The 57,671-nt window shown below is 33.2% G+C and carries 57 protein-coding genes and 1 tRNA gene (1 of these 58 running past the window's edge); 29 read left to right on the plus strand and 29 right to left on the minus strand.

Annotated elements, in window-relative coordinates:
• Positions 1-140: 140 nt before the first annotated feature.
• Positions 141-395 carry a hypothetical protein gene (locus tag P6733_RS07665; RefSeq protein WP_306351974.1) on the plus strand — a complete coding sequence of 85 codons (255 nt, stop codon included), beginning with the start codon at positions 141-143 and terminating at the stop codon, positions 393-395.
• 48 nt (positions 396-443) lie between these two features.
• Here P6733_RS07665 and P6733_RS07670 read toward each other — a convergent pair whose 3' ends face one another.
• Positions 444-806, minus strand: coding sequence for a hypothetical protein (locus P6733_RS07670; protein WP_306351976.1), 363 nt, complete (start codon positions 804-806; stop codon positions 444-446).
• Between the two features lie 202 nt (positions 807-1,008).
• Here P6733_RS07670 and P6733_RS07675 point away from each other — a divergent pair, with 202 nt between their 5' ends.
• Positions 1,009-1,317, plus strand: a complete 309-nt coding sequence (locus tag P6733_RS07675) for a hypothetical protein (RefSeq protein ID WP_306351978.1) — start codon at positions 1,009-1,011, stop codon at positions 1,315-1,317.
• A gap of 35 nt (positions 1,318-1,352) precedes the next feature.
• On the opposite strand, the gene P6733_RS07680 is transcribed toward P6733_RS07675, so the two are convergent.
• From P6733_RS07680 to P6733_RS07690, 3 genes are all read right to left on the minus strand, one after another.
• Complete coding sequence (locus P6733_RS07680) at positions 1,353-1,721, minus strand: helix-turn-helix domain-containing protein (protein ID WP_306351980.1); 369 nt, start codon at positions 1,719-1,721, stop codon at positions 1,353-1,355.
• Between the two features lie 295 nt (positions 1,722-2,016).
• Positions 2,017-2,481: a hypothetical protein gene (locus P6733_RS07685; RefSeq protein ID WP_306351983.1), complete on the minus strand. Its 465-nt coding sequence runs from the start codon at positions 2,479-2,481 to the stop codon at positions 2,017-2,019.
• A gap of 297 nt (positions 2,482-2,778) precedes the next feature.
• Positions 2,779-3,258 (minus strand): hypothetical protein, encoded by a 480-nt coding sequence (locus tag P6733_RS07690; RefSeq protein WP_306351984.1) that lies wholly within the window; start codon positions 3,256-3,258, stop codon positions 2,779-2,781.
• Positions 3,259-3,414: 156 nt separating this feature from the next.
• On the opposite strand from P6733_RS07690, the gene dusB reads away from it, so the two are divergent.
• Positions 3,415-4,410, plus strand: a complete 996-nt coding sequence (dusB, locus tag P6733_RS07695) for a tRNA dihydrouridine synthase DusB (RefSeq protein WP_306351986.1) — start codon at positions 3,415-3,417, stop codon at positions 4,408-4,410.
• A gap of 99 nt (positions 4,411-4,509) precedes the next feature.
• Here the strand turns inward: dusB and P6733_RS07700 are convergent, their stop codons facing one another.
• Together P6733_RS07700 and rbfA are read right to left on the minus strand one after the other, a co-directional pair.
• Positions 4,510-5,709, minus strand: a complete 1,200-nt coding sequence (locus P6733_RS07700) for an ABC transporter permease (RefSeq protein ID WP_306351988.1) — start codon at positions 5,707-5,709, stop codon at positions 4,510-4,512.
• 1 nt (position 5,710) lies between these two features.
• The gene (gene rbfA, locus P6733_RS07705) at positions 5,711-6,103 is read right to left on the minus strand and encodes a 30S ribosome-binding factor RbfA (RefSeq protein WP_306351990.1); all 393 of its coding nucleotides are present in this window, start codon (positions 6,101-6,103) and stop codon (positions 5,711-5,713) included.
• A 141-nt stretch (positions 6,104-6,244) separates the two neighbouring features.
• Between rbfA and mce the strand changes: the two genes are divergently transcribed.
• The 9 genes from mce to creD all read left to right on the plus strand — a co-directional run bounded on the left by mce (position 6,245) and on the right by creD (position 13,432).
• The gene (mce, locus tag P6733_RS07710) at positions 6,245-6,646 is read left to right on the plus strand and encodes a methylmalonyl-CoA epimerase (protein WP_306351991.1); all 402 of its coding nucleotides are present in this window, start codon (positions 6,245-6,247) and stop codon (positions 6,644-6,646) included.
• 152 nt (positions 6,647-6,798) lie between these two features.
• Positions 6,799-6,872: transfer RNA gene (locus tag P6733_RS07715), tRNA-Ile, on the plus strand.
• A gap of 609 nt (positions 6,873-7,481) precedes the next feature.
• Positions 7,482-9,314 (plus strand): hypothetical protein, encoded by a 1,833-nt coding sequence (locus tag P6733_RS07720; protein WP_306351993.1) that lies wholly within the window; start codon positions 7,482-7,484, stop codon positions 9,312-9,314.
• A 204-nt stretch (positions 9,315-9,518) separates the two neighbouring features.
• The gene (locus tag P6733_RS07725; protein WP_306351995.1) at positions 9,519-9,686 is read left to right on the plus strand and encodes a hypothetical protein; all 168 of its coding nucleotides are present in this window, start codon (positions 9,519-9,521) and stop codon (positions 9,684-9,686) included.
• 390 nt (positions 9,687-10,076) lie between these two features.
• Positions 10,077-10,508, plus strand: a complete 432-nt coding sequence (locus tag P6733_RS07730; RefSeq protein ID WP_306351997.1) for a cytochrome c oxidase assembly factor Coa1 family protein — start codon at positions 10,077-10,079, stop codon at positions 10,506-10,508.
• Positions 10,509-10,574: 66 nt separating this feature from the next.
• A complete protein-coding gene (locus P6733_RS07735) occupies positions 10,575-11,183 on the plus strand; it encodes a hypothetical protein (protein ID WP_306351998.1) in 609 nt (202 codons plus the stop codon).
• Positions 11,146-11,481: a winged helix-turn-helix domain-containing protein gene (locus tag P6733_RS07740; protein ID WP_372339295.1), complete on the plus strand. Its 336-nt coding sequence runs from the start codon at positions 11,146-11,148 to the stop codon at positions 11,479-11,481. Before P6733_RS07735 ends, P6733_RS07740 begins: the two co-directional genes overlap by 38 nt.
• A gap of 77 nt (positions 11,482-11,558) precedes the next feature.
• Complete coding sequence (locus P6733_RS07745; RefSeq protein WP_306352001.1) at positions 11,559-12,014, plus strand: hypothetical protein; 456 nt, start codon at positions 11,559-11,561, stop codon at positions 12,012-12,014.
• A 50-nt stretch (positions 12,015-12,064) separates the two neighbouring features.
• Positions 12,065-13,432 (plus strand): cell envelope integrity protein CreD, encoded by a 1,368-nt coding sequence (gene creD, locus P6733_RS07750; RefSeq protein WP_306352003.1) that lies wholly within the window; start codon positions 12,065-12,067, stop codon positions 13,430-13,432.
• 70 nt (positions 13,433-13,502) lie between these two features.
• Here creD and P6733_RS07755 read toward each other — a convergent pair whose 3' ends face one another.
• Entirely contained in the window at positions 13,503-14,303 is an 801-nt protein-coding gene (locus P6733_RS07755) for a hypothetical protein (RefSeq protein ID WP_306352004.1), read from the minus strand.
• A 222-nt stretch (positions 14,304-14,525) separates the two neighbouring features.
• Between P6733_RS07755 and P6733_RS07760 the strand changes: the two genes are divergently transcribed.
• From P6733_RS07760 to P6733_RS07775, 4 genes are all read left to right on the plus strand, one after another.
• Positions 14,526-15,095 (plus strand): NUDIX domain-containing protein, encoded by a 570-nt coding sequence (locus P6733_RS07760; RefSeq protein ID WP_306352006.1) that lies wholly within the window; start codon positions 14,526-14,528, stop codon positions 15,093-15,095.
• A gap of 178 nt (positions 15,096-15,273) precedes the next feature.
• A complete protein-coding gene (locus tag P6733_RS07765) occupies positions 15,274-15,750 on the plus strand; it encodes a Dps family protein (protein ID WP_306352008.1) in 477 nt (158 codons plus the stop codon).
• A 161-nt stretch (positions 15,751-15,911) separates the two neighbouring features.
• On the plus strand, positions 15,912-16,676 hold the full coding sequence (locus P6733_RS07770; protein WP_306352010.1) for an RDD family protein: 765 nt from the start codon (positions 15,912-15,914) through the stop codon (positions 16,674-16,676).
• Positions 16,673-17,185: a GNAT family N-acetyltransferase gene (locus P6733_RS07775; protein WP_306352013.1), complete on the plus strand. Its 513-nt coding sequence runs from the start codon at positions 16,673-16,675 to the stop codon at positions 17,183-17,185. The genes P6733_RS07770 and P6733_RS07775 overlap by 4 nt, the downstream gene beginning before the upstream one ends.
• 54 nt (positions 17,186-17,239) lie before the next feature.
• Here the strand turns inward: P6733_RS07775 and P6733_RS07780 are convergent, their stop codons facing one another.
• The 10 genes from P6733_RS07780 to P6733_RS07825 form a co-directional block, all read right to left on the minus strand.
• Positions 17,240-18,229, minus strand: coding sequence for an aldo/keto reductase (locus P6733_RS07780; protein WP_306352015.1), 990 nt, complete (start codon positions 18,227-18,229; stop codon positions 17,240-17,242).
• A gap of 208 nt (positions 18,230-18,437) precedes the next feature.
• A complete protein-coding gene (locus tag P6733_RS07785) occupies positions 18,438-19,091 on the minus strand; it encodes a porin family protein (protein ID WP_306352017.1) in 654 nt (217 codons plus the stop codon).
• Between the two features lie 81 nt (positions 19,092-19,172).
• Positions 19,173-19,601 (minus strand): hypothetical protein, encoded by a 429-nt coding sequence (locus P6733_RS07790; RefSeq protein WP_306352019.1) that lies wholly within the window; start codon positions 19,599-19,601, stop codon positions 19,173-19,175.
• 95 nt (positions 19,602-19,696) lie between these two features.
• Positions 19,697-20,506, minus strand: coding sequence for an endonuclease/exonuclease/phosphatase family protein (locus tag P6733_RS07795; protein ID WP_306352022.1), 810 nt, complete (start codon positions 20,504-20,506; stop codon positions 19,697-19,699).
• Between the two features lie 22 nt (positions 20,507-20,528).
• Positions 20,529-21,440, minus strand: a complete 912-nt coding sequence (locus tag P6733_RS07800) for a hypothetical protein (protein ID WP_306352024.1) — start codon at positions 21,438-21,440, stop codon at positions 20,529-20,531.
• 5 nt (positions 21,441-21,445) lie between these two features.
• Positions 21,446-22,711 carry an ABC transporter permease gene (locus P6733_RS07805; RefSeq protein ID WP_306352026.1) on the minus strand — a complete coding sequence of 422 codons (1,266 nt, stop codon included), beginning with the start codon at positions 22,709-22,711 and terminating at the stop codon, positions 21,446-21,448.
• A 3-nt stretch (positions 22,712-22,714) separates the two neighbouring features.
• Entirely contained in the window at positions 22,715-23,122 is a 408-nt protein-coding gene (locus tag P6733_RS07810; RefSeq protein ID WP_306352027.1) for a hypothetical protein, read from the minus strand.
• 15 nt (positions 23,123-23,137) lie between these two features.
• Entirely contained in the window at positions 23,138-23,623 is a 486-nt protein-coding gene (locus P6733_RS07815) for an SH3 domain-containing protein (RefSeq protein ID WP_306352029.1), read from the minus strand.
• Between the two features lie 25 nt (positions 23,624-23,648).
• Complete coding sequence (locus P6733_RS07820; RefSeq protein ID WP_306352031.1) at positions 23,649-24,716, minus strand: type I restriction endonuclease; 1,068 nt, start codon at positions 24,714-24,716, stop codon at positions 23,649-23,651.
• A 163-nt stretch (positions 24,717-24,879) separates the two neighbouring features.
• A complete protein-coding gene (locus P6733_RS07825; RefSeq protein WP_306352033.1) occupies positions 24,880-25,551 on the minus strand; it encodes a response regulator in 672 nt (223 codons plus the stop codon).
• Between the two features lie 248 nt (positions 25,552-25,799).
• Between P6733_RS07825 and P6733_RS07830 the strand changes: the two genes are divergently transcribed.
• From P6733_RS07830 to P6733_RS07845, 4 genes are all read left to right on the plus strand, one after another.
• Positions 25,800-26,798, plus strand: coding sequence for a hypothetical protein (locus P6733_RS07830; RefSeq protein ID WP_306352034.1), 999 nt, complete (start codon positions 25,800-25,802; stop codon positions 26,796-26,798).
• Positions 26,799-26,913: 115 nt separating this feature from the next.
• Positions 26,914-29,403, plus strand: a complete 2,490-nt coding sequence (locus P6733_RS07835) for an AsmA family protein (RefSeq protein WP_306352036.1) — start codon at positions 26,914-26,916, stop codon at positions 29,401-29,403.
• Between the two features lie 131 nt (positions 29,404-29,534).
• Positions 29,535-29,834, plus strand: coding sequence for a hypothetical protein (locus P6733_RS07840; RefSeq protein ID WP_306352037.1), 300 nt, complete (start codon positions 29,535-29,537; stop codon positions 29,832-29,834).
• Between the two features lie 36 nt (positions 29,835-29,870).
• Complete coding sequence (locus tag P6733_RS07845) at positions 29,871-30,440, plus strand: hypothetical protein (protein WP_306352040.1); 570 nt, start codon at positions 29,871-29,873, stop codon at positions 30,438-30,440.
• Positions 30,441-30,502: 62 nt separating this feature from the next.
• Here the strand turns inward: P6733_RS07845 and P6733_RS07850 are convergent, their stop codons facing one another.
• The gene (locus P6733_RS07850; protein ID WP_306352042.1) at positions 30,503-31,096 is read right to left on the minus strand and encodes a riboflavin synthase; all 594 of its coding nucleotides are present in this window, start codon (positions 31,094-31,096) and stop codon (positions 30,503-30,505) included.
• Positions 31,097-31,154: 58 nt separating this feature from the next.
• Here P6733_RS07850 and pdxA point away from each other — a divergent pair, with 58 nt between their 5' ends.
• From pdxA to accC, 6 genes are all read left to right on the plus strand, one after another.
• Complete coding sequence (gene pdxA, locus P6733_RS07855) at positions 31,155-32,192, plus strand: 4-hydroxythreonine-4-phosphate dehydrogenase PdxA (RefSeq protein ID WP_306352044.1); 1,038 nt, start codon at positions 31,155-31,157, stop codon at positions 32,190-32,192.
• A 176-nt stretch (positions 32,193-32,368) separates the two neighbouring features.
• Complete coding sequence (locus P6733_RS07860) at positions 32,369-32,905, plus strand: YceD family protein (RefSeq protein WP_306352045.1); 537 nt, start codon at positions 32,369-32,371, stop codon at positions 32,903-32,905.
• Positions 32,906-32,914: 9 nt separating this feature from the next.
• A complete protein-coding gene (rpmF, locus tag P6733_RS07865) occupies positions 32,915-33,109 on the plus strand; it encodes a 50S ribosomal protein L32 (RefSeq protein ID WP_082482157.1) in 195 nt (64 codons plus the stop codon).
• Positions 33,110-33,370: 261 nt separating this feature from the next.
• Positions 33,371-34,369, plus strand: a complete 999-nt coding sequence (locus tag P6733_RS07870; RefSeq protein ID WP_306352058.1) for a beta-ketoacyl-ACP synthase III — start codon at positions 33,371-33,373, stop codon at positions 34,367-34,369.
• A gap of 23 nt (positions 34,370-34,392) precedes the next feature.
• Positions 34,393-34,869: an acetyl-CoA carboxylase biotin carboxyl carrier protein gene (gene accB, locus P6733_RS07875; protein WP_306352060.1), complete on the plus strand. Its 477-nt coding sequence runs from the start codon at positions 34,393-34,395 to the stop codon at positions 34,867-34,869.
• Positions 34,870-34,962: 93 nt separating this feature from the next.
• Positions 34,963-36,309: an acetyl-CoA carboxylase biotin carboxylase subunit gene (gene accC / locus P6733_RS07880; RefSeq protein ID WP_306352062.1), complete on the plus strand. Its 1,347-nt coding sequence runs from the start codon at positions 34,963-34,965 to the stop codon at positions 36,307-36,309.
• Positions 36,310-36,416: 107 nt separating this feature from the next.
• Here the strand turns inward: accC and P6733_RS07885 are convergent, their stop codons facing one another.
• Together P6733_RS07885 and P6733_RS07890 are read right to left on the minus strand one after the other, a co-directional pair.
• On the minus strand, positions 36,417-37,613 hold the full coding sequence (locus P6733_RS07885; RefSeq protein WP_306352064.1) for a C1 family peptidase: 1,197 nt from the start codon (positions 37,611-37,613) through the stop codon (positions 36,417-36,419).
• Positions 37,614-37,774: 161 nt separating this feature from the next.
• Complete coding sequence (locus P6733_RS07890) at positions 37,775-39,679, minus strand: S9 family peptidase (RefSeq protein ID WP_306352066.1); 1,905 nt, start codon at positions 39,677-39,679, stop codon at positions 37,775-37,777.
• Between the two features lie 243 nt (positions 39,680-39,922).
• Here P6733_RS07890 and P6733_RS07895 point away from each other — a divergent pair, with 243 nt between their 5' ends.
• The 3 genes from P6733_RS07895 (at position 39,923) to P6733_RS07905 (ending at position 42,900) form a co-directional block, all read left to right on the plus strand.
• A complete protein-coding gene (locus P6733_RS07895; RefSeq protein WP_306352068.1) occupies positions 39,923-41,035 on the plus strand; it encodes an NAD(P)/FAD-dependent oxidoreductase in 1,113 nt (370 codons plus the stop codon).
• A gap of 45 nt (positions 41,036-41,080) precedes the next feature.
• Positions 41,081-41,761: a monofunctional biosynthetic peptidoglycan transglycosylase gene (gene mtgA / locus P6733_RS07900; RefSeq protein ID WP_306352070.1), complete on the plus strand. Its 681-nt coding sequence runs from the start codon at positions 41,081-41,083 to the stop codon at positions 41,759-41,761.
• Between the two features lie 185 nt (positions 41,762-41,946).
• Positions 41,947-42,900 carry a lipid A deacylase LpxR family protein gene (locus tag P6733_RS07905; protein WP_306352072.1) on the plus strand — a complete coding sequence of 318 codons (954 nt, stop codon included), beginning with the start codon at positions 41,947-41,949 and terminating at the stop codon, positions 42,898-42,900.
• Positions 42,901-42,971: 71 nt separating this feature from the next.
• Here the strand turns inward: P6733_RS07905 and P6733_RS07910 are convergent, their stop codons facing one another.
• The 9 genes from P6733_RS07910 to P6733_RS07950 form a co-directional block, all read right to left on the minus strand.
• Positions 42,972-45,101 carry a prolyl oligopeptidase family serine peptidase gene (locus tag P6733_RS07910; RefSeq protein ID WP_306352074.1) on the minus strand — a complete coding sequence of 710 codons (2,130 nt, stop codon included), beginning with the start codon at positions 45,099-45,101 and terminating at the stop codon, positions 42,972-42,974.
• A gap of 177 nt (positions 45,102-45,278) precedes the next feature.
• Positions 45,279-49,304 carry a fibronectin type III domain-containing protein gene (locus P6733_RS07915; protein ID WP_306352076.1) on the minus strand — a complete coding sequence of 1,342 codons (4,026 nt, stop codon included), beginning with the start codon at positions 49,302-49,304 and terminating at the stop codon, positions 45,279-45,281.
• 143 nt (positions 49,305-49,447) lie between these two features.
• Positions 49,448-49,969 carry a DUF4625 domain-containing protein gene (locus P6733_RS07920; protein WP_306352078.1) on the minus strand — a complete coding sequence of 174 codons (522 nt, stop codon included), beginning with the start codon at positions 49,967-49,969 and terminating at the stop codon, positions 49,448-49,450.
• A 372-nt stretch (positions 49,970-50,341) separates the two neighbouring features.
• Positions 50,342-52,735: a TonB-dependent receptor gene (locus P6733_RS07925; RefSeq protein WP_306352080.1), complete on the minus strand. Its 2,394-nt coding sequence runs from the start codon at positions 52,733-52,735 to the stop codon at positions 50,342-50,344.
• An 86-nt stretch (positions 52,736-52,821) separates the two neighbouring features.
• Positions 52,822-53,139, minus strand: a complete 318-nt coding sequence (locus P6733_RS07930; RefSeq protein ID WP_306352082.1) for a hypothetical protein — start codon at positions 53,137-53,139, stop codon at positions 52,822-52,824.
• Positions 53,140-53,247: 108 nt separating this feature from the next.
• Entirely contained in the window at positions 53,248-53,820 is a 573-nt protein-coding gene (locus tag P6733_RS07935) for a type 1 periplasmic binding fold superfamily protein (protein ID WP_306352083.1), read from the minus strand.
• A 21-nt stretch (positions 53,821-53,841) separates the two neighbouring features.
• Complete coding sequence (locus tag P6733_RS07940) at positions 53,842-56,235, minus strand: TonB-dependent receptor (RefSeq protein ID WP_306352085.1); 2,394 nt, start codon at positions 56,233-56,235, stop codon at positions 53,842-53,844.
• Positions 56,236-56,322: 87 nt separating this feature from the next.
• Positions 56,323-56,685: a hypothetical protein gene (locus P6733_RS07945; protein ID WP_306352087.1), complete on the minus strand. Its 363-nt coding sequence runs from the start codon at positions 56,683-56,685 to the stop codon at positions 56,323-56,325.
• 99 nt (positions 56,686-56,784) lie between these two features.
• On the minus strand, positions 56,785-57,671 hold the 3' portion of the coding sequence (locus P6733_RS07950) for an aspartate-semialdehyde dehydrogenase (protein WP_306352090.1). Its footprint extends 103 nt past the window's final position; the window shows 887 of its 990 coding nt (coding positions 104-990); its start codon lies beyond the right edge, outside the window — the gene reads right to left on this strand; its stop codon occupies positions 56,785-56,787.

Raw genomic sequence — 57,671 nt, forward strand, 5'->3', positions numbered from 1 at the left:
TTATAATAGAATGAAATTAAGACCTATCTTTTTGTTTTATTACCCTTTTGTAAGGGGGTAATAATCTCATCTACAGGTAATTTTATATATTTATACAGATAGATATATTCCAATTACCTAACAAATAGAAGTCACAGATTATGAATAAATTATTGATATATTATATAAAAATAATAGTGCTTCCTTTTCCTGTATTGTATTATTTAACGACTGTTTCTAGTTCAGCATTTGTAACGGGAATGTTTAGTTATATGATCTATCGTTATTTTATTGATACAAATAAGCTTATTCGTAAAAATCTAATTACGAAGGAAGAAGTGAGAAAATTTAAACTATTTACTTACTTATTCTATTGGAATAAAGAATATTTTAAAGAATTGTATTTTGAATCTTAATTAAAAATAAAAAGAGTCTCAATTGAGTCTCTTTTTATTTTTATAATGTTATCCTTTCAATTTCATTTGTTGAATGATTTTCTTTAAATCAGCATTTTCTTTCTTCAAAACATCAATCAATTCACGTTGTAACTCTATGAGTTCATCTTTTACATCGATAATTTCGGTAGTAGAGACTGATTTTGTATTCCCTATTTTTTTCAACATTGTACCTCTCCCTGATAATAGCCATTCTGGATTTAAATCTAAACAATTGTCTATAATTATGTTTAGAACATCTTCACCAAGATTCCCTTTTCGTCTGAATTGAGTTCCTAAATACCCATTTGAAAGCCCAAAATCTTTTTCAAATCGAGTAGGCTTTATAGAGTTTAGCTTCAAGTATGCATAAAATCGTTCGATTGCTTTCATTGTGTAGAAAAAAGTTTACAAATAATTTGATTATATAAACTATTGTCTATATATTTACAATTCTAATCTTAGAATGATGAATAAAAAACTAAAGTCATTATAGATGGTAAATACCAGATGAATAAATAGTGGGATTATAATTTATTCATGATGATTTTAGAAATAGTCAATAATCAATTTTAATTCAGTTAAATGTAAAGCTATGAAAAAAAATGATGATAAAAAAGAGGGAGGTCGTGCAATGGGTTATGAAGGTTTGATATTGAATCAAAAACCAGTTATTGAAAAAACCAAACTGGTACGATTAACAATGAGTCAAATCCATAATCTAAGCCTATTGGAAAAGATGAGAGAATTTGATCAAAATTTCAAAACCCATGCACAATCCATCAATACACTATTTTATAGTTACATTCAAGTAATGCAAAGCCATAAAGAAGAATTGGCTTTAACAGAAAACGAAATTTATAGTATTTCTGAAGTAGCCAATTTCTTTGGAAATATGGAGTGAATCAAGAGAATTACAATTACTGGGATAAGTCTCGGCTAGATTTCCATTCTCTTTTTGATGATGTATTTTTTCAGCGCAAAAATTTCTTGTTGAATCATATCCTTATTTTCAATTAAGGTTTCAATAACCGTTTTTAGGTATTGAATTTGTTCCATAGCATTTTTAAAGTTTCCACCACTGGTGACATTGCTTATTTTGGACACCCTACTAAGGTAGAGCAGTTCTGGAACATCAATCTTTAATATTTTTGCAATCTGACCAAGCCGTTCAATACTGATTTTGGTATAATTACTTTCTAATCTGGAATAAGAAGCTTGACTCATTCTGAGACGTTGGCTCATGTCTTTTTGAGTAAGATACTTTTGCTGTCTTAAGCGTTTAATAATGGTCCCTATTGTATTCATCGTAAACATAGATTTAGCGTAAGAGTCATTGTAGTCAATGCTCCTCATGGTTTCGTGTAAATTTGCTGACTAGGATACCTTGTAAAATACCGAGGTAGGGAGCTCGATAAACATTCATTTTACAAAAGGATAATTCCTATTATCTTTATAGCCTGCAATACTGAAAAGCAGGACTATTTGTATAAAAATAATAAATTAATTTATATTTTCAGAAATATTTACGCAACAACAAACCGATAAATCTAAATTTATTCTGTTTTACTGAATTTTTTACGGAATTTTTTACGGAATGAATTTACATAATTTTCATATCCTTAATGGATAGCGGAAAGGCAATGCCTATATTGAAGCGAAAGCCTTTGGTATTAGCGTGTTCTGTTTCGCCCATTTTTTGACCATAGCCTGCTGATAATTCAATTAATGTTAAGATACTGAGGTCAATCTCGGGTGTGAAGGTGCGAGGAGCAATCCCGATGCGAGCAAAAGGAGAAAGACCATGTTTAGATTTTTCCACATTTACAAGATAAGCTGTAGCGCTTAGTTCTGGAATCACAGTAAATGAATCATCCAGATACCCTAAATAAATAGAACCACCTACAGAAACTCTGCTTGGGACTATAAAATACTTAGATCCAACTTTAGCAAGATTACCATTGAAGTTCGTGTATCCGATTTCAAAATATAGCTTATCAGCAAACGTTTGTGCTGTAGCAGTATGTAGTACAAAAAATAGGCATACCGTAATAATAATCTTTTTCATAGAGATATAATTATACTAATAATTATAGGTGTAGAATTAGACAAATATACAATTATAATTGCGGTGTTGAAGAAGATACAGAAGTATTAAAGATTAAATCATATACAGCGATGACGTATTAATTTGAAATCCTAAGTAAGGATTTGTTCTACCAAATGTGGATTTCAAATTTAGAATACTATAAATAAAATAAGTGAGTATTTCAATGAATAAATTCTTGTTTTCAGAAATATGCATTCAAACATACATTGACAAAGCAAAATTTTTATGTTGCTATAGTATTTTAGTAAAAGTAGTTTAGAAATAGGTTAAGCGCATGTTTCGAGTAACAAGAGGAATTGAAATACCAATATTGACACGAAATCCTTCGGTATTAGGATGCTCCGTTCCACCCATTTTTATACCATAACCACCAGATAATTCTACAGCAGTTAAGAAACTAATGCCTACTTCGGGTGTGAAGGTACGAGGCATAAGTCCTGTTCGAACAAAAGGAATAAAATCAGATTTAGTATAATAGGCAGTGGCATTCAATTCTGGAATGGCGGTAAAAGAATCGTTTAAATAGCCTAAATAAACGTGAACACCAGTATTTACTAGGAAAGTTTTGTTTCCGGCAACAAAAAAGGAGGAACCTGCTTTTAAGAGATTTCCATTGAAGTTGGTGTATCCAAGATCTATCGTAAGTCGATCAAAAAAAGAGCTATCCGAAATGGATTGTGCTGTGGCGGTGTGTAATACAAAAAGTAAAAACACAGTTGTAATAGTAGTTTTCATAAAGAAATAATTATTTAATTTTTCTCAAATAATTATAATTGTAGGGATGACAAATATACAATTATATTTTGATGGTTAAATCATATGAAAAGAAGTACTGAAGGTCAAATTCTATGATGTCAATCTATTTTTGTAATTTTGCACAAATTTGGAATCATGATTAAGATTGGCAACATAGTATTAGAGGAATTTCCATTGTTATTAGCACCTATGGAGGATGTGAGTGATCCGCCTTTTCGTAGACTGTGCAAGCAGCACGGAGCCGATATGATGTATAGTGAATTTATCTCTTCAGAGGGATTGATTCGCGATGCTATGAAAAGCCGTCAGAAGCTGGATATTTTCGATTACGAACGTCCGGTAGGAATCCAAATTTTTGGAGGAGATGAAGAAGCGATGGCGCTTTCTGCAAAAATTGTAGAAACGGTAAATCCAGATTTAGTAGATATCAATTTTGGATGTCCCGTGAAAAAGGTGGTGTGTAAAGGAGCAGGAGCAGGCGTCTTGAAAGATGTCGATTTAATGGTGCGATTAACACAAGCGGTTATTCGCAGTACGCATTTGCCAGTAACGGTTAAAACGCGTTTAGGTTGGGATGATGATTCGATTAATATTGATGAAGTAGCCGAACGATTACAGGACATCGGTGTTCAGGCTTTAACAATCCATGCGCGTACGCGTGCACAGATGTACAAAGGAGAAGCTGACTGGACTCATATTGCGCGTGTAAAGAATAATCCACGCATTACGATGCCTATTTTTGGGAATGGAGATATCGATTCACCAGAAAAAGCCTTGAAATACAAAAACGAATATGGTATCGATGGTATCATGATTGGTAGAGCAGCCATTGGATATCCTTGGATTTTCGATGAAATCAAGCATTACTTCAAAACCGGTGAACGCTTACCAGAACCAACAGTAGAGAACCGAGTAGAGGCAGCACGTAACCACTTGTTATGGGCTATGGAATGGAAAGGGGAGAAGCTGGGTATTTTGGAAACGCGTAGACATTATACAAATTACTTCAAAGGATTACCAAACTTTAAGGAATACCGTCAGAAGATGGTTTCCAGTGATGATATTTCGGTAATTTTAGGTACAATGGATGCTGTATTAGAACAATACGGGAACCATAATCTAGTGCGTTAACACGATCGAAAAGCCTTGGGTTAGTGACAGAAGCAAAGTACCTTGTACTGCGGAAGGCACGACCTGACGGAGGAAGGTAACCCCAGAAAGAATAGATTATTATTCCATTAAACGTTTCGTCACTCGACTGGATGCGATTTTGGATGCAATATAGCCTAATGATATAATAGTTAGAGCTACAATAATGATGTTTTCTACGGTGAATACCACAGGATACGGCAAATTGTCGGTAACCATGACTAGTCCGAAGTTCTGCTGTAGCACTACAACAATAATCCCCAATATAATCCCTAGAATACAACCACCAATACTGAGTGATAATCCATGATAGAGGAATATTTTTCGGAGGTCTTTAATTTCTGTTCCTAAGTTAAACAGCGTAATCAGATTACTTTTTTTGTCCAGAATCATCATAATGATGGCTCCAGCCAAGTTGAATAACGTTAGAATCACGACTAGGGTAAAAATAAGATATACGGCAACATTCTCCGTATTCAGCATTTTGTGTAGTGAATCGTTTAGTTGTGCTCGGTTACGAACGAGTGCTTTGTCTTTGAAGATGTTGTTTAAGGCAGCGATTACTTTATCTTCCGAAGCATTAGGTTTTAATCTGATTTCAATGGCCGATACTTGGTCGGGATTGATTTCCAGTAAATGTTGAGCAAGCGGAATATCGGTAAACACGTATTTTGAATCCAGTTCTTCCCCAATAGCATAAATGCCGATGGGACGAAGTGGTGCTTTGTTAAAAGCATTTTCAGGATTATCAATGGCTCCTTTTCCAGGCTTTGGAACATATACTTCCAAGGAGTTGGTGAAGTCAAATAAAGCAATGCTTAGCTTCTTATGGGTTCCATACCCTAATACAACTTCGTTGGTTTTGGGTGAAAGCCATTGTCCGATGTATATTTTCTTGTCCATGTTGTTAACCTTGACGTAGTTGCTATCTACGCCCTTTAGGTAGGTAACCTGCTCTTTTTTGTTGAACATAAAAAGAACACGTTCCTCTACGGTTTTGCTATAGAAAGCAATCCCATCAATGGCTTTGATTTGTTGTTCCTGGTCAGGATTTACAGTCAGGAATTTACCTTTGCTTGTGAGCACTTTCACATCGGGATCAAGTGCATCGGCAAAGGAAAGACTGAAATCTTTAAGTCCGCTGAAAACTGATAGCACTACAAATAATGCCATGGCGCTCACCACAATAGCCGATGCTGCAATTCTAGTAATAATGTTGATTGCATTATTTTTACTGGAAGTGAATAAATATCGCTTGGCTATGTAGAAGGGGAAATTCAATTTAAAACTTCTTACGTTTGTCTAATAAATCTCTGTTTTCAATTGGATTTTCTTTTCCTGCAAGGGCATTGTCAATTTTCTCAATATAGTCCAATGAGTCATCGATGTAAAAGGTAAGATTTGGTACTTTACGCAATTGCATTTTTACTCTTTGTGCTAAATCATGCTTTATTAAAGGGCTGTTTGAACGTACAGCGGTCAAAATCTCTTCTGCTTTATCTTGTGGGAAAACACTAAGATAGACTTTTGCAATCGACAAATCGGTTGTTACACTAACCTTTGAAACTGAAATTACTAAGTTCGTAATTCCGTTTTTTCTCACTTCACCTTGAAGAATATCTACAAGATCTTTTTGTAGCACTCCTCCTATTTTTTTCTGTCTGTTTGTTTCCATCGTGCAAAAATACGATTTTTTAAAATACGATGGATGCCCGAATAGGAAGTGTCTGATGGAATTCGTCGTAAAGTATTCTCTTTTGGGAGTGTAATTAGAATTCAGTAGAATTTCTATCTTTGTTTTTTATATAAAAACACCATGAGAAAAATAGAACATATAGGGATTGCAGTGAAGGATTTGGAAGTTTCAAATGCCTTATTCGAAAAGCTGTTTGGGGCTCCAGCCTACAAAATGGAATCGGTAGAAAGTGAAGGAGTGAATACTTCTTTCTTTATGAATGGTCCTAATAAAATTGAATTACTTGAAGCGACTAATCCCGATAGCCCGATAGCTAAATTTCTAGAGAAAAAAGGAGAAGGGATTCACCATATTGCTTTTGATGTGGAGGATATTGTAGCGGAAATTGCCCGATTGAAAGATGAGGGTTTCACGGTGCTAAATGAAACGCCAAAAAGAGGAGCCGATAACAAATGGGTTGCTTTTCTACACCCAAAAGGAACGAATGGTGTATTGATTGAACTTTGTCAAGAAATTGTCTAACGATTGCGTTAAAGATTGATTTTCTGATTTTTAGGTTTTGGATTGATTAAAGGATAATTTAGCGCCCAATTAAAATTTGAAATTCATTCCATCTAATTCGAAAAATAGTTGCATGGTATTGAAAATAGTAGTAATATTGCAACCTCTAAACCGGTCCTATAGCTCAGCTGGTTAGAGCACCTGACTCATAATCAGGTGGTCCCTGGTTCGAGCCCAGGTGGGACCACATCGGTTTAATAAAAGCCCTTACAGCAATGTAAGGGCTTTTTTGTTTGGATTTATGTTAAGTTCTACGTTACTTTTAAGGAACAAATGAGGTCAAGTGCACCATTTTTTTTAGACTTAGTAATAATTTATAAAAATCAAATAACACAGAAATTAACTATATAACCCAATAAAAAAATATTAAGACAAATTTCTAGAAGAGGTGAGAAGATCATGTTAAAAGCGATGTTATTTAGATAAGTAAGACTAGTTATAATTAATGATAATGAATATTTGATTGTATTTTCCTTTTCGATATTAAAAATAGAAATTAATAAAAAGTAAGTAAATCTTAAAGTGAGGTTCTTAAATATTAGTGAAAATGGATAAATTGAAAGAACAGATTCATTTGAAAATCAGATTTCCCCAATAATATAGCTATAAATAACTATCATGTTACGAGCCGTAATCATATAAATTTTCAACCCAGTTGTCTAGGTGCTCAAAGTCAGCGATTAAAAGTGAGGTAATATATATTAACGACCACCCTAAATTAAGATCGGGTGGTTTTTCATTTTTCAGCAATAATTTGATTTCGTTTTTTTTTTTTTGTAGCTTTAATAAAAAAATTATGATTACAATTAATAATGTATTTGATCTAAAAAACGTAAGCATAACTGAAAATATTATTTACTTAACAGGTTATTATGGAATTAATGATGGAGGTGGAGGTGTTTTTATATGGGATCAAAGTAATAATGATTATGAAGATTTAGGAGTGACCATAATTAGTAACCTAAGCAGTTCGGGAAGATGGAAAAGATTAATTAATAGTTCCTTAGTTAATGTAAATTGGTTTGGGGCTATACCAAATTGTAGTAAGTACACACAATGGGACGATAATCTAGGCTTAAATGTTATAGATAGTACAATTCCTATACAAAATGCGATTAACTTTTGTGAAAATAGCGGATTTACATTATTGTTTCCAACAGGAAAGAATTTATCTGGAAATTATTATTACCAGTATTTTGTATCCGATACTCTGAAAATAAATAAAACTATTAATATTATTGGACAGACTGGAACTAGTATCTTAGGAGATATTAATAATAAACCAGTTTTTGAAATATCCAATTGTGTGAGAGGAAGAATAGAAAACCTAATAATTAGCGGATATAAATATAGACCAGTGTCAGGAATAAAATTTATTTCTCCTGATAATCAGGCATTAGAATTAATTAACATTACTATTTATGGTTGTAAATATGGGGTCTACTGTATAACGCCTGAGACCATTAATAGATTAGTAGTAAATAAATGTGATTTTAGTTCAAATATACGTGCAGGTTTTTATTTAAATTCATCATTTGATCAAGCAAATGTTGGTCATAATACTCCTATCACTTTTATTCATACTATAATGAATTCTAATGGATATAATAGTTGGATGACAGATTTTAATTTAGATGATCCTTCCGATGGAGAGTTTTATCAATTATATATAAATGGAGCTCATAATATTTCATATATAGCAGGCCAAATTTCGAATCATGGAAGTGATATGGGGTCTATAAATAAAAGTCTTATTTATATTTCCAATGGCGCAGGTGCAAATTTTAATGGAGTTGATATTGAAGATATTGGTAGTGGATCTGTAGCTGCTTTTTATGCTAATAATTTTATTGATGTTGTAGTTCAACAATCCCATATATGGAAGATAAACTGTCGTACTGTTTTTTATTTTGAAGGATATTGTGGATATGTTTCTGTAAATAACGTAAACTTAGATAATAATAAATTATCACAATTAGGTTCATTTGAATATGCTATTGATTTAGCAAACACCAATTTTTATAATAACCCTCCTATATCTATTCCAAATTATCTGAAACCTACTCATAATTATGTGACTACTTTTCTAGATTTTACAGGACCTGTTCATAAGTTGGCAGATAATGCATTAAAGGCATTAGATAAATCAAAAATGAAAACAATTACTAATGTTTTTGGGGGTATTTCTCCAAATAGTTTGCAAAATTCAATATGGAAAAATTATATAATAGATGGAGCAAGATATAAGCTTACAAATAATATTAATACATCTATGTATATAGAGAAAGAATTAATTAATAGTTCAATAGTTTTTTGTGTTTTAGAATGTACACAAGATTCTTTCGAAGGAGCTGGATTATTTTTTATTTTGGAATACCAAAATAATTCAGTAATTACAACAAAGACCTTTTCAACAAAAGGGACATTGAACTTAGGAGGTAAATTTTTCGCTTTTGCATCAATAAAAACAAGCATGAATACTGATAAAATAAGATTTGGATTTTATAACTCAAATAGTGCTATATCAAATGCTTATATACCTGACCATGCAACTGTAAAGGGATTAACCGTTTATACAGATTTTCATAATCCGATTTCTAAAAACTTTTTACAAGAAGTAATTTTTTAATAATTATATAGAAAGTAGATACTTGAGGTAAAGGCTTTCTCAGTCTTTTATATGTTTATTTAGAGAGTGAATCGCTATAAGTACATACCTCTCTTTCAAGTGAAAAATAATACAAATACCTGTAGCTTTGATTGATTGTGTTTACGCTTTAAAAGAAGAATAAAACATCCATCAAAACAATATTTATATAACGAATGAAAGAATGTGATATACCAGAATTTAAGAGTTCAAGCAGGATTATCGGGAAAATCTGATGAGGCAGCCAAAATAGGATTGAATAATACTGTACATTTTGTAGGGATTAAAGACGATGCAAATGAATATATCGGAATGGGGAAGTCATTGGAGAAGGAGGGAATTTTTGTCAAGTAGTCGATATCTGTGTAGTAACAGCAAACCAAGGCAAAGGAATAGGGAAAAATAATTATGCAGAACGTCATGGATTTTATTGTTGGAAATTTGCCAGAAAGCTGTTACATCAGTTTAATAGCCAAGCTTATAAAGCGATACAAACATTATGAGTTTAAAGAAACATTCCTTAGATCAAGAGGAATATATTTCGCTAAATAATAAAAAGGAAAACCAGTGATTCATAAAATTACTGGTTTTTTTATAACCAATAAACAGCAGAACGGTACTAAAAAAGAATCGGATTTTCAGAAATCTTGAATTTTAATAGTGGATGAATAAAAAGACTATATTTACGCTATAACATCAGGAAAGTAAGTGAATATAATATAAACCGTAAACTATTAGCATACAATGGATAATGAGTTGATTGTTCAAGGAAGTTGGTGGAAACGAAATAGAAAATGGTTCATACCATTAGCCCTATTTATTGTGATTGCAGCTGTAGCAACACTAGCGGTATTAGAATCCATTACCGATTTCTCAAAAGTCTACACTGATGCGCCATTGTATGAAAAAGCATTGGAACAAGCAGGCAAGAACGAACGAGTTCACGAATTATTAGGCGATTTGTATACTGCTAATGCGATGGATATTTTAGAAGGAAATACACTGTATTCTGATAGTAATAATGAAGTTGCCGTAACACTACGCATACGCGGCAAAAAAGGAAAGGGGCGAATGGATATCACCGCTGTTCGGAATGGAATCGAATGGGACTACAAAACGATTACTGTTCGCATTAAAGAACCCAAAGAAGAAATTAAAGTTGTAGAAGAAAAATAAATTGATTTTGCTATTGCAGGATTAAAATATATTAATTTACTTTGTAATTCAAAGTACTTTACATCTATGACAAAGAAAAATTACCTTCAAGATATTCATCACATTAAAGATATGATGAATAAATCCTCGCAGTTTTTGTCGCTTAGCGGGCTATCTGGTGTATTGGCAGGTTGCTATGCTCTACTTGGAGCAGCCTATGCAAAGTACTTGTCAGATCAGAACACGTACCAATATATTACGTTAGAAAGTGTAATTTTCAAAAAGATTTTGATTACAGCAGCGATAGTATTAGTCTTGTCTGTCTTTACAGGTTGGTTACTCAGTTCCAGAAAAGCAAAAAAAGCGGGAGAAGTACTTTGGAATTCAGCTTCACGACGATTGATGGTGAATTTCTTGATTCCTTTAGTAACCGGAGGATTATTAATTATGTTGATGCTTAAAAATGGTTCTTATGGATTAGTTGTCCCTATGGCACTTATATTTTATGGACTGGCTTGTGTAAACTCTAGTAAATTCACATTCAGGCAAGTACGTTATTTAGGGATTACCGAAATTATTTTAGGATTATTTGCAGTTGAATATTCAGGATATGGATTGTACTTTTGGGTGATGGGATTTGGAATTTGCAACATATTATATGGTGCAATCATGTATTTTAAATACGATAGAAAATAATTTGAAAGACATTTTAAAAAATATAAATAAGGTATTTGATCATCGCATCAGACTAGGCATTATGTCGGTACTGATGGTGAATGAGTATGCCGAATTTACAACTTTAAAAGAATTGTTGGGCGTGACCGATGGGAATCTTGCGAGCCATATAAAAGCACTGGAAACAGAAAAATATGTTGTGGTAGAAAAACAATTCATCGGGAAAAAGCCCAATACACGTTATGCGGCTACCCCTTTGGGTAAAAAAGCATTCCAGCAACATATTGAAGCCCTAGAAAAATTAATCCAAAAGAGCTAAGCGCTATTTTTTTATCTATAAACTTTGAAATACAAAGTACTTTTAATTAATAATAAAAAATAATTAAAATCATTATTATGAGAGCGTTAATCATCGAAAAGCTATATGATTGGAGCAAAATTCCCTATCAAAAATGGTTTAAAAATAATGTTCCTTGGCCTGTAAATGAGGAAAGCTTACTGGGCTATGCTACAGATAGTTTGGGATTTCATTTGGGATTATTTCTACAGCGAAATCATTTTGAGATTCAGGCAAAATTAGAAGATCATGATGTTTTTCATGTACTCACGCATACCGGCGTTACCGTACCTGAAGAAGTGGGAATGCAGTTTTATTTGTTGGGAAATGGAAAACGAAGCATATATCAATTTATGGTAATTCTCCTCGGAGGCATATTGTACCCTGATAAAGGCATCTATTTCCGAAAACAATATCGTCGTGGAAAAAGTGCCCATCCATTCCATCGATTGGACTTTTTGAAACTACTGGAACAACCTCTAGTTTCCTTACAACGAACATTTAATATCCAATAATAACATACAACGACAAGCAATCAATCATTAAAAACTTAATTTATTAGATCATGGAAAATCAAAATCAAAATCCGCAACCCTCTATCAGTAGTACCTTTTTTCAGAGCCATACTGCCCGTATGATTATGGTCGGTATACTGACTCTCTTTTTATTAATTCCATTAGAATTGGTCAATAATTTGATTCACGAACGAGAATTACGTCAATCGGATGTAATGCATGAGATTACAGACAAATGGGGGAAAGAAGTTTATTTTTATGGACCTATTTTGAAAGTGCCATACACTGTTTTTTTTGAAAGTGAAGTGGTGAATGAGATAACAAAACAAGTTTCGAAAACAAGAACTGCACAGACGCAATACGCCTATTTTTTTCCAGAAGAGTTGAAGAATAATGCTACGGTAGAAACTAAGCTATTAAAACGTAATAATTATGAAGCAGTTGTATTTACTACCAAGATGAATTTCAAAGGAAATTATATTCAACCTGACTTTAGTTTGAAGAATATTCCAACGGAAAATGTGCAGTGGGATAAGGCAACAATTCTAATTCAAACAGAAAATCTGAAGAGCATTAAAGAAGAGGTGAAAATTAAATTTGGGACAGAATCTCTTACTTTCGAACCCGTTTACAACTCTGAAGAAAATCCAAGAGCAGAGGCTTTGGAAACATCCTTTATGAATTTGACCAATTATAAAGGCGTAAAAAACATTGCATTTGATTTCACCATCCAATATGACGGTAGCAGTAGAATAAACATTGTACCGATTGGGAAAGTAACCGAAGCTAAAATGACATCGAATTGGGCTTCACCAAGCTTTAATGGGAATTTCCTACCGAGTGATAAAAACAAAACGATTTCTGCCAATGGTTTTGAAGCCAATTGGAAAATATTACACATTAATCGCCCTTTCTCTCAATCGTCTTTTGGAAGCCTTCCTAACTTACAGCAATATGCTTTTGGGGTTGATTTCGTTATCCCAATTGATGAATATCAAAAGAATGAAAGAGCATCTAAATATGGGTTTTTGGTAATTGGACTTACGTTCTTGGTTTTCTTCCTGATTCAATCGGTCAGTAAAATAAAAATCCACATTTTTCAATACACCATGATTGGACTAGCATTGATTATGTTTTATACACTTTTGATTTCAATTACAGAACACAGTAGTTTCCGTACGGCTTATATCGTTTCAGCACTTTCGGTAATTATTTTAATTAGTTTGTACTCACTATCGATTTTGAAAAATAGAAAATTCCCGACGTTAATTGGAATATCATTAACGGCCTTATATGGTTTTATCTATGTCATTATTCAGTTGGAAAACTATGCTTTATTAGTGGGAAGTATTGGTTTATTTGCCATCCTGGCCGCAGTAATGTTTATTTCTAGAAAAATTGATTGGAATAAAAACTAAAATAATTGGAATTCAATACTTAAGGCTGTCTGATAAGACAGCCTTATTTTTTGCATCAAGGTGTTAAAACTTAAAAAACATTTTGAACACGATAATCGTCGATTTCAAACTTATTGTTTTCCCACTTTGCGGCAATAGTTTTGAATTTGGTAAGGCTTTCATATTGTTTGTATGAAATTGTTTTAGTGTTGGAATCAAATGAGATTAGATTAACATCCTTAGGCGCTAACATAGTAATTTCCATATCACACTCTAATGACAAAGCACTTCTTTTTTGCAGGAGTTTTTTTGCCTTGAAATTATTATCCAAATCATACCCTTTAAAAGCTGAAATAGTTTTCCAATCCTTTTTCTCAGCCGATAGTACGATTGCTCTTCGACTGGAATTAAAATCCCCGTTTTTTTCAATTAAAAGAAAATGTTGTTTGTCAATTAGGTACAAAGCATCAACATAAGGTTTGTTCGAACTTCCTTGATATACAATCTCATTGCTGTTGATGTTCTTTACAATGTAATTTGATTTGCTTTGTGAAGTATAACTATAGACTGCATAAACGATGTCATTGATTGTAAATGATTTTACATGAATGGAGAATCGAGGATCTAATCTAAAAAATTTAGTATTGTCTTTAGCAAGAATCAGTTTGTCGTAATTATCACTGTTGGGTTGTGCTACAAAAGTCTTAAAAGCGAGATCTACTTTTTTACTATACAACTTTTGACTGGTTGTGTTGATCGGAATAGAGTCGAATTTATTTAATTGAAAATCAATGTAAAAATTGAATTCTTTTTTAAAATCCTCAATTTCTTTTTCCTGAGCATGAATAGCAGTACCTAGTAAAAACAAACAGATTGCTGTTGCAATTTTCATAATGAATAGTTTTTTGATCAATTGTGGTTGATTTTTAATGCATTACAAACATAATTTATTTTGAAATAGAAAATGAATTATTCAGAGAATACTGAAATTGTAAAAAACTAGTTGCTCGTAAAAGAATAAATGATTTTACGAATGAAGAAGAAAAAGAAGTTGGTTTAGAAAAAATCGTACCTTTCCTACTAGAAGATTGCATTTCAAATAAAAAGACAAACAATGAATTATAAAGTAATAAAAGAAGAACTAGCATACAAAGGTTTTTTTAAAATTAGAAAAGACATTGTAGAAGTTGATCGTTTTAAAGGAGATACAATTACAAAAACGGTTGAGGTATTCGAACGTGGTGATTCTGTTGCAATATTGTTGAAAGAACGCGATACAGGTACTTTTTTATTTACCAATCAGTTTCGCTATCCTACAGCACAAAAAGATAAAGGTTGGATTTTAGAGCTTCCGGCTGGTTCGATAGAACAAGATGAAGATTCTAAGGAATGTGTGAATAGAGAAGTAGAAGAAGAGTTGGGTTATGTACTGAATGATGCACCTATGTTTATTTCTAAATTCTATGTTTCACCCGGAGGTTCATCAGAACGAATTCATCTTTATTATTGCGAAGTGACATCGCGAGATAAAATATACGATGGTGGCGGATTGGAAGAAGAGAGTGAAGATATAGAATTAGTTAAACTCGATATTGATGAAGCTATAAAAGCAATTGGGGATAAAATTATTGATGCCAAAAGTATCATTGCATTGCAGTGGTATCAATTGCATAAGAAGAAATAATAATTCGAGGTATACGGACTTGTAAATCTTTAATTAACGTAAGATTAACGCATTGTAATTTATATCTTGATGTCTAAATGTTAAATTTTTCGTACATTACAACTACGAAATGAACCCTGAAAATAATATTTTTTTAGTTCAAATTAACCTCAGATTATTAATTTTTAAATTATATAACATGAAAGCAAATATTGGAATTACAGACAGTAATAGACAGGTTGTCGCTGATCAATTAGCAAAAATTTTAGCCGATGAATATATACTGTATACGAAAACCAGGAATGCACATTGGAACGTTGAAGGAGCAGATTTTCATACCAAACATATATTTTTTGAAGGGCAATACAGAGAACTTGATGAAATTGTAGACTCAGTAGCCGAACGTATTCGTACTATCGGACATTATGCACCCGCAACATTAGACGCCTTTTTGAAATTAACACACTTAACAGAAGCGAATAGAAAAAAGAACGATAGTGTTAGTTTTATTACGGAACTCCTAGAAGACCATGAAAGCATTATTATTCATTTAAGAGAAAATGTAAATAGTTTTGCAAACGAACATAAAGATGCTGGTACTAGTGATTTCATTACAGGATTAATGGAACATCATGAAAAGATGGCTTGGTTTTTACGAGCACACATTACCAAATAGTTTTAGAATCAAAAATTAAAAAGCTTCAAAAGAAATCCTCTTTCTTTTGAAGCTTTTTTTGTTATGTAAAGAGACCTATATAAATATTCATCATTTCCTAATAGTATCTCTTTGGAGAGCTTCGTATATTTGGAACTATATAAACATTTTAAATTTTTGTGATGACCGAAAGTAATCAACAACCCTTAATGAAGTCCAGTAGAAAAAGAAGAATTGTAGCCTTTATGATTGACCATTTTGTCTTGTCAGTCATCAATGTCAGTCTTATTTTTTTAATCTTAGGGCCTAATTTTACTGATGAGGAAGATGCTGGGAAGTTGATGATAGCAATTTTTACCGTTATCCCAATAGGGATGTTTATCTATTTTGCCAAAGATAACATTAAAGGAATGAGTCTTGGAAAATGGATTATGGGAATTATGGTTCGTGATGCGGATGATAATACAATAACTCCTTCATTTGGAAGACTATTACTTAGAAATCTATTACTGATTATATTACCCGTTGAATTTATTGTTTTAGCGGCGAGTAATGACAAGAGAAGACTTGGTGATAAAGCAGCGAGAGCAGTCGTTGTAAAGAACCCGAATAAAGCGAGTAAAAGTATGAGAATAGTTATTTTACTACTAGTAATAATAGGGACATGTACTTTTGTTTTTTTACAATCCAGTTATACCATCAAGAATTCAGAAGCCTATAAAACAGCTATTCAAGAGATCGACCAAAATCAGGAAATTAGTACCGCTACAGGTGGAGTTGTAGGTTATGGAATGGTGCCAACGGGAGAAATTAATATACGAAATGGAAAAGGTATTGCCAATCTAAAGATAAAAGTAAAAGGGAAAAAGAAGGATAAAGAAGTTCAGGTTTATTTAGAAAAAGAACAAGGAGGGAAATGGGAAATGATAGAATTATACCAAGAATGATAAAATTAGAATTGTTTGAACGAGAAGATTTCGACCGATTAATCGGTTGGATTCCTAATGAAGAATTATTAATGCAGTTTGCCGGACCGGATTTTACATATCCATTAACGACAACACAATTGGAAAAGTACGTTGATAACCCTAATGCAAAGATTTTTAAAGTTGTAGAAATAGACAGTAATACTGTTGTAGGTCATGCTGAATTGATGGTTAATAATAAAAATCTGGTTAAGTTATGCCGGATTCTAGTAGGATCTACAGCACATAGGGGTAAAGGGTTAGGACAACAAATTATCAATGCGCTGTTAGAATATTCGTTCACTCAATTAGAGTATACAAAAGCAGAATTAAATGTTTTTGATTGGAATACTTCAGCAATAAAATGCTATGAGAAAGTAGGTTTTGTAATAAATCCATCGGCTACCCGAGTTACCCATTTTAAAGAAAATGAATGGTTAGCCATCAATATGCTTATCGATAAAGTAGATTGGCAAGGGAATCTCAGATAAAATTATAGAATACTAGAAAAAAGGGGCTTGTACACAGTACAAGCCCCTTTTTTATTAAAGACTAATTTGCTCTAGTGCAGTATTGATTAAGGTTAATTCTTCTACTGTAATTGTAAGATCCATTGCTTTCGCATTATCTATGGCTTGAGTCGCGTTACGAGCTCCAGTCAATACAATAGAAATACCCGGTTGTACGGTAGTCCAACGCAATACTAATTGTGAAAGAGAAGCATTTTTGCTGGCTGCAATCGGTTCAATAGTATTTAAGAAGGTTTTTACTTTTTCAGGGTTAAACTGTCCAAAATAATCATTTCTATGATCATCAGATTTTAAGGTTGCATCCTTGAAGTATTTACCCGTTAGTAATCCACGTTCTAATGGACTATAGGCAATAATACCGATGTTGTGTTCTACGCTGTAAGGCACAAGGTCTTGTTCGATGCTACGATTCAGCATACTATAAGAAACTTGATTTGAAGCCAGATGAATGGTCTTCTCTGCTTCTTTCAATTGATCCAAACTATAATTGCTTACACCCGCAGCTAATATTTTTCCTTGCTGGATTAAAGACTGTAAGGCCTCCATTGTTTCGTCAATTGGAGTGGTAGCATCTGGCCAGTGTAATTGCAATAAATCAATATAATCTGTTCCAAGACGCTTTAAACCTTCTTCAACTTCTTTAATAACATTGGCTTTGGAAGCATATTTGTAAACAGGGATGCTTTTACCATCGGATCCTGCATCAAAAAAGAATTCTCCCTTGCTATTATTACTTCCATCCCAAACTAAACCAAATTTATTTAACAATTGAATTTTAGTCCGGTCTTTTCCTTTAATAGCTTCTCCAATTAATTCCTCACTTTGTCCAAAACCATAGAAAGGAGCTGTATCCAAACTAGTAACGCCATGATCCAATGAAGCATGAATCGCATTGATTGAATCTTTTTTCTCATTACCACCCCACATGGTTCCTCCAATAGCAAATGCGCCATAAGTAATAGCAGATAATTCCAAATCCGTACGACCTAATTTTCTATATTCCATAACTGTATTTTTTAATATTATTTCTTGATAATCAATTGTGATATCAAATTCGAGGATGCAAAATTACAGCAGGAAGTAGTGTTATCAAAATAATGCAAATCATAACGATCTATTATAATTATGATGAATATAGAGATGAAAAAACAGCGATATCACATCCAAAGGAATGTAATATCGCTGTAGTAAGTAATAGAAATTGAACGAAGAATTAAATATTAAAATTCCAGTTTACAATTAAGTTGATTGAGTTTGTTTTTACACTACCATTATTAATAGTACGTAGTTTACTAATGTTCGATAGTCCTAAATTATTACGGATTTCAATATTTAAATTATTAGTTTTATTTAGTTTGATACTAGTACCAGCACCAAATGCCCAACCGAAATCTATATTTTTGAAAATTGTTCCCCCTGCATCAAAATTTTTGCCATCAATTTTAAAGGTATCATCAATAAAATTACCCATAAATGGTCCAGAGTTAATAAAGAAGTTTTTGTTATTTCCAAAACTATACTTTGCCAATATTGGAATTGTAATGTAATTTAATGTAGTTTTTAGTTCATAACGTCTAGAGGACGTAGCGTCTAGGAAAGCATCTTTTTTAAAGCTTTTACGTTCATAGTTTAATTCCGTTTTTAATGCGAAAGATTCGGTAAACTGGTATTCATAAGATAGCCCGACTAAGAAATCCAAAGCACTATTATTTTCTTCTGCAACCTTATTTCCTCTAATGTTAGATAAATTTGCTCCAGTACTGAAACCGAATAATGAAGTTCCATTTGTTTTTGGAGTTGCTGTTTCTTGTGCAAATCCAGTAGCAAATAAACCTAGTAATGTAATTAGTAAAGTAATTTTCTTCATGTATAATTTTCTTAAAATTTGTGGACCAAAAGTACTTCTTTATTTTAAACAACAAATTTTTTTTGTACTAAATTTCTTAACTTATTCTGGAACCATAAGTTGATAATATTGACCTAAAGAATCAATTGCTTTTAATTTTCCACGACTGGTCCATTCTGTCCGAACTTCCATTTCTTTTCCTTCATCACTGTTCAGGAGCCCACTACCGTATCTTCCTTTTGTATTAATATTTCCCGTTACAGTATTACCCAATTCATCGGTACCAATTACATCGTAATTATAGCAATAATTATGAGTCTCACCAGTTCGGTATTTGTATTTATAAGTAGGGTTGGTATGAAGCGTTTTTGCTTCTTTAATGGTATCATTAACCAAGCGTTCTCCTATGAAGAGTAAAGGTTTACTTTGTAAAACCAGAGGTTCGCTTTGAAGATTCTCCCGGCAACTTAATAATGAGAAAGTTAGGGCTGTGAAAAGGCCTAAATACAGTTTTTTAAATCGTAAATTCATGCTGTTAATTTGAGTATTTATAATACTTCAAACTTAGAATATACAATAAGCACAACATTACGGTTTTCCGTATTTACAATACTAATGAAATGGGTTTATAGGATACTAAATTGCATGGTGATAGGAATATGATCGGAGATGTACTTGGCTTGTTTTAAGGAAGCAAATGCCTCATAAAACAAAATGGGTTTAAAATTTAAAACTTTGATTTTGGAAGAATGATAAAAGATATTGTCAAATTCTGAAGCGAGACATACTTCTTTTTTACACTCATTTTTAAGGGATGTTTTTTGGTTTACAAATACAGATTGATAGCCCATTTTCTTCAAAGGATTGAATACACTATGCGATTGTGGACAATTGAAATCACCAACAAAAATCAAATTTTTATCAGGATATTGTTGTGGTAGATGTTTGAAATATTTAATTTCAGTTTCAGGTTGCTTTTTCTTGGTGATTGCATGAAAATTTACAACCGTAAATGATTTCCCTTTATATTGAAAGGTACAGAAATAAGGCTCTCGATCAATTTCCAGATGATATTTTTGTTCTAACCAAGCCTTACCTTTTTTCTGAACAGTTTTGCTTTTCCATAAAAAGGCATAACGCTCTTTTTTATAAGAATCTCCCGAAGTAGGGTCACTAACGGTGTAGTCCCATTTTGTACCTGTTAGATTCAGTTCGTTGGCCAATCGGGCAACTGCCTGAGCACCGCCAGGACCAGCTACAACTTCCTGAATGGCGATTACATCGTAATTTTTTAAAGTTTTGGCAATGAAAGTAATCGTCGTATCAGCTTTGGATTTACCAAAATTTTTGAGGTTCCAAGAACAAAGCTTAACCTGAGCCAATGCTGATAACTGAAAACAAACGATAAGGAGTAGAAAGATGATTTTTTTCAGCATTGGCGTAGAATAGAGCTATTAATTATTTTTTATTTTCAATAAAGTTCTTGATTATCTTGTCCATATTGGACGGTAAATCGGCATTTTTTATTTCAAAACGTTTCACATTCATTTTAGTGAACCAGTCTTTCCAATAGGCTTTAATGACATCCTCTTCATAAGGATTCTTCTTATCAGGATTAATGCCAATAACGAGAATTTCCAACTGAGATAAGTCTTCATTAGCAGGAATAAAACCAAATTTTTTATCCGTCATTTTTTCTTTCCAATTGGCAGTATTTAATCCATTTTCACGAATTAATTCGGGTGTAATGTATGTGGTTTGATTACCTTCCTTTCTTTTGGAATTTTTATGGTAAAGATAGCCATCTGTTAGTAGGATTAAAATATTTCGATATGAATCATCTATACAATAATCTTGGACTCTATTTTTAAAAAAACTCCATGTTTCTGAACCTGGATAATTCTTATCCTTTATTGTAAGATCATATATTTTCGAAGGATTTGTATTATACGAGGTTTTAATCTCATCCATTAGCTCCTTTGAAGTATTACTCTTATTTATGGAGTACTTTAATTGACTCGATAGAGTATTAATTTCATTGTTCTGTGGCTCTGGGTCAAAAAATAATTGAATTTTATCATTAGTTTGAACAACTTTTTTGTTTCGTAAATGACTATCAAATGCTTCAGCAGCAGACTTAATATAACCAATATCTCTAATGTAAAATTCCATTGTTGGATTTGGGTATTTTAAAGGGTCAATACGATCAGATAAATCAAGCAGTAAACTAAGATTTATATTGTTCGAATGGTTGGATTTAGAAACAGAATTTTCTTGATGAGTTTTAGGATTACCTAATACTGTTTCCGTTTTATTTCCACAAGATTGTAGTACTATGAAAATGAACGAGAGAATGTAAATTTTATTCATGACATTTAATTTTTTGGATACAGTAATAGTTGAAAATCAGATTGAACTAAATTTAAATTATTCAAATGAGTACTAGAGATAGATTCACAATCTTCCAGTAATTCTGTTTTCTGTTTATTTGGCAATGCCATTTCAGTATTAATAGCCTGAAACCAACCTTCTTTGTATTGTGAGTGATAGTGTAGGTATTCTTTAATAGGGAAAATAAATCCATCAATTTTAGCTTGTAATTCGGAAATAATTCCATTGATAGCCGTAATTTTTTGTTTACACTCATTGATCTTTTCTAAGACATCTTTTTTGTGTATTTCAAGGTTAATAATTTCCTCTTTCTTTGCTCTAACGAAAGCTTTAATTTTATCAATATTCTCATATTCTTTCATTACGAAATCAAAGACGAGCCCCCAAATAATATATACAACGAAACCTGCAAATATGATCATCCAAAATTCTGCTTCTCCTAGTGCAATTGTTAGATTGTAAGGAGAGGAGTCTATTGTTTTATTGAAATCGTAAATTTTCTTCTCTATTTGATAAGCTAATAAAGCATCGAATAAAAAAGTAATAAAGAAAAGAGCTGCAATTTTAAAAACATTAATTAAACCTTTTCCTTTTTGAACCATATGAATTACATATCCTAGACCCATAAATACAAAAGGAATTGTAATGACAAGTACACCTTCTAGCCAGCTGGCTTTAAAAGCATTGTTTAAAGCATCAGCATCAAAGATGGCGGCTGTTAGGCTGATATCTGTAAACTCTTTAAAAAAAGCAGAATAAGAAGCAGAAATATAAAATACTAATAAATAAAGTGTTATAGGTAATAATAAAGATAATCCTATATAGAACTGAGCTTTTGGACGTTTGTCCGCCTCAATACCATGTTTTTCAGGATTGTGTTTTACCTCAATCATATCCTGTTTTGTAGTGTCGATGGCCTCAGTTAAATCTTGTTCTTTTTTCTCGAAAATAGCTATGGCAGTTTCATTTTTTTTAAGCTCAGACCTGTTTTTCTCTTGTTCCTCAATATAAGGTTGTTTTAATCTTATTTGTTCCTGTTTTTGCTTTCTACATTGATCTTCAAAGCTGTTGTAGACATTTTCAAGACAAGCTCTAAATGTAATCGGTCTTCCAGAAGCTTTTGTAGAGGCAGCAAATCCACTTTGATAATAAGTATATCGGATTTGTTCTCTATCTTCTTCTGGATCGATTGTTATCATCATTTGTGGTTCAGTTTTTTTGATACTGAATAATTGTTTTAGTGATGTCATCGTTTATGAGTTTAACTGATTAATAATTTCGTCTTTCTGAATTCCTTTTTGGACACAATCAATAAGATAGGTCGTAATATCATCTATGTTCTCTTCTAAAAAATCGAATTTTTTGCAATATTTTTTCAAAGCATTTTTTTCATCTTCTGTTACAATATCATCAACGAGTATCATACGCGTAAGATCATAGAGGTAATTAATTCGTTCGGTAATGTCGTTTGGAATAATCGATTCGTGTTGAGTTGGGTTTAATAATAATTTTTCCATTTCCGATTTAGGAACTCCACGCTCATCAGCAAAATGATAAAGCATTTGGAGTTCCAAAACTCCAAAATTGTCATCGGATAAAGCAATTTGGTAAAGTCGAAGAAAATGACTTTTTAGTTCTTCAGTGAGTATAGTATTTGTCATAATTATGAGAGATGTTTATTGTAGATTACTTGAAAGAATATATCCAATTATTTTAGTTTCCAATACTTGTACTTTAACCCATTCTTCTGTATTTCCTAAGATTTTTAAAGTATTCTTATTGCTGATTTTTGCAATAACATCGGAATCCTTACTAGGCTCTTTTCTTAGATTAACAGATCGTGCAATCGTAACGGTTTTTCCCTTTTTATACACATTAAAATTGAAATTGATATTGATGTCTTTAGATGAGTTTTTAGAAGTTGAGGATTTAGATTCAGTATAATTTGAATTTTTGCCAGAACTACATACTCCACAACTTCCGCCAGAGGAGCAGTGCTTACAACCGGAACAATTTGTACATGCAGTACAAGACATGGAGCCAGTGCATTTTCGAGCTTCAGTCGCACAACAGGAAGCTATAATTACATTTGATTTAGCAACTTGGGCGGTACAAAAGTTGATTGTAAATAGTAAAACGAAACAATAGAAAAGTGATTTCATAAGAGGTATGGATGTTGAATTGAAATTAGTTCTCATATATTTCTAAGACTTTGAAAAGAGATTCGGAGTGATCGAAGATGTCGTCTAATGAATTTAATTCATGTTTAATTTCTTTCTTCTTTTCATCGAGGATAGCAATGTATTTTTTGCTGCTGTTGAAATAAAGTCGGCAGATTGTTTTTCTATTATTATCGTCCAATAAGATTGCGAAATACGACTGAGCATCGCGGTATATAACTCGATTAACAGCTATTTTTTGTCTCAAAATTGTTTTTACAATCATGAAACCTTCTAGTTCTTCTGCTGTTGTAATAATATTTGAGGTATCGTCTTTGATGGTGTCAGAAAGTGCAGCATCTTGTTCTTTCGTAACTTCTCCTTCTTTGGTAAGAGCTGATTTAAGACGTTCTGTAATTAAATCACTGATGTATTGTTGGATTGATTTTTTGGTAAGACTGGTGAATTGTTCTAAAATTTTTGCTGTAATAATGCTAGGATAGACTTGACGGGTAAAATGTTTTACAAATTCAGTACTTGGATTTGAAAATTCGGTATGAATAAGTTTTTTCAATTCAAATGTATATTTCAAATCGCTAGCAGTATTAACAATGTTTTCAAAATCGTAATACGCTTTATGAAATTTTTTCAGTTCTTCGATTTGATTATCCTTAACATCAGTGATGTCAAAAGCAAAAAAAGGCTTTTCATCCATTTTATTGGTTTCTACCAAATCGGTGTAAAAACGATATTCAATACCATTGGTCAAAATTGAAAACTTAGCCTTAGTTGTATGAAAATAACGGAAAAGTTGAGAAGCATTATTTACTGTAAGAGGAGCACCATGATGCTTACATTCAATCAAAATAATAGGCTCACCATTTTGCATAATTGCATAATCAATCTTTTCTCCTTGCTTTAAACCGATATCAGCAACAAGTTCTGGAGTTACCTCCGAAGGATTAAAAACATCATAACCCAATTCTTTAATGAAAGGCATGATAAAAGCATTCTTTGTTGCCTCTTCTGTATGTACTTGGCTTTTAAGTTTTGTTACTCGATCACCAAGAAGTTTTATTTGATCTTTGAAGTCCATAATTGAATAGTATAATTAATTATAAGTTTGATGTAAATTTTCACTTTTCAAACCTACTACCATTGTCAATGTTTTTTTTACGGATTCCCGTAAACCCATTTTATCAAAAATGAAGGCATAAAAAAACCAGCTCAATTGAGCTGGTTTTTAAAGAGAGAATATTTTAAATTAACCCCATATCCTTAGCAATGCTAACGAGATGAATAGAGTTTTTAGCTTTAAAAAAGATTTTTAGTTTATTGATTCGTTTTTCAATACTACTTGTACTGGATGGAGTAACATCTTGTTTTTTAAATAAGAAACCAATTTCTTCTTGTCCTAAACCTTCAGAAAGATGCTTGATGAGTTGGATGTCATACTCATCGATTTCTAAGATAGATTTGTCCGTTAGAATATGTGCTAATTCGGGGGATATGTAGCGAGCATCTTCATCCTGTGCCACTGTGGTAACAGCTTTCGATAATTGAACAGAACCATCACGTCCTTTACTCACATAAGCATTGATATTAGAATCTTCAAATAAAGATTTTATAGTATAAGGACGATTTTCAACAGAATAAACAATAACATTAATATCCGGTTGTTCCTTCTTTACAGCCTCTATAAGTTCTTTACCACTACTGAGTTTTGTTTCTCTATGGTCTTTTTCAAAAGAAAGATCACTAATTAATAAATCATAGGGAGCTTTATCAAATAGTGCTCTTTTAATTTTTAAAAAGGCATCATCACAATATTTAACATGATCAATTTGAGCGGATGTAATTTGCTCTAAGATTGGGACAAGACCTAAATTCATCGTGTCAAAATCTTCGGCTATTAGAATTTTTTTAAACATAGGATACTTTTTTGAACTGAAAAATCAGATTACGTATTAATTCATATTTACGATATGAGGTCAAAAATAATCTTTCGATATACTGTCACAATACGGGTTTCCGTACTCCGTCATTCATTTTTTAAAGATCGACTTTTTTATTGAATACGGAAAACCGTAAAATGTTTTGCACTAAAAAAAGTTACTTAGCGCTGTTTTTTTGGGAATAAAATAGAGAATATTTTTTATGAATTCAATTATGTAGATTTATGGATAAAATTACTTTTGAAGATTATAGATTAGCTGTTAAAGCTAAATATGAAGAAGAAAAAAACGGTAAGAATTCGCGTTTTTTTGTGCCGTTAAAGCGTTCTAAATTAAAAGATTTATCGGTAATTCTTTATAAAGAAAAATTAAATGTAGACGATCAGGGGGCTTTTGATAATTTTTTTGATTTTAAAGAGGAGCATGGGAAATTACAACAACTGAGAAGATTTGATACAGATAAATTTCGAACATTACAAAATTTTTTAAATGGAATAACGACTGACCCTCAATGGGAAACGATAGAATTAATAGCAGTCTTAATAGATTTTTCATTACGTCCTTTTCGGAAATACCATAATTCAATAAGTCAAGTAGAAGATGATATAATAGAAAAAAAAGGGAAAGAAGAAAAAAGCGGAAGTGATTTATATAATCAAAAGGAACCAATTGACGATATTGAGAAAGAAATAGTTGATGAACAAGATAAAGAGCTAATAGTTATCGATGGTATTATTGGAGATTGTAAAGATTTAGATAATCAAGAAAGTTTAGAAGCTAGAGATTCAGAAAATAAACCTACTAAAAGGAAGTTTTTTTTAAGAGCAATAAAAAATAAAACGACTCATCGGGTAGGAGGTGTTTTTGCCGTACTACTTTCTAGTAGCTATATTATATCAGGGTTTATTTTTCCAAATAAAGATTGTATGGTTTGGAAAAGGGATCATTATGAAGCTGTAAATTGTGATGATGAAATTATAGGAAGTGGAGAGAAATTTGTAGCTCGAAATGATGAGTTGATAAAAAATATGCGAAAGGTTAATGTCTGCGATACGACTACATTTTTTAAATACAATAAACCGGTGCTCTGGTACGGGAAATCGGCACCTGGTGGAGATTATGAATTCTTTAGTTATCCAGGGCGCCATCCTATAACAGATAAAGCTTTGAAAGATGTAACAGGACACATTGTAAGTAATACAATTGCAACCCAAAATAATTAAAATCTGTTATAGATCTAAAATTTATACTGTTTACTAAAATTTAATCGATTAAATTAGCGTACCTCCTCCACTAAAAAAGAACGGTTATTGTAGTATGTATTTATTTTAGAGTAGTATGATCAAAAAAATAAATGGATTTAGAGATTGGTGGAAGCAAGTGCATTTGCCAAAATGGGTAAAAATTACCTTACGAGCACTCGGCGTAGTCTTTGTAATCATACTGATTGCTTATGTGTCAACTGCTTGGTATGTTAATGCAAATAAAGAAAAGGTACTTGCCTTAATTACAACCGAATTAAATAAGAATATTAATGGTACCCTAACCATTAAAAGTATGGAGCCTTCTTTCTTGAAAGGATTTCCTAGAGTTTCTTTGGAATTAAAAGATATAATCTTGCGAGACAGCCTTTGGCAAGAGCATCAACATACTGTGTTAGAAGCGAAAGATTTTGAAGTAGCAGTTAATACATTAGCTTTATTAAGAGGGACAATTGAGATTAAAAAAGTAACCATCAACGATGCGACAATCTACCTTTATACTGATGAAAAAGGATACAGTAATACGGCAGTATTTGGTAAAAAGAAAAAAGAAACGAAAGACAAAGAAGATTCGGGTTCTTACCCAGAAATCCGAAAATTCCAATTGCAAAATGTAAATTTTATTGCAGACAACAAACAAAACAATAAACGATTTGAGTTTGAAGTAAAGGAACTGTATGGCGTAATGGATTATAGTTTTGGTAATTGGGACGCAGATATCCAACTTACTACAATGGCTAAGAGTTTAGCATTTAGTACGGTACACGGCAGTTTTATCAAAGATAAAATGGTGGAGGGGCGATTATCTGCTCATTTTAATAAATCCAAAGAAATCATTACTGTAGACCCGAACGATTTGAATATAGGAGGAGATATATTTAATATAGGAGCCAAATTTAATGTTGGGCCAAAAAATGCAGACTTTACAATCAATATCATTGCCAGTAATATACTATGGAAAAGAGCATCCAATTTATTATCCAATAATATCAGCTCAAAATTAAATAAGTTCGATTTGAATCAGCCTATTTATGTTACTTGCGATTTGGTCGGGGATATGAATGCAGAAGGAGACCCCTATATTCATGTGAAAGCAGAAGTTAAAAATAATCGACTGAGCATTCCAGGAGGAGTAATTGAATCGTGTAATTTCTCAGGAGAATATACAAATGATTTTGTGAAAGGAGAAGGGTATACCGATGCTAATTCTGCGGTGAAATTATTCCATTTGAAAGGAGAATACGAACAGATACCTTTTACAATTGACACCTTTTTTATTAATAATTTTGATAAACCGATAGCGACAGGTTTGTTTAAATCGACTTTCGATTTGCCTAAATTAAACAATATGATAGGACATGATTTACTGAAATTTTCTAAAGGAACGGCTGATGTAAAATTAGCATACAAATCAGATGTGGTAGATTTCAAACTGACAAAACCTTTAGTTAGTGGATCCATAGAAATAAAAGATGCCGATTTAGATTATATACCCCGTCAGTTGAATTTTAAAAATACGGCGATCTCATTATCTTTTAAAGACGATAATCTATCCATTAAAAATATCCGCTTACAAAGTGGAAAAAGTATAGTATTCTTGGAGGGAAATGTCGAGAACTTCTTAAATCTGTATTACACAGCCCCAGAAAAAATTGTTTTGAATTGGCAGGTATACAGCCCACAACTCCATTTAGCGGAGTTTTTAGGGTTTTTGGGGAGCAGAAGAATACAAGCCAATAAGAAGAAAAGCAAGCAAAGCAATTTTACAGAAGAGCTTAATGCTGTTTTCGAAAAGAGTAATGTAGCCATGCATTTGAAAGTAGATAAAATATTTTACAACAAGTTTTTAGCGACAAATGCAACAGCCGATGTATTGCTTTCGGAATCGGGAATGTCAGTAGATAATGTAAGTGTTAATCATGCCGATGGAACATTAAAGATGAAAGGGAGTTTAGCACAAACAGGAGCTAGTAATCGATTTGCAATTCAGGCCAATGTAAATCATGTTGACATTCGGAAGTTTTTCGGTGCCTTTAATAATTTTGGATTAGAATCCCTGACAGCAAAAAACCTTAGAGGCTATTTATCCTCAACAACAACGATGTCTGGGAATATCTCAAATAAAGGAATAATGATTCCAAGATCAATGAATGGAGAAGTACAGTTTAATGTAAATCAAGGAGCATTAGTAGGTTTTGAATCTATAAAAAATGTGGGGAAATTTGCCTTTCCATTTCGAGATTTGGATAATATTACATTTAGTAAACTCAATGGGAAATTTGATGTAAAAGGAGAAAAAGTTACAATTAGTCCAATGCAGATTAATTCCAGTGTTTTAAATATGGATATTGCTGGAGTCTATTCCTTTGGATTAGGAACAAATATAGCCTTAGATGTACCGCTTCGGAATCCGAAAAATGACAAGGAAATAAAAGATAAACAAGAAGTAAAAGAAAGACGAAATAGAGGAATAGTTTTACATTTGTTAGTGACTGATGGAGACGATGGAAAGGTCAAAATCCGATTAAATAAAAATAGAGATAAGAAAGATACTTCAAAACAATAAAAGTGTAATCTATTGATTTTTAGTTATTAATGTCTTTGAAATAACGATTTTAACAAAGATTTTACTTTCTTTTATAATAGTAAGAATGAAATTAGTTGTACTTTTAAAATGCTAACCAAATCAAATTGATTATGAAAAAGATGTTTCACTACGCACCGATGTCAGTAGCATTGAGTGAATTAGGAAAGAAAGGATATACGACCGATTTTAATTTACAAGAAGATCGTATAAAGAACAGCCCAGAAGAGTTTGAAATAGAAGAAATTTACCGTTACGAAGGCGATACAGATCCGGGAGATGAGGTTACCGTATACGGTATAAAATCATCTAATGGAGAACAAGGCGTATTTGTAGCAGGATTCGGAGCTTATACAGAAAAAAGTGCAGCCAAAGCATTACACAATATGAGCATTCGTGATTACGATGTTTAATTGCAATAAAATTGTTTAATCTAATCTCAAAGGAGAATGAAAATACTATATCTAATACCGTTGTTTATTGTTTTGTCTTCTTGTAATCAAGAGAAAAAAGTAGAAGTACAACCTACTGAAAAAATTTCTCCTGAAGAAGCCAAAAAAGAAATAGATCAAACGGTATTGTTATCCAATATTACCAAACATAAATTCTCAAATCCAACAGTAGAAGATGAATTTAAATTAACCATCACAGGGAAATCTATTTTGGAAGGAGAGATGAATTTTACAATAACAGATGCAAAAGGAGTTCAGATTTTCACGAATACACTTTCTTCAGACTATCTTATCGGATTTGGTTCCAATGATGGAGGATCAATGACAAATGAAGAGCAAGTAGCCTATATTACAAAGAGAGTTCAAGATTTTTTTAATGAAGAAAATTTTGTGAAACCCGTTATAACAAAAGAAACCAAATTAGAAGGAGCCTCCGTAAATAAATTAACGTGGGAAGAATTTAAGTCAGAACCAAAACTTATCGGATTTACCTATCTTTTAGGGAAAGAAGACCGTAGAAATATTATCTTTTCTAGAAATAGAGAAGTAGTGTTGAATTATAATTAGCATGATTTAATTATAATTTAAAAGAGCTCGTGTTTGACATTCATCCACGAGCTCTTTATGATTTAAGCAATATTCAATTGATGTAAGCGGCTAACATATTTTCCAATGACATCAAATTCTAAATTGATTTTTGTACCCACTTTAAAATCCTTGAAATTAGTGTGCTCATGTGTATAAGGGATAATGGCCACGCTAAAAGAATTCAACTTAGAATTCACTACCGTTAAGCTTACTCCATTCACTGTAATAGAACCTTTTTCAATGGTAATATTATGCAATGTACTGTCGTATTCAAAAGTATAATACCAGCTGCCGTTAGCTTCCTCGATGCTTTCGCATACACCAGTTTGATCCACGTGTCCTTGCACAATATGACCATCCAAGCGGTCACCCAATTTCATAGCGCGTTCCAAGTTGACAATATCACCCGTATTCCAATCACCAATATTTGTTTTTTCTATGGTTTCACGAATAGCAGTAACAGTATAAGAATCATCTTCTATCGCTACAACAGTAAGACAAATTCCATTATGACTTACACTTTGGTCAATTTTTAGCTCATGCGTTATTACAGAAGATACTGTAATGTTAAGATTGTCGGCATCTTTTGTTATTTGTTTAACAATACCCAGCGTTTCAATAATTCCTGTGAACATACCTTATTTATTTTTCGTAAATTTGCAATTCAAAATTAGTAATAAATAACCAGTACACATGATGAAAAAAGCAGAAAATATTATAGTTGGAATTTCAATTGGAGATTTAAACGGTATTGGAAGCGAAGTAATTCTTAAAACATTTGAAGACAATAGGATGCTTGAATTGTGTACTCCTGTTATTTTTGCCAATGTAAAAATTCTTTCATTTTTGAAGAAAAATCTTCAGTTAACCTCAATTATTCACGGTATAGATAAGCTAGATCAAATCGTAGTAGGGAAGATTAATGTACTCAATGTATGGAAAGAAGGTGTTAATATCCAATACGGAATAAACGATATTAATGTAGGTAAATACGCTGTAAAATCATTTGTAGCGGCAACAAATGCTTTAAAAGAAGGAGCTGTAGACGTATTAGTAACAGCACCAATCAATAAATATAATATCCAAGCGGAAGATTTTAAATTCCCGGGACATACTGATTATTTAGATCAGGAATTAGACGGCAATGCACTAATGTTTATGGTGCAAGACAACTTGAGAGTAGGATTGATTACCGATCATATTCCTATCAATGAAGTATCATCTCATTTAACAGAAGCCTTAATCCGTAAAAAAGTAGAGACTATAAGACAATCTTTAATTCAGGATTTCAGTATTAATAAGCCTAAAATTGCTGTACTAGGGTTAAACCCACATTGTGGAGATAATGGAGTGATTGGAGAAGAAGACGATAAAGTATTAAAACCAACAATTAAAAAAATGTTTGATGCAGGAACGATGGTTTTTGGACCATTTTCGGCAGATGGATTTTTTGGAAGCAATCAATATGAAAAATATGATGCAGTAATTGCAACATATCACGATCAAGGATTAATTCCGTTTAAAACACTGTCATTTGGAAATGGCGTAAATTATACAGCAGGATTAGATAAGGTAAGAACATCGCCGGATCATGGTACAGCCTATGATATTGCTGGAAAAGGGATAGCAGATTTCACCTCATTTAAGGAAGCCGTTTACCTTGCAATTGACATTTTTAATGCACGAATGATGTATAAAGAGATCTCAAGTAACCCACTGAAAACCAAATAAAAACAGTTATTAACAAAAAAATGTTTGTAACGCTGTTGGATTTCCGATAATTTTATATCTTTGCACGCTCAAAACTGTTGTTGCGGTAAAAGGAATTGAAATTCCATTTTGAAGCAAACCGGAAATCTATGTAAGTGAATTACATGTGACCTTTAAATAGTAATAAAGATTTACACATGAAAGAGACCAAAGAATTTTTAATTCCTTTTATAGGATTAAAATTAGGGAAACATCAGTTTGAATATCAAATAAATAAAGCGTTCTTTGAAGGCTTTGATTATGACGAATTTAATGATGTCGATATCAAAGTTAATGTAGTTCTGGAGAAAAAAAGCACCATGTTGGAGCTTAATTTTAAACATAAAGGTACTGTGAATGTACCTTGTGATTTGACCAATGAGCTTTTTGATTTACCTGTAAAAGGGAAAATGAGAGTAGTAGTTCAATTTGGACCAGACTATAATGATGATAATGATGAGTTGCTCATTTTGCCGCATGGAGAACATCAAATAGATGTGGCTCAGCAGATTTACGAAATGATAGCACTTTCTGTTCCGACAAAAAGAATTCATCCAGGGGTTAAAGACGGAAGCTTAAAAGTAGAAGGCTTAGACCAACAGAGTACATTGTCAGTAAAAGAACAACAAACTGAAAAAGAAGAAAATATTGACCCTAGATGGGACAAATTAAAACAACTATTAACGGATAAATAATATAGTAAGATGGCACATCCTAAGAGAAAAACCTCAAAAACGAGAAGAGACAAGAGAAGAACGCATTACAAGGCGTCTGTTCCTCAAATTGCTACATGTCCTGTGACAGGAGAAGCGCATTTATACCACAGAGCTTACTGGCATGAAGGTAAAATGTACTATAGAGGTCAAGTTGTAATTGATAAGCAAGAAGCTGTTGCTTAATACGGTTTTTATAGTTAAAATTTAAACTCTCACACCGTGAGAGTTTTTTTTGTTTACCCAAATTTACTCAGTAATTTTTCTTCGATTAGCCTGTTTTCAGCTTCTCGGGGCGATTTGATATTTTAAAGTTAGGGATGACAATTACGATTTAATAATAGATTCGCGTTAAAAATGCTTGCATGAACTAACGTTTAGATTTTTTTTTGTAATTTCCACCTCTTTTCAAATCCCAAAAATTTGAGAAGAAAACAAACAGACTCTATGAATACAATTACAGCCGCAATTACCGCTGTCGGTGCCTATGTGCCAGATTATGTGCTCTCTAATAAGGTCCTTGAGACTATGGTTGATACCAATGATGAGTGGATAACTACGCGTACCGGAATTAAAGAAAGACGCATTTTAAAAGAAGAAGGGGAAGGAACTTCCTTTATGGCTATTAAAGCGGCAGAAAATTTAATTCAAAAATCAGGTCTTGATCCAAAAGAGATTGATTTAATACTAATGGCGACTACTACGCCAGACATGCCAGTAGCTGCAACAGGTGTCTATGTTGCCACAAAAATTGGTGCAACAAATGCATTTGCTTACGACTTACAAGCAGCTTGTTCAAGTTTCTTATATGCCATGTCAACAGCATCAGCCTATATTGAATCTGGACGATACAAGAAAGTATTAGTAATTGGAGCAGATAAAATGTCTTCTATTATTGATTATACAGACCGAGCAACATGCATTATTTTTGGAGATGGAGCAGGAGCAGTATTGTTCGAACCAAATAATGAAGGACTAGGATTCCGAGATGAATATTTAAGAAGTGATGGAGTCGGTCGTGAATTCCTGAAAATTGAAGCAGGAGGATCTATACTACCACCGTCTTTAGAAACGGTACAAAATAAGCAACACTATGTACACCAAGATGGTAAAACAGTATTCAAATATGCTGTAACCAATATGGCTGAAGTAAGTGAGCTAATCATGAAAAGAAATAATCTGACAGCAGACGATGTAAACTGGTTAGTTGCGCATCAAGCAAATAAGAGAATTATCGATGCTACTGCAAGCAGAATGAACTTAGAAGAATCAAAAGTTTTAGTGAATATCGAAAAATATGGCAATACTACATCTGCCACGTTACCACTATTGTTAAATGATTTTGAGAAGCAATTTAAAAAAGGAGATAATCTTATCTTTGCATCATTTGGAGGTGGATTCACATGGGGATCTATTTATCTAAAATGGGCTTATACAAAAAACTAAACTAAAACTAAAATACAAATACTATGGATTTAAAAGAAATTCAAAACCTAATCAAATTTGTAGCCAAGTCGGGTGCAACGGAAGTAAAATTAGAAGTGGACGATTTTAAAATCACCATTAAAACTACTGCAGAAGGAAGCCAAGCTGAAACGACATATGTACAACAAGTATTGCCTGTATCAAATGCACTTCAACAAGCAGCAGCTCCTCAACCAACATCTCCTGTTGCTGCAACTCCAGTAGAAACTGTTGACGCGAAGTATATTACAGTGAAGTCTCCAATTATTGGTACATTATATAGAAAACCATCTCCAGATAAAGCTCCTTTCGTAGAAGTAGGAACTACAATCGCAAAAGGTGATGTATTATGTGTTATTGAAGCAATGAAGTTATTTAACGAAATTGAATCTGAAGTTTCTGGAAAAATAGTAAAAGTGTTGGTTGACGATTCTTCACCAGTAGAATTTGATCAACCTTTATTTTTAGTAGATCCATCATAATAATACCCTAATTTCATCTCGACATTTCGAGGCAAAAAGAGAATCCTGAGATTCAATTTTTGTAATTGTAATTAATTGTAATTCAAAGAAATTATGTTTAAAAAAATTCTAATTGCAAATAGAGGCGAAATCGCCCTACGTGTTATCAGAACTTGTAGAGAAATGGGTATCAAAACGGTAGCGGTTTATTCCACTGCTGATGCTGAGAGTCTACACGTTCGATTTGCAGACGAAGCCGTATGTATCGGACCGCCAGCAAGTAGTTTGTCTTATTTAAAAATGTCAAGTATTATTGCTGCTGCAGAAATTACAAATGCAGACGCAATTCACCCAGGATATGGTTTCCTTTCTGAAAATGCTAAATTTTCAAAAATTTGTGGTGAACACGGTATTAAATTTATCGGTGCTTCTCCAGAAATGATTGACAGAATGGGAGATAAAGCTTCTGCCAAAGCAACAATGAAAGAAGCAGGAGTTCCTACAATTCCAGGTTCTGAAGGTCTTTTAGAGTCTTTTGAACAAACTAAAAAATTAGCCAAAGAAATGGGCTATCCAGTAATGTTAAAAGCAACTGCTGGTGGTGGTGGAAAAGGAATGAGAGCTGTTTGGAAAGCAGAAGAATTAGAGAAAGCTTGGGAAAGTGCACGTCAAGAAGCTTCAGCAGCTTTTGGAAATGACGGAATGTACATGGAAAAGTTGATCGAAGAGCCACGCCATATCGAAATCCAAATTGTTGGAGATGCATATGGTAAAGCATGTCACCTTTCTGAAAGAGATTGTTCAGTTCAAAGACGTCACCAAAAATTAACAGAAGAAACACCTTCACCTTTCATGACAGATGAATTACGTCTGAAAATGGGAGATGCTGCCGTAAAAGCAGCAGAATATATTAAATACGAAGGAGCAGGCACAGTGGAATTCTTAGTAGATAAACACCGTAATTTCTACTTCATGGAAATGAATACACGTATTCAAGTTGAACACCCTATTACAGAACAAGTTATTGATTATGATTTGATTCGTGAGCAAATTCTTGTAGCAGCAGGTGTGCCAATTTCAGGTAGAAATTATTTCCCGAAAATGCACTCTATTGAATGTCGTATTAATGCAGAAGACCCATATCATGATTTCCGCCCTTCACCAGGTAGAATCACGACGCTTCATGCACCAGGAGGACATGGTGTACGCTTAGATACTCACGTATACTCAGGGTACTCTATCCCACCAAATTATGATTCAATGATTGCTAAATTGATTACTACGGCACAAACCCGTGAAGAAGCAATTAGCAAAATGAAAAGAGCATTGGATGAGTTTGTAATCGAAGGTGTAAAAACTACGATTCCTTTCCACAGACAATTAATGGATGAACCAGATTATGTTGCTGGGAATTATACTACGAAGTTTATGGAAAGCTTTGTAATGAAAGATCCAGAATAGATAAATATTTATAAAGCCTTACAATTTGTAAGGCTTTATTTTTTAAGAGATTCCCATAAAAAAAGGCGCTTCAACATGAAGCGCCTTTTTTGCATTAAGAACCAGTGTTATAGGCTTAATTTTTTAGCAATTGGCGATGGAATTGCTCCTTTGTTTACTAAGATTGTAGTTGTTTTGTATTTTACAAAATTCTTAGTTACATAAAGATATCCTTTGTAATCGTTTGTTGTACCCCAAGAGTTTTTAACGATATAATATTCTTTCCCTGTTTGATCTTTAGCCAAACCGATAATGTGCATTCCGTGATCATCTGTAGTTTGATAATTATCGTATGCTTTTTGGCGTAATTCTTCTGTGATTTCAAGTTCCGGTTTTGGCCCGTTGAATAAATCATCTTTCTCTGCTTGTGTCATATCAGCGAAGTTCTTTGCAGGAACATAAGCAACACCATTTTTCCAACTAAATCCTTTTTCACTTACATCTGTTGCCCAAGCTACAGTATATCCTTTTTTCAATGCATTATCAATAATATCAGTCATATCATTCATCTTTACATTGTATACCTGATCTAATGACCAGTTGTCTGGTACCATCATTGTGAATTTGCTGTAATATGGATTATCTGTGAAAGAAGTAAGTTCAACATACTCATCAGGATTAATACCTACAACATCTTTTGCAAAAGATTGTGGAGTGTATTTACGACCGTTGTAGTTGAATTCTTTAGGAATATCACCTAAATAAGCATCAATTACAGAAGTGTATGCTTTTTCCCAGTTAGGAGTAAGTTCTCCGTTAGGATTTTTCACTACAGCCGCTAGGACAGCTTCCATGATCGTACTCATTTCGCTAAATTTATTATTAGCAGTACCATAATTCAATCCAGTGTATAGTTCTTGTGGAACAGTACCGTATTTTTTATACATGTTGATTACATCATGTAAAGCACCACCATCCCCTAAAGTAATAGCACCATGCATACGCACATAATTTTTCCCTTTGTCTACATAGGCATTACGCACAGTGTACATTTGAGAAAGAGGAATAGGTTGTTTTCCTAAACGGCTCATTTCAGATTCGATAAAAGAATTGGCAGAATAACTCCAGCAAGTTCCAGAAGAACCTTGACTTGCGACAGGTGTATTCGTTAGATTAATTAATTCTGTAAACTGGAAAGATTTTTTGCTGTTAGCGCTTTCGTTGTTCTTTAGTGAGTTGACCAAATTATCTTGAGCAAAACTGCTGCCCATTCCTACAAATAATGCCGAAGCAAGAAGTAGGGGTCTCAGTGGTAATTTATACATTGTTTTTGTTTTATAATATGCCCGTAAAGTTAAAAAAAATGTTTCCAAAAAAGAGAAACTAATCTGTTAACATGTTCCTGTTACAAAGGAATTGAGACAATTTTAACGCATAAAAAAACTCCCAACGTAAATTTGGGAGTTTTTTGTAGTAAAAAATAAGTTTATAGAGTTTCTTTCAACCATTTGAAATATTCTCGCTGCCATACTAAAGCATTTTGTGGCTGTAATACCCAGTGATTTTCTTCAGGGAAATATAACAATCTACTTTTAATACCTCTTAATTGTGCTGCTTGGAAAGCTTCTTGTCCTTGCCCTATTGGCACTCTAAAATCCTTACCACCCTGGATAATTAATATTGGTGCATTCCATTGGTCTACATAATTAATCGGATTGAATACCGTGTAGGCTTTTTGAGCTACTTTATTATCCTTTTCCCAATATGGTCCACCAAAATCCCAGTTGTTAAAGAATAACTCTTCAGTCGTTCCATACATACTTTGAGTATTGAATACACCATCATGAGCAATGAATGTTTTGAATCTGTTTTTGTGAATACCTGCTAAGTAAAATACAGAGTAACCACCATAACTAGCACCTACAGCAGCCAATCTTGATTTGTCTACATAAGATTCTTTGGCTACATCGTCAATTGCCGATAAGTAATCTTGCATTACCTGTCCACCCCAGTCTTTACTAATCTGTTGATTCCATTCTACACCATGACCTGGCATACCACGTCTGTTTGGTGCTACTACAATGTATCCTTGTGCTGCCATAACTTGGAAGTTCCAACGGAAAGAATAGAATTGTGTTAAAGCAGATTGAGGTCCACCTTGGCAATATAATAATGTTGGATATTTCTTTTTAGCATCAAAATTTGGAGGTAAAACAACCCATACCAGCATTTTTTTACCATCCGTAGTTGTTACATATCTTTTTTGGAATTGACTCATAGCCAATGTATCTACCGTAGATTTATTTACAGTAGTAAGTTGTTTCCAACTTTTCTTTTTTAAGTCATAACTGTATAATTCAGCAGCATGATTAAAATCGGTACGGCTTACGATAACTTCATTTCCTTCAATAGAAATCAAACCAGCAACGTCAAAATCTCCTTGCGTTAGTTGAACTACATTCGGCATAATTCTCGTTAGTCCAGGGAAATTCACTTCAAATAATTGAATTGTTCCATCAACTGGAGCCGTGAAATATACTTTTTTACCATCTGCACTCCATTTGAACTCGTTTACAGTACCATCCCAGTTTGCAGTAAGGTTTTGTGTAATCCCTTTAAAACTTACAATGATATCATTTTTATCGGCCTCATAACCATCATTCTTCATTTGAAGCCATGATAAATCTCCTTTTGGAGAAAATTGAGGAGCTACATCATATCCAAGATTGTTCTCTGTACGATTTACAGTTTTACCAGTGGCAAGGTTGTACTCGTATAAGTCAGTGTTAGTGCTAGTAGCATAAGCAGTACCAGCTTTCTTTTTAGCAACATAGATTATGCTTTTGCTATCAGGTGACCAGATGTAATCTTCATCACCTCCAAAAGGCTTTTGTGGACTATCATACGGTTCTCCTTTTAATACATCGATACCTGTAGATCCGTCTTTATTTTCTTTGTAAAAAACATGATTAAATTTCCCTTCATTCCAAGTGTCCCAATGACGGTAATCTAAACCATTATAAACCTGCACATCTGATTTTTGTAATTCAGGATAAAAATCTTTCCCGTGTACTTTATCAATTTTTACTTCTTCATTATAGACGATGTATTTACCATCTGGAGAAATATTTTTATCAGTTAGAAGATTTTTATAATCCTCAATAGCTACTGCTTTTCCACCGCTTACGGGTACTGAATAATATTTTGAATTGGATTTGTTTTCCTCCATTACTGGAGTGGAAACCTTGTAAATGATGTTTTTTCCATCTTTGGAAATACCCATTGCGCTTACACGACCCAGTTTTAATAATGCTTCTGGAGTCATAACTTCTTGTGCCATAGTGGAGTTAATGCTGATGATGCCTAATGCTAAAAACAATAATTTCTTCATAATGTAAAGTAAAAATTAAAGCTTAAAAGTACTGATAATATTTCAAAAAAGAAGAGGATTCCCTGTACTTGATGTTAAATATTGTTTGGAGTATAGAGATTCCTTTTGTTCAATAAATAGTAGATCTATAGTAGCATTCCAACTTTATATAGCCGTAAATAGATGGTAATAAGCTGGTTTAGAATTGAAAATTAATTTAAAAAATAGGAGTCAAAATAGTACTTTTATAAAAATTTTCTTCAGATGCAATTAAGTTATTGGGAACTCAAAAATTGGTTCACGAATGTAGATTTCACAATTATAGGAAGTGGAATAGTTGGGATAAACACTGCTTTGCGTCTGCGTGAAAAATATCCAACGCATAAAATTTTAATTTTAGAAAAAGGGATGTTACCGCAGGGAGCTAGCACCAAGAATGCAGGTTTTGCCTGCTTCGGAAGCTTATCTGAAATCAATGAAGATTTAAGAAATCATACAGAAGAAGAAGTAATCCAATTGGTTGATAAACGTTGGAAAGGATTGCAACAATTGCGAAAAAGAGTGGGAGATTCTGCTTTGGATTTCAGGTTGTATGGAGGATATGAAATGTTTCTTCAAGAAGATGAAGATACGTATGAAGAATGTTTGCGAAGAATGCCCTTTGTAAACGATGTCTTAAAGCCATTATTTCATACAGAAGTATTTTCAAAGGAAATGGACCGTTTTGCTTTCAAAGGCATACAAGAATATTTGATTTTTAATCCATTTGAAGGACAAGTGGATACAGGAAATATGATGCAAGCCTTATTGAAATTGGCTGTATCAGAAAATATATTGATCTTAAATCAGCAAACGGTAACAGGTTACCAAGAGTATCAAGACCATGTAGAAGTGACGCTAGGAGATTTTAGTTTTAAAACCCAAAAATTATTTTTAGCGACCAATGGATTTGCAAGGCAACAAGGAATTAAAAATGTAAATCCGGCAAGAGCGCAGGTACTGATTACAAAGCCAATAGCTAACTTAGATATAAAAGGAACTTTTCATTTGGATAAAGGCTATTATTACTTCCGAAATATTGAAGACCGAATACTTTTAGGAGGAGGAAGAAACCTAGATTTTGAAGGAGAAACAACCACAGATTTAGGACAAACGGATTTAATACAACAACGCTTAGAATTTCTATTAAAAGAAGTAATTTTACCAAATCATTCTTTTGAGATAGAACATCGATGGAGTGGGATTATGGGCATAGGTTCAGATAAGAAACCGATTGTTGAACAATTGTCCAGTCATGTTTTTTGTGGTGTGAAATTAGGAGGAATGGGAGTGGCAATAGGTACTGCGATTGGAACAGAATTGGCCGATTTACTATAAGGCTCAAATAGGATAATTCATTAATGCATTTGTAAAATAGAATTTATGTTAAAAAAAATACTTCGATTTTTAGGTAAAGTAGCCCTTTGGTTTTTTGGACTCTCTATTGTTTCCGTGATTCTATTTCGGTTTATCCCTATTCCAGTTACTCCTTTAATGGTAATTCGAGCAGTGGAGCAGAAAGTAGATGGAAAAGAACTAAAGTTTAGTCATGATTGGGAACCGATTGAAAATATTTCTAAAAATTTGCAAATAGCTGTAATAGCGAGTGAAGATCAGAATTTTCTAACACATAGTGGATTTGATTTCAAAGCGATAGAGAAAGCGATGAAAAATAACAAGAAAGGGAAAAAGATAAAAGGGGGAAGTACAATTTCACAACAAACAGCAAAGAATGTTTTCCTTTGGCCAGGACGTAGTTATATCCGCAAAGGATTTGAAGTATATTTTACCTTTTTGATCGAAATATTTTGGGGGAAAGAGCGCATCATGGAAGTTTATTTAAACAGTATCGAGATGGGTGATGGTGTATATGGTGCAGAAGCAGCAGCACAATTTTGGTACAAGAAAAGTGCAACAAGTTTAACCCGTCAGGAAGCAGCAGGAATTGCAGCAATTTTACCCAACCCAAGAAAATATAAAGCCAGTAATTCATCCGCCTATATCAATAAAAGAAAAAACAGAATAGTGCGACAAATGGGTTATATGGGGAAATTAGAATATTAACGATAAGTATATAAAAAAGGGATAATCGATAAGATTATCCCTTTTTTATTTCCGTTAGAAAAGAAAGATCTTTTTTTAGCATAAATAAGACTTAAAATGAATTGAACTATTCATGAGATCAAATAATTTTACAATAGAAAAAATTGTAAAGTATGTATTTATAAGCATACAAAGAATAAATAGAGATGAGAAAAAAAATAGTTGTAGCTGTAGTATGCAGCCTTTGGTCAACATTAATATATGCTCAAAATAGTAAAACAATAGAAGCCGGATTTGTAACAGACAATGATCTTTATATTTCAACTTCACGAGATCAATATTATACGAATGGAATAGAACTGTATTATCGGTATTTAACCCATAAAAAGTCAGAAACATTAGAAAAGAAAACAGTTGAATTCAGAGCGGGACAATATATGTATAATCCGCAAACAGTTCGGGCAGTTTCAATCTCTTTGCATGACCGACCATTTGCAGGTTATTTATTTGCGGAAGCAGGGATTAGCAATTTCTATAAAGATGAATCGGTGTTGAAATTCAGTGGGCAGTTGGGAATTTTAGGACCAGGTGCTGGAGCAGAAGGACTTCAGAAAGAATTGCATAAAGTATTAAAATTGGATAGTATTTCAGGTTGGGAATACCAAATAAAAAAAGCAGTAGGAGTTCAGGTAAATGCTTTTTACTCACGTAAAATTTTACCCCAAACATTCAGTCAAAATATTGATTTTAATTTTACTTCCAAAGCAAATTGGGGAACCATTTGGACAGGCGCACAAGTTGGAATTATGACACGAATCAGTATTGCAAAATTACTACCCGTTTTTGATTCAAATTTGTTTGGAGCTTCCGTCAGTAGAACAGCAAAAGAAAAGAATAGGGAGTTTTACCTTTATTTTACTCCAAATTTAAATTACCAAATCTATGATGCAACAATTCAAGGGAGTATGTTTAACAATGATAGCCCTATTGTATTTGATGTAAAACCATGGCGTTTTATAGGCGAGGTAGGATTAAAGTTCAGACGAAATAATTGGAATCTTTCCTATAGTTTTATATACAAGTCAAAAGAATTAATTAATAATGCAGTAACCAGTCATTATTATGGATCAATCACAATATCACGCTTGTTTGGCAGTTAAGCAACAAGTTGTAAATGAATAAAAAAAGCCTTCTCAATGGAGAAGGCTTTTTTGTTTATTATAAATAAGTATTATACTTTATTTGGTAATGTTTTATATCCCATGTTGAATAAAGTAAAGGCTTGAATATCAGCAGCCTCTTCAATTGTTTTTGAAACCGGTTTACCAGCACCATGACCTGCGTTTACTTCAATTCGGATTAATACAGGATTTTTTCCTGTTTGTTTCTCCTGTAATTCAGCAGCAAATTTAAAACTGTGAGCCGGAACAACACGATCATCATGATCTCCAGTTGTTACCATTGTTGCAGGATATTGTGTTCCTTTTTTCACATTGTGAACAGGAGAATAACCTTTTAAGTAATTGAACATTTCTTTGTTGTCCTCTGCAGTACCATAATCGTAAGCCCATCCTGCACCAGCAGTAAAAGTATGGTAACGCAACATGTCTAGTACACCCACAGCAGGTAAAGCTACTTTGAAAAGCTCGGGTCTTTGTGTCATTGTTGCACCTACTAATAAACCACCATTAGATCCTCCGCGAATCGCTAAGAAATCTGAAGAAGTATATTTTTGATCAATTAAATATTCAGCAGCAGCAATGAAATCATCAAATACATTTTGTTTTTGTTGTTTCGTCCCTGCATCATGCCATTTTTTACCATATTCTCCACCACCTCTTAAGTTGGCTACTGCATAAATTCCGCCTTGTTCCATCCATACTGCATTAGCAACACTAAAGCTAGGTGTTAAGCTAATATTGAATCCACCGTACGCGTATAAAATCGTTGGGTTTTTACCATCTAATTTAGTTCCTTTTTTATACGTGATAATCATTGGAACTTTTGTTCCGTCTTTAGAAGTGTAGAATACTTGTTTTGATTCATAATCCTCGCTTTTGAAATCAACTTTTGGTTTTTGATACACCGTAGATTTTCCTGTTTTAGGATCATAAGAATAAATAGTTCCTGGAGTCACATAATTAGTGAAAGAATAGTATAAAACTTTGTCCTTGATTTCACCACTAAAACCACCCGCACTACCTACACCTGGTAATTGGATATCACGAATTAATTTTCCGTTATAATCGTATTGTTTGATTAAGGATACGGCATCTTTCATGTAATTAGCGAAAATGTAACCACCACCTGTAGAAGGAGATAAAACATTGTCAGTTTCTGCAATAAAATCTTTCCAGTTTGCTGGAGTTGGATTTGCAGCATCTACAGTTACAATTCTCTTATTCGGAGCATTTAGATTAGTAAGAAGATATAATTTACTCCCTACACTTTCAACTAAATCAACATCATTGTTATAATTATCAACGATAGTAACTATTTTGCTGTTAGGGTTTGTAAGATCTTTAATATATAATTCATTTCCAGAAGTTGAGTTAGCAGCAGAAATAACTAAGTATTTGTTATCCTCTGTTACACCAGCCCCAACATAACGACGTTTTTCTGTTTCACCAAAAATAACTTTATCCTCTTTTTGGGCAGTACCCAATTTGTGGAAATATAATTTATGCTGATCTGTTTTTGCAGATAATTCACTTCCTTTTGGTTTCTCATAACTAGAGTAGAAAATACCTTCATTTCCTTTCCAAGATAATCCACTGAATTTAATATCAATTAAAGTATCACCGATAACTTTTTTCGTTACAGCATCCAATATGATAACTTTTCTCCAGTCACTTCCTGCTTCAGAAATTGAGTAAGCTACTTTTGTACCATCTTTTGTGAAAGAAATTCCATCCAAAGATGTCGTACCATCTTTTGAAAATGTATTAGGGTCTAAGAAAATTTCTTCTTTTCCATTTTTATCTTTTCTCATTAAAACAGACTGATTTTGAAGTCCATTATTTTTATAGAAATACGTGAAATCACCCTTTTTGAAAGGAGCAGAAATTTTTTCGTAGTTCCATAATTTTTCCATTCTTTCCTTAATTTGCTTACGGAAAGGTATTTTTTCAAGGTAACTGAATGTTACTTCATTTTCGGCTTTTACCCAATTAGCAGTTTCTGTAGAACGGTCATCTTCTAACCAACGGTAAGGATCACTTACTTTAGTACCAAAGTATACATCTTCAGTAGCTACTTTTTTAGTTTCTGGATATTTTAACACAGTAGATTTTGCATTTTGTGATTGTCCGTAGGTAAGAGCGGAGCCTAAAACAACCATTGTTGTGATGATTTTTTTCATTAATGTCATTTTTTGGTTTAAAACAAAAGTAAGGAAAACATTTGGTTCTTTTTGATTTAAAATGAGCACTTAGGAGTGATTTTTAAAGGAAAAATTCAAATATTTTGTGTTTTTTTAATAAGTAAAAGAGGTTGCCAAAACAAAGACAACCTCATTTGATTCTAATAAGTATTTATTTTATTGTTTTATGATTTTAATTGATTTAGTTTGATTACCAGAATTAACTTTTACAAGGAATACCCCAGTCTTTAAAGAAGAGATATCAATTTGAGATTGTGTGGCATTTACTGTTTTTTGAATTACTTTTTGGCCCATGATATTGAATATAGAAATGGTGGATATTTTTTCTGAATAGGATAGATTCAAAATGTCTTTTACAGGGTTAGGATAATAACTGAAATTCTCATCGTTAAATGTTTCTGTTTCTAAAGTACCTGTAATAGTTAAAGTATACGCTGTAGATTGTGGTGGTGTTAAGGAAGAAATCATAATATAGAAAGTCTGACCTGCTTCAATACTAAGCCCATTAATATTTATTGGGTTACTATTTGTATCATTTACTGCGCCAGCAATACAAGTATTACCAATTAAATTACAAGCACCATAAACAAATAGACTAACATTACTCTCTTGTGGATTTAGCTCAATATTAATTGTACCATCATTAGTAGCGGTGTAGGCATATACTACATTATTACCATTTAGGAAATTTGTTGATATTCCACAATTTATTCCTGCGACTCCTGAATAATGATTACCATAGTTACTGGTGTTATCATTAGTTGTATAAGGTAGATCCGAACTGATTATGGGAATGGCATTCTCACAGGTTGAACCAGTTCCTATTTGTAATGTGTTGAAAAACAATGCTGATGACCAATCACTTACTTCAGTTTCTGAACAAACAGAGCGAAGATAAACTTCATAATTTGTACCAACAGAAAGATTAGTTATATCGACAGAAGACATGGAGGTAGATACACCTATCATTGGAGAAGATCCTGTACTTATCGGTTGAATAACATATTCCCAGGAAGTTTCAACTCCAGCAGGTGCCCAAGAAATTGTAGCACTATTGTGTGTAATTGCAGAGGAGCTAATCGCTGTTGGAACAGTACAAATAGTACTTTTTTCTATTATAAAATTATCAATATAAAAGTAAATATCGGGTGAAGAATTGAAAGTTTCAGCATAGAAACCGATTTTCACAATTCCTGTATAACCAGTTAATGCGATTGTTTCCGTTTGTCTTGTATCTGAAACTAAGCTTGAATTATCATAGGTTTTAATAGTATTTGCATTTTCCCAAGTTATACCTCCATCTGTTGAGATTATAACTTTTACAATATGATTACCAAATTCGATCATTCTATAATCGGAATCAAGATAAGTAGTTAAAGCAACATCATATTTTAATTGAAAAGGAATAGATCCATCACCTAAATCAATTTGATTTGAAATGAACCAGTCTTTACTAGTGGAGCGTAGATTAATTCTGGCAGAATTAGAGTTACCGAATGTTCCAGCAAATGTTTCATTAGTCCATTTCCCATTTTCTATGGTTAAAGAAGTGGGAATAGTTTGTAATGTTCCTTTAGATTCTGACCAGCACAATGGATTTGGTGCATTAGAAATATAGGAATCAAAGGTCTGAACTAATGTTGGCGCTATTTCTGGGCCACAGAGCGTCATGAAAGTTATAGGTTCTGAATATGAACTACTATCCGTAAGTGAACATTCTTCTTTGACATGGAAAGAGTAAGACCTGGTATTGTCTAATCCAGAGATATTCATAGGAGGTGTTACATTAGATTGAGTTACTCCTGTGCCTGGTATAAACCCAATTGGGCCATATTCTACAGTATAACTTGTTCCTGTTCCTACCCAAGATAAAGTAGCGGAATTTGAAGTGATGTTTTCAGCGGTAAGCGTTGTAGGTATAAGACATGAAGGAGTTACTTCTAGTTTAAAATCATCAAAAACAATATACCACGAAGACTCATCAGGTTGGTAAACCTGAATAGTAAAGGTATAAACTCCAGAGGTGGTAGGCACAAAAATTCGTTTTATTTTCTGATATGGTTGTTGACTAATTATCCCAGTACCCATAGGAGTATATATTTCTCCTAATAAAAACCCAGTTGTGTTGGATTGACTTGTATTGGAGTATAGCCCGACTTGCCATCCTGTACTTCCATCACTTTGTGCATAAAAACTAAAATCATAAGAAGTACCTGCTTCTAATTGAAAACTCGGTGTATGGATATATTCGTTGGTAGTAGAATCTGATTTTTTCAGATAGTTAGAGCCTGTTCTAGGAGTGTGGTAATTAGATGTATTAGATGTTTGCCAATTTCCGTTTTCTTTTTTCCAGCAAAATGGGAAAATATCTGGTCCGAGAGGTTCAATGTTTTCAAAGCCCTCTTCCCAAGGTAAATCTAGGATAGGAGTACAGCCAGTTGTAAAATTATGAGGACCAGACCACATGCTTTTCCCATCTATACCACAATCTTGTCGTACATAAAAAGAATAATTTGAATCATAATCCAATTCATTTATTCCGTTTAGTTCAAAATGATTGTTTACCCCTTCAAGTAAGGCGCCGTTACCTTGTGTAAACCCGGAAGGACCATACTCGATATCGAATAGATTACCACTGCTAGTCCATGATAATTTGGTTGTAGTAGCTGTAATGTTATCCGCTTTTAAAAGTGATGGTTGAATACAAGGAGCTACAGCGTCTATTTTAAAGTTATCAATAAAAAAGCTTATGTTCTGAGTCATTGATATACTATAAGCATAGAAGCCTATTTTTACTACACCAGTATAACCGGCAAGAGATATCATTTCATGTTTTCCTCCAGTAGGAATATTTGTGTTATCATAAGTAGAAATAACATTTGCAATGGACCATGTTGCACCATTATCGGTAGAGACAATAACTTTTACAAATTTCTCTTCCATTGTAGTAATACTAGGCAGTATTGCAGTAGTATATTCTATCATAAATTCTGTTGACCCATTTCCTAAATCAATAGAAGGCGAAATTAACCAGTCGTTATTTGTGCCGTATAATTGAACCATTGCTGCTCTGTCATCTGGATTAGTAGTGGAATTAGTATAATCACCTCCTTTCCATTGACTCGTTGTGCCAGTTAGAACAAGTGGTGTTAATCCTAGTATATCAGATGATTTCGACCAACACATAGGGCTTGGTATTGAATTGGTATAGTTAGAAAAATCTTCTATTTCTGTTGGAGCAATTTGATTTATACAAAGAGTATTGAAAGAACCAATATTTTGCCATTCAGAAGATGTAGTAGTAGAGCACAGAACACGGACAAATACGGAATACGTTGTGGATGGGATTAAATTTGTAATTGTCTGTGTGTCGGTGATAACGGAGCCTGTGTCTACTAAGCCTGAGTTACCACTTTCTGCATTTCCGGAAGTACGAATTTCATATTGATATCCATTTGTAGGGATTATGGAGGGTACCTGCCATGCTATTTTTGCGGAAGTTGTTGTTATGCCTGCAGTAGTTAAACCATTGGTTGATAGACAAGCAGGAATTTCTACTTGAACAATATTGATGTTATCAAGGATTATAGAAGAACTACCTGCCCCCTTTTTTATGAAGAAGCGAATAAATAAATTGCCTGGAGTAGTGTTAAATGTAACTGTTTTAGTATTGCCACATGCGGCAATAGGAACGTGATTTGCAGAATCAACGGTATATATTGTTGTCCAAGGACCATTTGTGGAATAGGAATACTGTAGGTCTATTGTTCCAAAACTAACAGGACTAGCCTCAAATGGAAAAGCAGAATTAATAATTTTATAATCAAAACGCATAGTGATATTTCCTCCTTCAGAGATTCCAACAGAAGGAGATGATATAGTTTTTATAGTATTTGGAGGTAAGGTAGTTGAAAAAGAGCCACTATTAGTTTGACATGCTATATCGGTAAGCCTATCACCGCCAATCCAGTCTGCATTCCCAGGAATGTCCCAATTTTGGGTATAATTGACTTGTGCTATAGAAATTGAACTGGGTAAAATAAAAAATAATAGTAATGCTAATGAATTTGATTTTAGATGACAAAGCCCTCTTTTAAGAGGGGTATTTGTAACGACTCTTTGCCCAAAGAAATTATAATTTAATATGAAATTATAAACTTCTGTAATTGTAATTATTTTCATAAAATTAGAGTAAATTAATTAATCTTAATATTCTTAATTTATGGGGGAGGAGTGTTTGATTTTTATGAAGTAATAAAAGAAGTTGCCGTTTTTTGACAACCTCTTTTATTTTCAATGATTTAAAAATTAGTTCACAATGAATACTATGAATTTGTTTTATTGTGATCGTGATTATGGTCATGACCATGTCCGCCTTCACCAATAGCGATTTCAATAAACAATTTTTGTTCGTTACCGGCTTTATCAATACAGAAAACACCAAGGTGATAATGACCCTCTTTAATTGGTTTACCATTTACAATGGTTGGTACAGCAATATGATGGTGGACCGATTTTGTTTTTAATCCGGCCTCAATTTGCCATGATTGATTATGTGACCATGGATTTGTTGTTTCATCTGCAAGACCACGCCCATGAGTATGCCCATCTGAAGCATCATGAATATCGACTTTATAAGAAGCCAATTCTACATTATCCGTGAATACAGCGTCAAAATGGATATCAGAACCCGGTGCAATAACTTCATCATCTACAGGATCATTCAAGGTAATAGTTGGTTTCTCTGTATCTAAAATTACAGCAATAGCATCATCATCATTATTACATGATGTCATTAATAAAGAAGAAGTGATAGCGAATAGACTTAAAAATTTATGATTTTTCATTTTTTATATTTTATAGATTTTACTTTTAATGTGTATTGATAATTTTGTAGAATCGATAAAATGGGAGGTCCGCGTTTATTTTGAAAATTAAAAAAACGCTCTATGATTATTTGATTAGTCACAGGAAAGGAACGTACTCTAAATACAGTTAGGACGACATTTTTTAGAACCAGAAAATCAAAAGACAGAAAAGGCGGTAATTTTAGAACAAAATCATGGCAACTATGATGCTTATGATTAGTCGATACCAATACAGTACTGCTTGATTTTTTTAAATTAAAATCATGCGGCATCAAATAATGGAGACTACTGATTCCCTGAGGAATAATGAATCCAATGAGTAATATTAGGACGATATGTTGTCTAATACTTTTATGCACCTGTTTTTGTATTGAATGGGATAATAATCATTAATTGAATGTTTCTGCCAATCTCAGGAATTTCGAGAGCTCTGTAGAAACTGATGTGATTATAGTATTTACGATTCAAGAGATTTGTAACTTGAAGATGAACTTTGGCGTTGAAATTATTTAATTTGATTGTGCTTTTAATTCCACCACCCCATATAGTATATCCAGCAGTGATAGCTTCATTTTGAGCAATATTATTCTGCTCCAAACTGAATTTAGTATTCATATAAATTTCAGAATTATGGAACATCTTCCTTTTTTCGAAAAAAGAATAACCAATCTCAACATATCCATTGGCAGGAGGAGAGAAAGGCAAAGGGAAATTTTTGGATTTATCGGGTGAAATCTGACGATTATACAGATACTCCAAAACAACCTGTGTTTTAATTTTTTCAAAAAAGGTTTTTTGGAAATCAAATTCAATTCCAGATAAAAAAGCCTTCGTTTGTTTATACTGATAAATTTGGCCTGCATGAGGTAAAATAGAAAAAGTACCAGACGGATTTAGAAAAATATAATTGTCGAAATAGTATAGGTACGGACTTAAAGAGAAATACAAAGACTCTTTTGTATAGCTCAATTTAGTATCAAAAACGAATCCTTTTTCGGGATTGAGATTTGCATTTCCTTGTTCATGTCTAAAAGAACCATGATGAATACCATTTGCACCCAACTCAATGGCAGTGGGAAGTCGGAAGCTAGTTCCTGTATTCAAAGAAAATCCCCATCGATTAGAGAACTGATAGGTGATGCCACCCATGATATTAAAATTAGTATATTCTTTATGTACAGTGGCACTTCTTTCAGCATAACGATTGGCTGTAGTACTTGTTTCATTATTTGAGATTAAATAGTTGTAGAGAATAGGGTCATAAAAACGTTTTATATCCATCTGACTATAATCAAATCGAGCGCCAATGGAATATTTTGTCTTTTCGGAATACTCATAATCGTGAGTGATGAAGAAACCATAATTTTTACGATTGTACTCGGGTAATAAAAAATTAAACCCCTGAACCGTATTTTGCTGCCATTGCCCTTGTAGGCCAAAGGTTGTTTTATGTTTTTCGGAGAATTGGTTACTATACTTTATCTGCGCATCATAAGTATTTAAGTTGAATTCCAATTCTAAATCAGGATTTGTTGCTGGTCGAGTCTGACCAGTATAATGAGTATGAAATTCACTCCATTCTTGGCGTAGATTATTTTGATAACTGAATTGGAAATTCCATTCAGAGGTATCTAATAACCATCGGGTATGACTAGTAACTTTAAAATGATTAACCCGTTGGTAAGGATAATCGATGTTTCGATCGTTCCCATCATCCTGAACTCTATACAAGGAGGGAATACCATGAGAACCGGGGAAAAAACCAGATTTTTGATATACAGTACTAAAGCTTAAAGTAGATTTTATAGCATCCGATAAATAACCAATTTGCCCGAACCAATTTAATTCTTTGCCCGCTGTATTTTTTAATTTTCCATTATAAATGGGGATTTTTCGAGTTAAATAAAGAATTTGATCCGTAGGAACTCTATAATCAGCATATTCTGAAATTGTGTTTTTTAGTTTATAGAAAAAATGATTTTTGCGGTACTGTAAATTTAAAGATGAGGTAAGCCCTTTGTTAACGGTTTTCCCAAGAGTTGTCCATTCACCTACAAGAACGTTTTCTTCTGGAATACTTTCGTTTTTGATGTTAATTACACCGCCTATTGCATCACTTCCATATTCAATACTTCCTACGCCTTTAAGGATCTCTACATTTTCTACCGTTAGAGCATCCATCTCTAATCCATGATCAGCGCCCCATTGTTGACCTTCATGCTTTATTCCGTTTTCAGCTGCCACAACGCGGTTGAATCCTAACCCTCTAATCATGGGTTTGGATGAACCTGCACCAATTTCCATAGCATTAATACCCGGTAGTTTTTCTAATGATTTAGAAAGTGAACCTGCAAATTGATCTTGAATGTATTTCTGATTGACGGTTTCTTTATTTGTAATGCTTTTTTGTAGAACAGATGTTTTTATTAATACATCCTTCAAATTAGAAATGGCAATTTTTAATTTAATATTTAAGAAAGTAGGATGGTGAAGAACAATCAATGTATCCTTAGTAATATATCCCACATGAGAAATTACAATGCGATGCTTCCCTGTTGGAATATTATTTATGGAATACTCGCCCTGCTCGTTTGTGTGAACATTGAGAGAGTGAAATTGAATTTTACTACCCAATAAAGGAGTATTATATTCATCGGTAATTTTACCACGTACAGTGATTCCTTGAGAATAAGCGATTGTGTATCCTCCAATTATGAAGTATACCAAGGCAAATAAATAGCGCATGATTAATCTAATCTAAATGATAATAATAAGACCAAGTATCACGATTGCGATAAAGTCAGAGAGTAATTGGCAGAGCCAAAAAAGTATTAACAAATAGAAATAGGAGGTCCTCGATGCGAAAATAAACTGCCCGAAAAGAAAACAGTTGATTCATTGGTTTTAAAGCAGTAATGTATTGCTTTAAAGAGTGTAGTAGTTTGAATGGAAAAATGATCAGGAGTAATCATTGGGCTTAATGTAAAAGCACAAATCGTACACTGATGGTGTTTTCCTTTAAAGTTTAAATATTGTAATTGATCATTATGATGAACAACAACGGTAGTATCATCTTGAAGATATTCTTCCCATAAATGTTCTGTTGTATGAATAGACTGGAAGAGTATTGTAAACAATACTGCCAGCATCAAACAGAAATTTAATATAGAGAAAGTTTTCTTCATTAAGCTTAAACTAGGATTTTATAAAACTTAAAGACTGTTTCTATAACAGTCTTTAAGTTTGAATGATTATAATTATTGAACAGATACTGGAAATGTAGCTTCAACATCAGTTTCCCCTGCAGCATTTGTAATGTCTCCATTAGGAACATTTGCACCGCTTTTATTAGGTTGATGTCTAAGTGTAATCGTTAATGTTCCGGTGAAAGGAGTTGCTCCAGCAATAAATTTGAAGGCCAAACCAATTGGTTTTCCATTTGCATCGGCATCACTATAACTGAAAGCGCCTAAGCTTGTTGAGGATTGGAAAAAGAACTGATGATCTACACCTTCTTGTGTGATTTCAGTAGTAATATTATCAACAGGATTCGCTAATTCATTTAATAAGGTAAGGTTCCCGTTATATGTTTTTCCTGCAATAAAACTTCCAGATACAGTAACAACAGGAGCATTTGGACCATCACCATCTAAATCCTGAGTTTTTAATGTAATAGCTGTTCCACCACCTTCTGGTGTGAATACTGCCGTAAGTGTTGAGATTACTTCTTCCTCATTTACTGGCGGGGCAGGAGTATCATCACTATTGCTGCATGATGCAAATAATACTACGGCTAATAGACTGGTAGATAATAGCTTGAATTTTTTCATAATAAGAGATGTTGTAATTTGTTAGTAATTAAATTTTAGTTGAATAGAAAAATTTCGACCGATTTCATCCGCATAGAAACGCTGACGGTTTAAGTAATCGCGATAGTTTGTATTAAAAATATTTTGGATGTTGAATCCAACGGTAATTTTGGAAGCCGTTAAAGCATTGAAGCTTACTTCCGAATTAAAATGGAATAAGGAATATCCTTTTGGTGGCTTACTGATATTTACCAGAGTACTAACAGCTGATCCATTTACGATTACATCGGCGTAGAAATCATTGTTAGGGTAACGTTGTTGGGTAAATACGTTTTCGTTTTTTAGACTTAACATTAGATGATGCCAATTTTTATTTTTATACGAAATGGTATTTACCCAATTCAAAGGAGGCATATCAATTAAAGGTCTGTTTTTATCAAGATCTTTTCCATAAACATAGGAAACAGCCATACTTTGACTGAATTTATCACTGTAGTTCCAAGTGGTATTCACATCAATACCAAATAAACGAGCATCAACCTGGCTATATTCCCATACAGGAAATGCACCACGATTAGTGTATTCAAGCCCTGTAGGTTGAATAATCATAAAATCATTGATGAAGTTGATATAAGGATTAATATCAAACGTAAATCGATCCGACCTGTGCGAAAGCGTAGTCGATAACTTTAGGGCTTTTTCCTTTTTCAAACGTAAGTCCCCCAATTCGATAATTCCTAAAGAATGATGTAGTCCGTCACTGAAAAGTTCGGATGGATTTGGACTTCTGTTCGCTAAACTTACATTGGTATATAAGCTTAATCCAGTATTGATTTGGTATTTTGCTCCTAAGGTACCAGAGAAATTATGGTAGGTAAACTCAGGTTTTGTTAACCATTGTGAATCAAAATCACCAACAATGATTGAGGAAAAATCCTGACTGTAACCGCGTTCATTCCATCTGGATTTCAGGTAATATTTAGTGGCATTAATTTTACTGTAATCATAACGTAGGCCAGCTTCTAAGGTTAGGTTATCATTCGCTTTATAGGTACTAATTCCATAAACACCAAAATCATATTTATCATAATTGGGTATTAATGGACGGACATTTGTTCCGGGGTTGGCAAAGTTTTTTTGGTACGAACCACTTGTTCCAAATTTGAAAATATAATTTCCTTTTTCTTCTGTCACAAAATCAAGATTTACAGCATGCGTGGTTAACGTTAAATCTAAAGCTGCGTTATCTCTATTCTGCCCACGACGAATATCATATTCTAAACGCTCATTACGTTGAAAAGCATATTGAACATTCAGCTTACCAAATCCTGAAAAGTTTTTGTAGAAATTTATTTTGGCTAAATGATGCTGTACTTCTTGTTTTGGATAACCAATATTGTATGTTCTATCCGCAATGAATTGTGGTTGTTGGCTATTTATAGCCCGTACTAAATCACTAATGTTTCCAATGTGAGAAGCGCGAAGAATGCCAATTTCACTGTTGGTATAACTATAATTTGCAGAAAATCCATAATCAGTTCCTTTGTATCCAAAGCTACCTGAGAAATTTTTTGCACGATTTCCGGTATTAGAAAGCACATAATCAGGAGCACTCACATCACCTAAGTATTTGAAAGTCCCCAATACATTCCAATTCCATCCCGATTGATAACTTTTGGTTAGGCTAGAGCTAATACTTCCTCCACGACCATTTGATGATCCATTAAGGATTGTCTTTCCATATATAGTGTCCATTACAGGGATGTGCTGAGGTTCGATAACAACTGTTCCACCAACGGCATCTCCACCGTATTGTAGCCCGGCAGCACCTTTTATAACCGTAATCTCGCCTGCAGCATTTACATCAAAATTTGGAGCATGTTCTGCTCCCCACTGTTGATCTTCTAAACGAACATTATTGTTAATGATTAAAACACGACTACTGTGTAATCCATTAATTACAGGTTTCACAACAGAACTCCCTGTTTTTAAAGCTGAAACTCCACTTACTTCCTTCAGTAAATCCCCCAATGATGCACCCGAATACTGCTCAATCGTTTCTGTTTTTAGCTTTGGAGCAGTAGTAGTAGTTGTAGATCGAATTACCTGATCTTTAATGGTTACTTCTGCCAATTGTGCTCTATCGAGTACTAAGCTAATGTTTAGAACTGTATTTCCTTGAATAGTAACAAGAGTATCAATTGTTTTATAACCCACATAGGAGAATTCTACCTTCTGTGGACCAGAAGATAAATTGTTTAAAGTATAGAAACCCTCCGAATTACTATTGACATAGATGGCATTACTATGTATATGACCACCTACTAGGGGTTTGTTGTTTTCATCTGTAATTCGACCGGTTAGGGTACCATTTTGGGAATAAAGCATTGATGTTCCACCCAAAAAGAAATAGAAAAACACTAATAAATATCGCATGATAATTTAAAATCTAAATGATAATAAATAGAGCTTATTACTCGATAAGAGAATAAGTCCGAAAGTATAGCTGAGCTATTGTATTTATTAACAGATAGTTGTGGGAGGTGCTCTTAAAGCAAATAAACTTCCTGCAAAGCTGTTTGCAACCGTTGCAGTAGTTGTGAAACTATAATGTATAGCTTCAAAAGTAGAATGAGATTTAAATGTAAAAATTTCAGGAAGAATCGTAGCGCTTAATGTATATTCACAAATAGAACAAGTGTGTTTTTTTACAGTAAGGTTCTGAAAATGGGTGCTATCGTCTTCTGGTGAATGATGCGATACAGCAGTAGCGGAATCAGTAAAATACTCATCAAATAAGTGCTCAGAGGTATGCACAGATTGAAACAGCATTGTAAACAATACTGCCAACATCATACAAGCATTTATGATTTGAGCTCTTTTCATTGCCTACAAAAATATAAAACGAAAAAAGAAAACCACCTCTTTTTAACAAAATTTCAATAATCGTGTAAAAAGAAGTGGTTGATTGTATGTGTAATAGCCTTAAACTAGCTTATGTGCAAGCAAATACTCTGCAATTTGAATTGTGTTTGTAGCAGCACCTTTTCTTAAATTATCAGAAACAATCCACATGTTTAATGTGTTTGGTTGTGATTCATCTCTACGGATACGTCCTACAAAAACATCATTTTTTCCTTCTGCATACAAAGGCATTGGATATGTTTTTGTTTCCGGATTATCTTGTAGTACGATACCTTCAGTATTGTGAAGAATTTTTCGAACCTCATTGATATCAAAATCTTTTTCAAATTCGATATTTACAGACTCACTATGACCTCCTACAACGGGAATACGAACAGCTGTTGCTGTAATGGCAATAGTATTATCTTCTAATATTTTTTGAGTTTCACGAACAATTTTCATTTCCTCTTTTGTGTATCCATTTTCTTCGAATACATCACATTGAGGAATAGCATTACGGTGAATTTGATAGGGATAAGCCATTTCACCTTTTATGCCATTATATTCGTTTTCCAATTGTTTTACTGCTTTTACTCCAGTTCCAGTAATGGATTGGTAAGTAGAAACAACAAGCCTTTTGATGCGGTATTTTTTATGTAAAGGAGCCATCGTCATTACCAATTGAATGGTAGAACAATTTGGATTAGCAATAATTTTATCTTCTTTTGTTAAAGTAGAAGCATTGATTTCTGGAACAACCAATTTCTTTGTAGGATCCATTCTCCAAGCGGAAGAATTGTCAATTACAGTAGTTCCTGCTGCTGCAAATTGAGGAGCCCATTCTAGTGAAGTATTTCCACCGGCTGAGAAAACAGCAATGTCCGGCTTCATCGCAATGGCCGTTGCCATTCCTACCACAGGATATTTTTTATCATTATATACTATTTCTTTTCCTATAGATCTTTCTG

Origin of the sequence: Flavobacterium aerium, from assembly GCF_030766725.1 — a bacterium.
Taxonomy (GTDB): Bacteria; Bacteroidota; Bacteroidia; order Flavobacteriales; family Flavobacteriaceae; genus Flavobacterium; species Flavobacterium aerium.

What these genes read in the sequence shown, in the direction of transcription:
- accB (WP_306352060.1), top strand. Translation starts at nt 34,393, where the DNA reads ATGGATTTAAAAGAAATTCAAAACCTAATCAAATTTGTAGCCAAGTCG.
- P6733_RS07870 (WP_306352058.1), top strand. Translation starts at nt 33,371, where the DNA reads ATGAATACAATTACAGCCGCAATTACCGCTGTCGGTGCCTATGTGCCA.
- P6733_RS07835 (WP_306352036.1), top strand. Translation starts at nt 26,914, where the DNA reads ATGATCAAAAAAATAAATGGATTTAGAGATTGGTGGAAGCAAGTGCAT.
- P6733_RS07665 (WP_306351974.1), top strand. Translation starts at nt 141, where the DNA reads ATGAATAAATTATTGATATATTATATAAAAATAATAGTGCTTCCTTTT.
- P6733_RS07765 (WP_306352008.1), top strand. Translation starts at nt 15,274, where the DNA reads ATGAAAGCAAATATTGGAATTACAGACAGTAATAGACAGGTTGTCGCT.
- P6733_RS07675 (WP_306351978.1), top strand. Translation starts at nt 1,009, where the DNA reads ATGAAAAAAAATGATGATAAAAAAGAGGGAGGTCGTGCAATGGGTTAT.
- accC (WP_306352062.1), top strand. Translation starts at nt 34,963, where the DNA reads ATGTTTAAAAAAATTCTAATTGCAAATAGAGGCGAAATCGCCCTACGT.
- P6733_RS07940 (WP_306352085.1), bottom strand. Translation starts at nt 56,235, where the DNA reads ATGCGATATTTATTAGTGTTTTTCTATTTCTTTTTGGGTGGAACATCA.
- P6733_RS07885 (WP_306352064.1), bottom strand. Translation starts at nt 37,613, where the DNA reads ATGTATAAATTACCACTGAGACCCCTACTTCTTGCTTCGGCATTATTT.
- P6733_RS07840 (WP_306352037.1), top strand. Translation starts at nt 29,535, where the DNA reads ATGAAAAAGATGTTTCACTACGCACCGATGTCAGTAGCATTGAGTGAA.
- P6733_RS07785 (WP_306352017.1), bottom strand. Translation starts at nt 19,091, where the DNA reads ATGAAGAAAATTACTTTACTAATTACATTACTAGGTTTATTTGCTACT.
- P6733_RS07720 (WP_306351993.1), top strand. Translation starts at nt 7,482, where the DNA reads ATGATTACAATTAATAATGTATTTGATCTAAAAAACGTAAGCATAACT.
- P6733_RS07760 (WP_306352006.1), top strand. Translation starts at nt 14,526, where the DNA reads ATGAATTATAAAGTAATAAAAGAAGAACTAGCATACAAAGGTTTTTTT.
- P6733_RS07845 (WP_306352040.1), top strand. Translation starts at nt 29,871, where the DNA reads ATGAAAATACTATATCTAATACCGTTGTTTATTGTTTTGTCTTCTTGT.
- P6733_RS07910 (WP_306352074.1), bottom strand. Translation starts at nt 45,101, where the DNA reads ATGAAAAAAATCATCACAACAATGGTTGTTTTAGGCTCCGCTCTTACC.
- P6733_RS07825 (WP_306352033.1), bottom strand. Translation starts at nt 25,551, where the DNA reads ATGTTTAAAAAAATTCTAATAGCCGAAGATTTTGACACGATGAATTTA.
- P6733_RS07905 (WP_306352072.1), top strand. Translation starts at nt 41,947, where the DNA reads ATGAGAAAAAAAATAGTTGTAGCTGTAGTATGCAGCCTTTGGTCAACA.
- P6733_RS07800 (WP_306352024.1), bottom strand. Translation starts at nt 21,440, where the DNA reads ATGAATAAAATTTACATTCTCTCGTTCATTTTCATAGTACTACAATCT.
- P6733_RS07930 (WP_306352082.1), bottom strand. Translation starts at nt 53,139, where the DNA reads ATGCTGGCAGTATTGTTTACAATACTCTTCCAGTCTATTCATACAACA.
- P6733_RS07790 (WP_306352019.1), bottom strand. Translation starts at nt 19,601, where the DNA reads ATGAATTTACGATTTAAAAAACTGTATTTAGGCCTTTTCACAGCCCTA.
- P6733_RS07810 (WP_306352027.1), bottom strand. Translation starts at nt 23,122, where the DNA reads ATGACAAATACTATACTCACTGAAGAACTAAAAAGTCATTTTCTTCGA.
- P6733_RS07890 (WP_306352066.1), bottom strand. Translation starts at nt 39,679, where the DNA reads ATGAAGAAATTATTGTTTTTAGCATTAGGCATCATCAGCATTAACTCC.
- P6733_RS07830 (WP_306352034.1), top strand. Translation starts at nt 25,800, where the DNA reads ATGGATAAAATTACTTTTGAAGATTATAGATTAGCTGTTAAAGCTAAA.
- creD (WP_306352003.1), top strand. Translation starts at nt 12,065, where the DNA reads ATGGAAAATCAAAATCAAAATCCGCAACCCTCTATCAGTAGTACCTTT.
- P6733_RS07915 (WP_306352076.1), bottom strand. Translation starts at nt 49,304, where the DNA reads ATGAAAATAATTACAATTACAGAAGTTTATAATTTCATATTAAATTAT.
- P6733_RS07850 (WP_306352042.1), bottom strand. Translation starts at nt 31,096, where the DNA reads ATGTTCACAGGAATTATTGAAACGCTGGGTATTGTTAAACAAATAACA.
- mtgA (WP_306352070.1), top strand. Translation starts at nt 41,081, where the DNA reads ATGTTAAAAAAAATACTTCGATTTTTAGGTAAAGTAGCCCTTTGGTTT.
- P6733_RS07740 (WP_372339295.1), top strand. Translation starts at nt 11,146, where the DNA reads ATGGTGCAATCATGTATTTTAAATACGATAGAAAATAATTTGAAAGAC.
- P6733_RS07780 (WP_306352015.1), bottom strand. Translation starts at nt 18,229, where the DNA reads ATGGAATATAGAAAATTAGGTCGTACGGATTTGGAATTATCTGCTATT.
- mce (WP_306351991.1), top strand. Translation starts at nt 6,245, where the DNA reads ATGAGAAAAATAGAACATATAGGGATTGCAGTGAAGGATTTGGAAGTT.
- P6733_RS07745 (WP_306352001.1), top strand. Translation starts at nt 11,559, where the DNA reads ATGAGAGCGTTAATCATCGAAAAGCTATATGATTGGAGCAAAATTCCC.
- rbfA (WP_306351990.1), bottom strand. Translation starts at nt 6,103, where the DNA reads ATGGAAACAAACAGACAGAAAAAAATAGGAGGAGTGCTACAAAAAGAT.
- P6733_RS07670 (WP_306351976.1), bottom strand. Translation starts at nt 806, where the DNA reads ATGAAAGCAATCGAACGATTTTATGCATACTTGAAGCTAAACTCTATA.
- P6733_RS07730 (WP_306351997.1), top strand. Translation starts at nt 10,077, where the DNA reads ATGGATAATGAGTTGATTGTTCAAGGAAGTTGGTGGAAACGAAATAGA.
- P6733_RS07925 (WP_306352080.1), bottom strand. Translation starts at nt 52,735, where the DNA reads ATGCGCTATTTATTTGCCTTGGTATACTTCATAATTGGAGGATACACA.
- P6733_RS07920 (WP_306352078.1), bottom strand. Translation starts at nt 49,969, where the DNA reads ATGAAAAATCATAAATTTTTAAGTCTATTCGCTATCACTTCTTCTTTA.
- P6733_RS07735 (WP_306351998.1), top strand. Translation starts at nt 10,575, where the DNA reads ATGACAAAGAAAAATTACCTTCAAGATATTCATCACATTAAAGATATG.
- P6733_RS07895 (WP_306352068.1), top strand. Translation starts at nt 39,923, where the DNA reads ATGCAATTAAGTTATTGGGAACTCAAAAATTGGTTCACGAATGTAGAT.
- P6733_RS07935 (WP_306352083.1), bottom strand. Translation starts at nt 53,820, where the DNA reads ATGAAAAAATTCAAGCTATTATCTACCAGTCTATTAGCCGTAGTATTA.
- rpmF (WP_082482157.1), top strand. Translation starts at nt 32,915, where the DNA reads ATGGCACATCCTAAGAGAAAAACCTCAAAAACGAGAAGAGACAAGAGA.
- P6733_RS07815 (WP_306352029.1), bottom strand. Translation starts at nt 23,623, where the DNA reads ATGAAATCACTTTTCTATTGTTTCGTTTTACTATTTACAATCAACTTT.
- P6733_RS07805 (WP_306352026.1), bottom strand. Translation starts at nt 22,711, where the DNA reads ATGACATCACTAAAACAATTATTCAGTATCAAAAAAACTGAACCACAA.
- P6733_RS07755 (WP_306352004.1), bottom strand. Translation starts at nt 14,303, where the DNA reads ATGAAAATTGCAACAGCAATCTGTTTGTTTTTACTAGGTACTGCTATT.
- P6733_RS07775 (WP_306352013.1), top strand. Translation starts at nt 16,673, where the DNA reads ATGATAAAATTAGAATTGTTTGAACGAGAAGATTTCGACCGATTAATC.
- P6733_RS07680 (WP_306351980.1), bottom strand. Translation starts at nt 1,721, where the DNA reads ATGAATACAATAGGGACCATTATTAAACGCTTAAGACAGCAAAAGTAT.
- dusB (WP_306351986.1), top strand. Translation starts at nt 3,415, where the DNA reads ATGATTAAGATTGGCAACATAGTATTAGAGGAATTTCCATTGTTATTA.
- P6733_RS07685 (WP_306351983.1), bottom strand. Translation starts at nt 2,481, where the DNA reads ATGAAAAAGATTATTATTACGGTATGCCTATTTTTTGTACTACATACT.
- P6733_RS07945 (WP_306352087.1), bottom strand. Translation starts at nt 56,685, where the DNA reads ATGAAAAGAGCTCAAATCATAAATGCTTGTATGATGTTGGCAGTATTG.
- P6733_RS07795 (WP_306352022.1), bottom strand. Translation starts at nt 20,506, where the DNA reads ATGCTGAAAAAAATCATCTTTCTACTCCTTATCGTTTGTTTTCAGTTA.
- P6733_RS07820 (WP_306352031.1), bottom strand. Translation starts at nt 24,716, where the DNA reads ATGGACTTCAAAGATCAAATAAAACTTCTTGGTGATCGAGTAACAAAA.
- P6733_RS07860 (WP_306352045.1), top strand. Translation starts at nt 32,369, where the DNA reads ATGAAAGAGACCAAAGAATTTTTAATTCCTTTTATAGGATTAAAATTA.
- pdxA (WP_306352044.1), top strand. Translation starts at nt 31,155, where the DNA reads ATGATGAAAAAAGCAGAAAATATTATAGTTGGAATTTCAATTGGAGAT.
- P6733_RS07690 (WP_306351984.1), bottom strand. Translation starts at nt 3,258, where the DNA reads ATGAAAACTACTATTACAACTGTGTTTTTACTTTTTGTATTACACACC.
- P6733_RS07770 (WP_306352010.1), top strand. Translation starts at nt 15,912, where the DNA reads ATGACCGAAAGTAATCAACAACCCTTAATGAAGTCCAGTAGAAAAAGA.